This is a genomic window from Segatella oris, assembly GCF_900637655.1.
Classification (GTDB): domain Bacteria; phylum Bacteroidota; class Bacteroidia; order Bacteroidales; family Bacteroidaceae; genus Prevotella; species Prevotella oris.
The window spans coordinates 1,095,761-1,153,431 of record NZ_LR134384.1; the positions used below are offsets into that span (position 1 = coordinate 1,095,761).

A 57,671-nucleotide genomic window follows, 5' to 3' on the forward strand; every position below is an offset into this window, starting at 1 on the left:
ATGCAGCCATTTTGTGCGTCATTCTGCTGCTGACGGCGTGTGGTGAAAAGGCAAAAACAACCGCAAGTCAGGAGGAACAACCGAATGAAGAAGTGAAGATGAAAGGCGACAGCACTGTCTATGGACTTGCATGTGAAGGCTGTAACGACTCCACCATCGTGCTTTTGCCTTTCGATGGGCGTGATCCTGTGTCTTATGAAATCATTGATGCCAATCGCAACGGTCGTGTGTTGGGCGACATTCAGATTGGTGATTGGATTGGTGTTGTAGTCAGCAAGCAAGACAAGCGCGTGGCCGATGAGGTGATTGATCTCGACGAATTGAAAGGCATCTGGTGCTATGTCGTCATGCCACAGATGCGCGATTACGAAAAGATGAGCAAGCGGTTGCAGAGCCGTATGATGCGCAACATGCCCGATTCGATAAAGCAAACCTATCTTATTCCACGCGAATATGGTTTCTGGTTGCGTCGTCAATGGACGGCACAAAGTGTGGGTTATGTCAGCGAACAGTCGTCTTTGGAGCAGGAAAGCCCTGTAGTTTATCCGCAATTAGGCTACTTTACGGGGTGGCATATATGGAATGGAAAGCTTATTATAGAGAGTGCGACGCCTGTTTATAATAAGGATAATACCGTCACGATTACCAATCCGTGCAAAGACACCTGTATCATTGTCTACTTAGGGCAGGACTCTCTCGTGCTCAGTGACGGCTTTGTGTCACGCAGTTACTATCGTAAAAAAGATATTAACGATGTCAATGTCAAGGCTCGTTATATCGCTGAAAAACTGAAAAAAGAGGCATTACGCAAGACAATGCAGCAGTAGTGATACCCACCCCCGACTCATCTGATACCTACCCCCGCCCCCTCCCGAGGGGAGGGGAGAATGAGATAGCGGAGCCTTTTCTGTCTCATTATTTTCTTCGTCTTGCTCATTCAACGAACAACGCCCTACGGTTCGAGGGGAGGGGAGAGTGAGATTGCGGAGCCTTTTCTATCTCATTATTTTCTTTGTCTTGCTCACTCAACGAACAACGACCTACGGTTCGAGGGGAGGGGAGAGTGAGATTGCGGAGCCTTTTCTGTCTCATTATTTTCTTCGTCTTACTCACTTAACGAACAACGACCTACAGTTCCAAAGGAGGGGAGAGTGAGATTGTGGAGCCTCCCCCTGCCCCTCCGAAGGAGGGGAGAATGAGATTACAGACTAATTAGTGAGGGTTCACAGGCTTTTTAAGCCTGTGCAATCCGCTAAGCATGGTCAGTATGTTTTCTGCCTTGTATGTTCTGAAAATACTTAACAAATGCCTTCGTAGGATTTACGCATTTGAAAACGGAAATCCTTTTGTCCGAAATACGCGCGAAATTCAGTGATTAAGTAAGCTTCTGACAGTCAGTTTGTTACAGATAAAGATTGTTGTTATCGTATGAAATCACATGAATGCAACGCGCAATCTAAGGCAGATTACACGATAATCTGCCTTAGATTGTGTCGCTTTCTCTATCATTTTATTGGACTGAAATTACCGGAAATTCTGCAAGAACTTGTTTTGTCAAATTTATTACACTATGTTTTCAAAGCTTGTTTTTTGGTAAACAATATCAACAAAGTTGCCCGTTCTCCTCCCTCCTTTTACAACATAACTCACCAATTTCTTGCACGTTTGGGAATTTATAACGAACTTTGTGCCACGTTATTAAACGACACAACAGATGAAGATATTTGCCGTAGGCATGAACTATATGCAGCACAATAAAACGCTGCCCGGCTCGTTTTCTAAATCAGAGAACCCCGTCATTTTCACCAAATGCGACACTGCTTTGCTGAAAGACGGCAAGCCGTTCTTTATCCCCGACCACCTCGGAAGCATCGAATATGAAACCGAATTGGTGGTGCGCATCTGCAAATTGGGCAAGACTGTTCCCGTAAGATTTGCCTCCCGATACTACGATGCGGTGACGGTGGGCATTGATTTCACGGCTCGTGAACTGCAAAGTCGATTGCGGGAGCAAGGCCTTCCATGGGATCTTTGCAAGGGATTTGACGGTGCAGCCGCACTCGGGACATTCGTTCCTTTGGATAAGATAAAGCCCGTTCAGAACCTTCGCTTTCATCTTGACATCAATGGAACTACGGTTCAGGAAGGCTATTCGGGCGATATGCTCCACCAAGTGGATGAGATTGTCTCGTATATCAGCCGATATTTCACGCTCCGCACAGGCGACTTGCTCTATACCGGCTGTCCAACGGGCTGCGGTCCCGTAAGGATTAACGATCATCTTGAGGGCTATCTTGAGGAACAAAAGGTATTGGAATTCAATTGCAAATAACAGTTATCAACCATCACATCAACCAACAACGCACCGCTATGAGGCGCTTCTTAAAGTTTATTCTTGTCGTATTGTTGTTGTCATTGAGCCTCGGTTTGCAGGCTTCGCAACGCTTCTTCAATCTCACTTACGAACAGGTGAAGATTGATTCTGTGTTGCCTCGTTTCGCATATAGCATACCGCTGCATGGCGATTACCGTGATTCAGTCTATCGGGTGAGCATTGTTTATCCTGAATTTGTGGATATGTCACAGCGTAATATCGAGCATTACAACCGTCTTTCCGGTGCAGCCTTACCTGCGATGCCACCCGTTCAGCAGTTCATTGCCATGAACAGACGGCGTCCCGAACTTGTAGTTTCGTTCCTTCCATTCGTATATCGCGACGGTCGTTACCGCATTTTGGCCAGTTTCATGCTGAAAGTGGAGTCGTTTGCTGTGGCGAAAGCCAAGGCTTACAGTCATCTTCCTGCCACGCGAAGTAATCCTTCCGACCGTTATGCTAAGCAGTCGGTATTAGCCAATGGGCGTTGGGTGAAGATACGTGTGCCGTCATCCGGTGTCTATCAACTCACCGAAACACTCGTTCGAAAGGCCGGTTTCACAGATATTAATAAGGTACATGTCTATGGGTATGGGGGCAATTTGCAGCATGAAGTGCTGACAGAAGCCGACCTTGTCAAAGGAGATGACCTGCATGAAGTGGCCCAGTGCGTAGTTGATGGCAGGCATCTTTTCTATGCACGAGGGCCTGTTTCGTGGGAAAGTAAATATTCTGTACGACGTATCCGCAATCCTTATTCAGACTATGGTTACTATTTTCTGACAGAGACCGAGGTCACTTCATCCCCTGTGGACACGACATCTTTCCTGAAAACTTTCTATGCGTCGGCCGATGATTACCATTCCCTTTATGAGCGTGACGGCTTTGCCTGGTATCAAGGTGGACGCAATCTGTTTGATCCCGAGCCTATTGCTGTGGGACAAAGCAAGTCGATTCAGCTCAGGAAACCTCGTGCAACAGACAGTGGAAGAATTTGTGTTGCCGTGAGTGCAGGCTCAAACAGCGAAGTAGAAGTCTACATGGGTGATCGCCAACTCGGTCGGTTACCAATCCGATTGCTTGAATATGACAAGGGAAACGAACGCCGTGCTGTCTATCCGTTTGTCTCTACCGATGAGTTGAAGCCCTTGGAAATCAAAGTCGTTTCAGGTGGCCCTGTGCGGTTGGATTATGTGTCAATCACTTGGGACGGTGCGGTTCCTGCCCCCATTTTCAAGTCAAACGACTTCGCCGTTCCTGAGTTGGTAGGTGTTGTCGGCAATCAGAACAGACATGCAGATGCGCAGGCAGACATGGTCATCATCGTGCCTTCGTCGGGTAAACTTACTGCACAGGCAATGCGGTTAAAGGAATTTCATGAGAAAAAAGACGGGCTTCGCGTCAACATAGTGCCTGCTGATGAGCTTTATAATGAGTTTTCAAGCGGTACGCCCGATGCCAATGCGTATCGTCGTTACCTGAAGATGCTCTACGATCGGGCGGCATCTGCCGATGATGCTCCACGCTATCTGTTGCTCTTCGGCGACGGAGTTTGGGACAATCGCATGCTGACCAATGAAACGAAAGGACTCAATCCTGATGATTATCTGTTGTGTTATGAGAGTGAAAACTCATTTAATCAGGTTGAATGTTATGTAGATGATAACTTCTTTGGGCTGTTGGATGACGGTGAAGGAGGCGACTTGCAAGCACGCGATCTGCCTGATGTTGCCGTGGGACGCTTTCCTGTTTCAACGGCTGATGAAGCCAAGATAATGGTCGACAAGACGATAAGTTATGCCACAAATGCAAACGCCGGAGCTTGGCAGAACACGTTAGTGTTCATGGGAGACGACGGCAATAACAATCTACATATGGATGATGCGAACACTGCAGCAGATGAAATGGCATCGCAACATCAAGGATATGTGGTCAGGAAAATTATGTGGGATGCCTATAAGAGAGAGACTTCTGCAACGGGAAACAGCTTTCCTGACGTGCGTAAAGCTATCTTGCAACAGCAGGCCCGCGGTGCACTTGTGATGGATTATGCAGGTCATGGCTCTGAAATTCAGATTTCCCATGAGGGCGTTTTGCGTATCAATGACTTCGCATCTTTTACAAACAGCAACCTGCCTTTATGGATAACAGCCTCTTGTGACATTATGCCTTTCGACGGAACTGCCGCAACTATCGGTGAAACTGCATTGCTGAATCCACGCGGTGGGGCTGTAGCTTTCTTCGGAACTGCACGTACCGTGTATGCCATATACAACAAACCGATGAACATGGCCTATCTGAAATATGTGCTTGGAACGACAAACGGACAGGCAACTACAATCGGAGAGGCGTCGCGTTTGGCACAGGTGGAAATGATAACTACGGGACAAGACCTCACGAGTAATAAGCTTCAGTATGCCCTTTTGGGTGACCCTGCACTCAGATTGCACCAACCTAAACCGCAGGCGGTGGTCGATTCGATCAATGGAATAGCCATAGGAACTACGCCGTTACCCGTCATCAAGGCTGGCGGAACCGTTCGTATTGCGGGACATATAAACAGTGACAAGCCTTTCAATGGCGTAGCAACGATGACCGTTCGTGACTCGCGTGAGCTCGTCACTTGCAGGCTGAACGATAATACCGAGGCCGAGAATGCATTCCAATATTACGACCGTCCGACAACCATCTTCACGGGATCAGACAGTGTGAAGGCCGGAAAATTCAGCTTTTCCTTTGCTGTTCCCCGCGATATTAACTACAGTAATGGCAATGGTCTCATTAATGTTTATGCCGTTAATGACGACCATGATCATATCGTTCATGGTTCTTGCGATCGCTTTTTAGTAGGAGGCAGTGCCGAATTGACCAATGATTCCATTGGCCCTTCAATCTACTGTTACCTCAATTCGCCCTCATTTGAGAACGGAGGACGCGTGAACAGCACGCCTTATTTCGTGGCCCGACTGACCGATAAGGACGGAATTAACGTTTCGGGAAGTGGTATCGGCCATAATCTTGAACTCATCATCGACGGCGATATGAATAAAACTTACGTGCTGAATGATAACTTTCAGTATGAATTTGGCAGCTATACAAGTGGCTCCACCTATTATAACATCCCGCCACTTGCACCCGGTAAGCACCGTTTACAGTTCAAGGCATGGGACATTTTGAATAATTCTTCAACCACATGGCTTGACTTTGAGATAGCAAAAGGCTTGCGCCCGAACCTCTTCAGCGTAGACGTTTCACAGAATCCTGCCCGAACAGGCACGCGCTTTATCATCAACCACGACCGTGTGGGCAGCAAAATGGACGTGGAACTTGAGGTTTTCGATACCTCAGGACGCCTGCTTTGGCGGCATAAGGAGCAGGGAGTTCCCACCTCAAATGCCTATACTGTCGACTGGAATCTGCGTACTGACGGGGGCAGTCAATTGCAGACAGGCATCTATCTCTATCGGGCAAAGATTGCATGTGAGGGCAGTGAGCAGGCAAGTAAGGCGCAGAAACTTATTGTCGTGGGCAATAAATAACCGCAGCTGGCGTTTATCAATCATATAAAAAACAGAAAAAAACAAGATGAAAAGATTGACTTTGGTTCTCTCACTGATGCTGCTGATGACGCTTTCAGCATCTGCACAGCTGAAGAAAACCGACATATTCAACCCCGTTTATACGGCCGTTACCTCACAAACTATTGCTCCTGATGCCCGCGCAGCAGGTATGGGTGACGTCGGAGTTGCTACAGATCCCGATGTGAATTCACAGTACTGGAACCCTGCAAAATATCCTTTTACGATCAGTAGAGCCGGCGTTTCGCTCAATTATACGCCTTGGTTGCGCCAGTTAGTCAATGATATGTATCTCGCAAATCTTGTCGGTTACTATCGCATCGGAGACTTCAGTGCGGTCTCAACTTCCCTCCGTTACTTCAACATGGGCGAGGTTACAATGAAAGAGTCGATTGGAGGAAGCAATGGAATGACCATTAATCCCTATGAAATGTCATTCGATGTAGCTTACTCTTTGTTGCTTAGTGAGAAGTTTTCTATTGCAGCTGGCCTGCGTTGGATATACTCCGACCTCACTTACGACTATTCTTCGGAGACCACACCCGGTAGTGCTTTCGCTGCAGATATAGCCGCTTACTATCAGAACTACATTAATATCGGTCAGCGAGAGTGCCAACTTGGTATCGGTTTGAATATCTCAAACATTGGTAGCAAGATTAATTTCGGCAGCGATACCAATAGCGAATTCATCCCGACAAATATGCGTCTGGGTGCTTCTTTGATGATACCTGTCGACGAATATAACCGCTTCTCTATTGCTGCCGACGCCAACAAGCTGCTTGTTCCCACGCGTCCTATCCAGGGAGAGAACGAATCTCAGGTGGATTATGATGCGCGATTGCAGAAAGATTACTATGATGTTTCGAGCATTGCAGGCATTTTCAAGAGTTTCGGCGATGCTCCTGGAGGATTTAAAGAAGAGCTTCAAGAGGTGAGTTGGAGCCTTGGTGGCGAATACACCTATAATGATAAGTTTTCTCTTCGCGCCGGTTATCACCACGAAAGTGAAACGAAAGGCAACCGAAAATACTTCACAGTAGGTGCCGGTTTCAAGATGAGTGCTTTCTCTCTTGATGCCGGTTATGTCATTGCAACGGCTAAAAGTAATCCGCTTGACCAGACACTTCGTTTCACCTTGACCTTTGATATGGACGGTATCAAAGACCTTTTCAAGAAGTAAGAAGCTGATTTCAATCACTTCATTTCCTAAATAACATTGATTTAATAAGAATGATTCGAGTAGGCATGGGCTTTGATGTCCACAAACTTGTTGAGGGCCGTGACCTTTGGTTGGGAGGCATAAAGATTGACCATTCCATGGGACTTCTGGGGCATAGTGATGCCGATGTGCTCCTGCATGCCGTCAGTGATGCCCTTCTTGGCGCTGCAAACATGCGCGATATTGGTTTTCATTTCCCCGACACGAGTGACAAAACGCTCAACATGGACAGTAAGATTATCTTGAAACGTGTTGTCGAACTGATAGGCGAAAAGGGGTATCGTGTGGGAAATATTGATGCTACAATCTGTGCCGAACGCCCCAAAATCAATCCTCATGTGCCCGCAATGAAATCCTGTATGGCCAAGGTTATGGGCATTGATGAAGACCAAATCTCTATCAAAGCCACGACAACAGAGAAGCTCGGATTTACCGGACGGGAGGAAGGAATGTCGGCTTATGCGGTGTGTTTGATTGAGAAATAGAGGGCAGCAACCGTTTCTTTTTCGTAAATTTACAGGCAAAATCGTCAGAAATGAAAAGGATATTCGGCATCTTCAAGGTAAAGAAAGAAGAGCGGTGGCTGGCTTTTGCCATGCTCATCTATGCCATTGTGCTCAATGGTTTTGTGGTTTATAAGTACTTTGACAGGTTCTCTCAGATTGCAACCGACTATCATAAACTCTTCGTCCGCACGTTTCATATCTCGGGGTTCGACCCATTAAGCTATGAAATTGTATCCGAGTGGGGCACTGTCTACAATATTTATCGCCACCCTCTGCTGGCGTTTTTCATGTTTATTCCTAATCAGATCAACCAAGGTCTGATGCAACTCACAGGACTGAACTGTGCACAAATCGTCGTAGCTGCCCTGTTGATATTCTGTTGTTTCTACAGTTTCCTTTTTCTTTATCGCATTCTTCGTGAGGTCATCGAACTGAAACCATTTGACAGTTCATTGCTTTCGCTGCTGTTTTTCAGCTTTGCCTATGTGATGGTTTCTGTCAGTGTGCCCGATCATTTTGCACTGTCGATGTTCATGTTGCTGTTGACTCTCTATGTCGCCGGCAAGAAAATAAAACGCAAGATGATGTTCACGAAATGGCAGACGGTGCTGTTTTTCATCCTCACGGCAGGCATATCGCTCAACAACGGCATCAAGATATTCCTCGCCAACTGCTTTGTGAACGGTCGCCGTTTCTGGCGTCCGGCCAATCTTCTGCTGGCAATACTCCTGCCTTCGGCTATGCTTTGGGAACTCGCCCGACTTGAATGGAACCATTATGAACGCCCTGGTTTTGAGGCGAGAGAGCATGCTAAGGCCGTTAAAGTGGCTGAAGAACATGCCCAACTTGCCCGCGCTTTTCGCGATACTACACGGCTGAAAGACTCTGTGGAGATTGAAAAGAGCATTCAACTGCTGATAAAACAGAAGGCAAGAGAGAAGTATATTGCCGACCATAAGCAGCCTTGGAACCAGCATACAGGCAAACCTATTGCCAAGGGTGAGTTCAGTCAGTGGACTGATATCACGACTCCGCGCGTGCCAAGTATTGTTGAAAACCTCTTCGGTGAAACCATTCAGTTGCATCAAGACCACCTTCTGCAAGACACACTTCGCGCCCGTCCGCTCATCGTCAACTATCGGTTTGCCGTCAACTACATAGTTGAAGCCCTTGTCGTACTGCTCTTTTTAGGCGGAATATGGTGTGGTCGGCGTGCGCGTCTGATGTGGCTTGCCCTGTCGTTCTGGGCATTCGACATGCTGATTCATGTGGTGCTTGGCTTCGGTCTCAATGAAGTTTACATCATGGGTGCCCATTGGTTGTGTGTACTCCCCATTGTCATGGCCTATCTTTTCAAGACACTTCAGCGCCATGATGCAGCACTTTATGTGGTGCGGGCAGTCACCTTGGCCCTCACCGTCTTCCTTTTTGCATGGAATTTCGTGCTCTATTGCGGATATTTATTGGCGTAGAAAGAAGGAAATTTCATAATGTTGAGTGTTTAATGTGTAATGTTGAATTATATTAATGCATAACTGATAATGTATAATTCATTATTCATCATGCATCATTATGAGGTGATTAATCCTATAATCTCTTGTAAATTAGTTCTCCTCCTCCTTTGAGGAGAGGTTAAAGTTGCAGCTCTTTTTGTTGTTAACCAATGGGTTGCTATGGCTTGGAAAGCCATAGCACAATGATGATTTTCCTTGCAAGTTCGGGCTCCCCTCCCTTGAGGCGAGGTTAAAGTTGCAGCTCTTTTTGTTGTTAACCAATGGGTTGCTATGGCTTGGAAAGCCATAGCACAATGATGATTTCCCTTGCAAGTTAGTTCCCCCCCTCCCTTGAGGCGAGGTTAAAGTTGCAGCTCTTTTTGTTGTTAACCAATGGGTTGCTATGGCTTGGAAAGCCATAGCACAATGATGATTTTCCTTGCAAGTTCGGGCTCCCCTCCCTTGAGGCGAGGTTAAAGTTGCAGCTCTCTTTGTTGTTAACCAATGGGTTGCTATAGCTTGGAAAGCCATAGCACAATGATGATTTTCCTTGCAAGTTCGGGCTCCCCTCCCTTGAGGCGAGGTTAAAGTGGCAGTTCTTTTGTTGTTAACCAATGGGTTGCTATGGCTTTCCAAGCCATAGCACAATGATGATTTTCCTTGCAAGTTAGCTCCCCCCTCCCTTGAGGAGAGGTTAAAATGGTAGCTCTTTTTGTTGTTAACCAATGGGTTGCTATGGCTTGGAAAGCCATAGCACAATGATGATTTTCCTTGCAAGTTAGCTCCCCCCCTCCCTTGGGGAGGGGATGGGGGTAGGTATTAAATATTCTTTTACAAAACCCTTCTGAAAACTCCCCCTGTTTCAAATTATAATCCTCTTGGACGCAAATACGCGAGTTTTGAGGCTTTTTTCTAATCGCTTGATAATCAGTATTGTAGTGCCTTTTAAGGCAGATTGCATGCTGAAAAGATATAGATGCGGATGTGTTTTGCGTCATGTTAGGCGCTCATTTGACGCAAAACGCGCGATGCTTTGAGGCATAATGCGCGGTGATTTGGTGCACCTTGCCATGTAAAGTGACGCATATATTGCAAGATGATATGGCTTATTTTGTGTTGCTTTTTGCTGAAAATGGCCTCGGATAGTCACGAAAAACGGCTTTTTATTTTCTATTTGGTCAATTCGCGAAGGGGGTAAAAACGCGACATAAACTTTACAAAATGGGATGTAAAGTGCATGCCGGTTATGTCTTAAACCGCTATCTCCGATTGCTCGAAAAGGGAGAATAGGAGGCGAAAGTACAGCTTATTCTGCTCCCCAAATCTCGCCGTCTTTCATGTGAATTGTGCGGTCTGTGATGGCTGCAAGCCCCTCATCGTGGGTCACAATGACGAAAGTCTGTCCGAATTTATCGCGTAAGTCGAAGAAAAGTTGATGCAGTTCAGCCTTGTTTTTGCTGTCAAGACTGCCCGAAGGTTCGTCTGCAAGAATCACAGCGGGCTTGTTGACGAGGGCTCGGGCAACGGCAACGCGCTGCTTTTCTCCCCCTGAAAGCTCGGCAGGTTTATGGTGGGCGCGGTCTGAAAGGCCCATGAAAGCAAGCAGTTCCAAGGCCCGTTGTTTGGCTTCGCTGTTGCTCTTGCCTGCGATATAGGCTGGAATCATGATGTTTTCTAAGGCAGTGAATTCGGGCAGAAGCTGGTGGAACTGAAACACGAAGCCTATATGTTGGTTGCGAAAGTCGCTGAGTTTGCGCGTTGAAAGACTGCTCACGTCGATGCCGTCGATGCAAATGGTGCCTGCATCGGGCTTGTCAAGCGTCCCGATGATCTGCAAGAGCGTGGTCTTTCCGGCTCCCGATGGGCCTACGATGCTGACTACTTCGCCTTTGTTGATGTGCAGATCAATGCCTTTGAGCACTTGAAGACTGCCGAAACTCTTCGTTATATTCTTGATGTCAATCATATCAATGATGTGTTTTAAGATAACTTTCTGCGCCGTTTGTCAATCCATCTTGCAAGCGACTCCCAGGCACTTCGTTCCTCGGTATGCTGCGACTGAGAGTATGTCATGACTTCCTGATCGCCGTATTGATCGGGGAAAATGATGAGCAAGTTCTTGCCGTTGAAATATCGTTGGACTTCATCGGGCAGGTATTCCTGTGCATTCTTGTAGGAAACCGTACCCTTTCGGGCGGTCACAATGACGAGAAGATGGTCGTCGGAGAGGCTGTTTGCCAATTGCGGAAGGGCGTTCCAATGTTCCATGTTGCTGTAATCGGCACGCACTTGAGGGTGTCGGTTCTTGATATATTCATTCACTAAGGCAAGCGTATCCGTGCGTCCGTGGAACTGAATGCGGCAATCTAAGTTGCCCGCTACACGCGCCAAGCGCTCCAACCAGCGGTAGAAACCGGGTTCAAATTCGGCCCGTGAAGGTACGGCTACCTGTATTCTGCGGATTGTGTTGAGGGGTTGATTGAGCCTTGCCATCATGATTTGTTGGTTCAATCCGTTGAATAAACTCTGATGAAACTCGCCCCAAAACTTTGAAGAAACCTCTTTATGACTGTGCATTCCAATAAGGATTTCGGTGGCTTGAAACTCTTTGAAAGCATGCTTTATGCCGTTGGCAATGTTGGCTGCCACGCGTGTTTGCGTCTGAATATGCACGTCGGAGCCGGCACAGTAGCGTGTCACTTGCTCCAATAATCGGTTGCCTTGTTCCATGTTTCGGCGCATGTACTCGTCATCATAAACCACATTGAGGGCCACAAGTCCGCGCCCTTGCTTGCGGTCTTGCATCAGAATGGCCATGTTCATCAGGTATTCTGCATACTCGGGATACTTCACCGGAACGAGTATTCTCTCGTCTTTTATCTTTTCTTCTGCTTCTGCCGGCATCTCCTTGTCACGTAAGACGATGTGTTGTGCTGACTGTTCTGTCAGAATGCTTGATATGATGCAGGTGAATAAAATCATGATAACAACGGCGTTAAGCATCTGTGCACTCACCACCGGAGAGCCGTCGGCAGAGGGCAATCGCATGCCGACCATCACCATGGCAATGGCACCTGCGGCGTGAGCGGACGTCATTCCAAACATCATGTGGCCTGAACTTATGGGCATTCTGAAGCCCATGCATGCGATATATGCAGCGATAGCTTTGCCCAAAGTGCCGAAAAGAGTGATGCAGATGACGGCCCAAAGGATGCCACCTCCATTGAAAAGCAATCGCACATTGATGAGCATGCCCACGCCAATGAGGAAATATGGAATGAAAACTGCATTGCCGATAAACTCCAATCTGTTCTTCAATGGCGACACGGAAGGGATATATCGGTTCAGGATTAAGCCTGAAAGAAAAGCGCCGAAAATGCCTTCTAATCCAATGGCTGCACTCAAAGCGGCGCATAGGAAGACTGAAGCCAAGACGAAAATAAACTGCATCACGGCATCACTGTAACGGCGGAGAAACCACCGTGTGAGTCTTGGAAGCAGGAAGATGACGCCTCCACAGTAGGCGATGAACTTCAAAACGAAGAGCAACCAGAAGCCAATGCTGCCCTCACCGCTGTTGGATGCCACGATAGCAGCCAAGAGAATGAGCGAGAAGAGAAGGGCTATCATGCTTGAACCCACGCTCAACGTGACGCTCGGTTTACGCTGCAGGCCATATCTGCTGACGATAGGATAGGCCACAAGTGTGTTACTTGCCATGATGCAACCTAATAAAAGTGATGCTGTCTTGCCATAGTTGAGCAGACTTATGCCCATGAAATAAGTCAGCACTAAAGGCACGGTGAAAGTCAACAACCCGAAAATGAGCAGTTGATTCTTGTTCTTTCGGATGCTCTCCATATCCATTTCGAGGGCTGCAAGAAACATGATATAGTAGAGACCTACACGTCCGAAGAGTTCAAAAGAGTCGTCTCTGACGAGGATATCCAAGCCATATTCGCCCACAACAACGCCTGCCAGAACCATTCCTATGATATGAGGAATGCGCAGTTTTCCCATGATAATCGGTGCAAAAAGGATTATCAGCAACACCACAAAGAATACAAGTGTGGGGTCTGTGATGGGAAAATACTGGGCGATATGCAACATATTATTGCGCAAAGTTACACAAAAAAACGTGAAACCCAACGTTTGCCGTGGTGTAAAATGTGATTTGTCGGTTCATGAAAGCTGTTCATTCGCAGCGCGAAATGACTTTTTTGCTTTTTTACCCCTTTACCTTTTTGCTTTTCACAAATATGTACTAACTTTGCAATACAATATTTGTTAATGCACAAAGTCATGTTGCAATTAGATCAGTTTTATAAGGCACGCTACGTGTTGAGCAACGTTTTACGCAAGACGGAGCTTATACATGCGAAGAAAATCAACCCGGATGTGGACGTTTATCTTAAGCCGGAATGTCTGCAGTTGACGGGTTCTTTCAAGCTTCGGGGGGCTTATTTCAAGATTTCCCAACTCTCGGATGAGGAAAAGAAAAAGGGAGTCATTGCCTGTTCTGCAGGAAATCATGCCCAGGGTGTAGCCTTGGGAGCCACTGCAATGGGTGTGAAGAGCCTCATTTGTCTGCCTGAAGGTGCCCCAATCTCTAAGGTTGAAGCCACCCGAAAGCTTGGTGCTGAGGTGATGCTTGTGCCCGGAGTGTATGATGATGCCTATCAGAAAGCATTGCAATTGCGCGATGAAAAGGGTTACACTTTCGTACATCCTTTCGACGATGAAAACGTCATTGCAGGGCAGGGAACGATAGGACTTGAATTGCTTGAGCAGCTTCCCGACCTCGACGCTGTAGTCGTTCCTGTGGGTGGCGGAGGCCTGATTTCAGGTGTTGCCTATGCCATTAAGAGTCTTAATCCGCATGTGAAAGTCTACGGAGTACAGGCAGAAGGCGCTCCAAGTATGGTCAACAGCATCCATGACCACAAGATAGAATGTCTGCCAAGTGTATCGACTATAGCCGATGGCATCGCTGTAAAAGAGCCGGGACAACTGACCTTTGACACCTGTTCCAAATATGTAGATGAGATTGTTACCGTTACGGAAGACGAGATTTGTGCAGCCATTTTGAAACTCATCGAGAGTGAGAAAATGGTGGCAGAAGGCGCGGGTGCAACGAGCGTTGCAGCCGTAATGTTCAACAAAGTGCCCGTGAAAGGCAAGAAAACTGTGTGTGTTGTCAGTGGCGGAAATATTGATGTGACTATCCTGAACCGTGTGATTAACCGCGGACTTGCCAAGAGTGGCCGTCTCTGTACACTTGACTTTGAGCTTGATGACCAGCCTGGAAAGCTTGTCGAAGTATGCTCTGTGATTGCCCAGAAGGGGGCCAATGTGACGGGAGTGCACCATGATCGCTCTGCAAATCGCAAGAAAGTGAACGCTTGCATGCTGCGTGTGACCATGGAAACCAAGAACCAAGAGCACATTGATGAAATCCTTCAAGCCCTTAAGGACAAGGATATAACCATATTGTATAACCCAAACTTAAAATAATTTATATGAAAGCTATTCACACAAACAACGCTCCTGCCGCTATAGGGCCATATAGCCAGGCCATCGAAGTCAACGGTTTTGTATTCGCATCCGGACAGATTCCAATCGATCCATCGACTGGTAACTTCGTGGAAGGTGGGGTTAAGGAGCAGACCAAACAGGCCATTACCAATGCCGGCAATATTCTGAAAGAAGCAGGAACTGACCTTGCTCATGTCGTAAAGACAACGGTCTATTTGGCCGACATGAATGATTTTGCTGCCATGAACGAGGTTTATGCCACGTTCTTCAGTCTGCCTTTCCCTGCTCGTTCGGCTGTAGCCGTGAAGGATTTACCCAAGGGTGCACTCGTTGAAGTAGAGGTGTTAGCATGCAAGGGCTAAAAAGAGAAGAAAGTAAAAAGGTAGAATAACACCACAAAAATAAAAGGGTAAAAGCGCAAAAAGACGCTTCTTGAATTCAAACTCAAGTGTAGTCTTTTTACGTTCTTACCCTTTTACCGTTTTATTTCTATATTACTTTTTAGCCTTTATCAGGTATTCTGCAATCTGAACAGCATTCAACGCCGCACCTTTTCTAATCTGGTCGCCCGTCAGCCACAGTGTGTTGCCGTTGTCATCAGCCAAGTCCTTGCGCACGCGCCCTACGTAAACATCGTCTTTTCCCGCACTCTCAAGGGGCATGGGATATACATAATGCTGCGGATCATCTACCAAAGTGACGCCCGGAGCAGCTGCCAAAGCCTTGCGGATTTCATCGACAGAGAGTGGTTTCTCGGTCTCGAACCACACGCTTTCAGAGTGAGAACGAAGCGAACTCACGCGTACACAGGTGGCACTCGTGCGCACATCGCTGTGCATAATCTTGCGTGTTTCGTTATACATCTTCATCTCTTCCTTCGTATAGTCATTCGAAGTCATCTTGTCAATCTGTGGAATGACGTTGTAAGCTAACTGATGTGGGAACTTATCTACAGTCTTCACACGGCCTTCTTCAATGAGTTCCTTATACTGTTGCTCAAGTTCTTGCATGGCAGCTGCACCTGCTCCGCTCGCACTTTGATAGCTTGCAATGTGTATCTTGCGTATATGACTGAGCCGATCTATGGGTTTCAACACCACAACCATCATGATTGTAGTGCAGTTGGGGTTGGCAATGATGCGGCGGGGACAGTTCAGTGCGTCTTCAGCATTCACCTCGGGAACCACCAAGGGCACGTCATCGCACATGCGGAATGCACTGGAATTGTCGATCATCACAGCGCCGTGCTTCGTTATGGTGCCTGCAAATTCCTCTGAAGTCCCTGCACCTGCCGATGTGAAAGCAATGTCCACATCCTTGAAGTCATCATTATGTTGCAGCTGTTTCACCTCATATTCTTTCCCCTTGAATGTGTATTTGCGGCCCACACTGCGTGTAGAGCCAAACAGAACCAAGTCGTCCAACGGGAAATTTCTCTCTGCAAGAATGCGCAGGAGCTCCTGTCCTACGGCCCCACTTGCACCAACAATTGCTACTTTCATAAGCGATATATCATTTAATTCTCTGTTCTATGTTGCAAAATTACATAATAATTTCGTAACAATGGCTACGATATGATGATTTAATTTGACTTTTTGTGTGAAATTGTAGCTTATGGAATACCCTCTTTTATGATTGTATAATCATCGTGAACCGTTTTCTTTTGTCATGTGATACAATTCATAGATCGTTTTGCCCCCAGTCAAATCATTTTGCAACTTGACGCTAATTACACGGCAACTTGAGTCACTTTGCGTTGTAAAATGACTTTAGTTGCGAGGTGATTCAATACAAATTGCAACGCCATGTAAATGGAACCTTATTTTATATTATCCATAATTGAAGTAATAAACAGACGACTTGGCCTTTCTTTACTTTTCCCTTTAGCCTCCCCGATGTGGCAGATCAAAAGCTATATGAACAAAGAAAAGCGTCTCTGCATCTGGCTTTTACCATTTGCAGAGACGCTCTGTATATTTAATAATGTATGAAATAACCCGTCAGGATTTATTCAGTAACATTATTGTTTTCATCATTATCATGGTGCTCGAAGCGGCGGCCACGGTGATTTTCACGGCTTTCTCCATCACGACGAGGGCGGCGTTCACCACGATCAGGACGTGGACGACGCTCGCGCTCAACATAACCTTCGGGCTTTTCGAGCAGCACACGGCGTGAGAGTTTATACTTACCAGTCTTCGGATCAATCTCCATGAGCTTCACTTTCACTTTATCTCCTTCCTTGATACCAGCCTCCTCAACGGTTTCAAGACGCTTCCAGTCGATTTCAGAGATGTGAAGCAGTCCGTCTCTTCCAGGCAGAATTTCCACGAAACAGCCATAAGGCATGATGCTGCGAACAACACCTTCATAAACTTCGCCTACCTCTGGAACAGCTACAATGGCTTTAATCTTGCCCATGGCAGCTTTGATGCTGTCTTTATTTGGTGCTGAAACAGTAACATGTCCCTTACCATCGGTCTCATCAATTGTAATCGTTGCACCTGTATCTTCCTGCATCTGCTGAATAATCTTACCACCAGGGCCAATGATTGCACCGATGAATTCCTTTGGAATATCAAAAGCTTCAATACGTGGAACCTGTGGTTTGAGTTCGGCACGAGGCTCGGATATCGTCTCAAGCATGCAGTTGAGAATATGCTCACGGCCTGCCTTTGCCTGCATCAATGCCTGCTCAAGGATTTCGAATGAAAGGCCGTCGCACTTGATATCCATTTGAGTTGCGGTCAAACCATCGCGTGTACCAGTGGTCTTGAAGTCCATATCGCCCAAGTGATCCTCATCTCCGAGGATATCGCTAAGGATAGCATACTTGTCTTCTCCTGGGTTCTTGATGAGTCCCATAGCGATACCGCTGACGGGTTTCTTCATTGGAACACCTGCGTCCATCAAGGCCAATGTGCCGGCACATACTGTTGCCATTGATGAAGAACCATTCGATTCGAGGATTTGGCTGACTAAACGTACAGTGTAAGGATAGTCTTCCGGGATCTGCCCTTTAAGGCCTCGCCATGCCAAATGACCGTGACCAATCTCACGACGGCCTACACCACGCTGTGCTTTTGCTTCTCCTGTAGAGAATGGAGGGAAGTTATAATGGAGCAAGAAACGCATGTAACTCTTCTCCAAAACGTCGTCGACCATCTTCTCATCAAGCTTTGTACCGAGTGTACAAGTAGAGAGTGACATCGTCTCACCACGTTGGAATATAGCGCTTCCATGAGGCATTGGCAATGGTGAAACCTCACACCAGATAGGACGGATGTCGGTAGTTTTACGGCCATCAAGACGCTGACCTTCATCAAGAATGCAACGACGCATGGCATCACGCATTACATCTTCGTAGTAACGAGTGGCTTCTGCGTGCTTTTCCTCAAGGTCCTCTTCTGACAGTTCGCTGTGAGCAGCATCGTATTTCTCAAGGAAATCCGCCAAAATCTTATCGAAAGCATCGTGGCGTGCGTGCTTTTCGAGTGCCTGCTTGTTGATATCATAAACGGGCTTATAAAGCTCGTTCTTGATTTGTTCACGCAGATCTTCGTCGTTGATTTCGTGATCATATTCACGTTTTACATCGGTACCGAGTTCTTTGGAGAGTTCTTCCTGTAACTCACACATAGGCTTGATAGCCTCGGCTGCAGCTTTCAAGGCTCCGACAAGGTCTTGTTCAGAGACTTCTTTCATCTCGCCTTCGACCATCATAATATTGTCTTTAGTGGCAGCAACCATTAAGTCCATATCGGCATCTGCCATCTGCTGGAATGTCGGATCAATGACATACTCTCCATTGATGCGTGCAACGCGAACCTCAGAAATAGCATATTCGAATGGAATATCTGAACAAGCCATGGCTGCAGAGGCTGCAAAACCGGCCAAAGCATCAGGCTGGTCAACGCCATCGGCTGAAAGAAGCATCACTTGTACATACACTTCAGCGTGATAATTGGAAGGGAAGAGTGGACGAAGAGCACGGTCCACGAGGCGAGAAGTCAGGATCTCATTGTCGCTCGCCTTACCTTCACGCTTGGTGAAACCGCCTGGAAAACGACCTGCAGCACTGTACTGCTCGCGGTAATCAACCTGCAAAGGCATGAAATCTGTACCCGGAACTGCATCCTTTGCTGCACAAACAGTTGCCAAGAGTACTGTGTTGCCCATGCGAAGAACCGCAGCACCATCAGCTTGTTTTGCAACCTTTCCGGTCTCAATTGTGATGGTTCTCCCATCAGGCAATTGAACTGTTTTTGTAATAACGTTCATCTAAAATTTAATAACTTATTGTTTTGTCAAACATCTAAAATCTCCGCAAAGTTACCTATTATATGTGAAACGAAAGAATACAGCTTGAAGTTTTTCAGCATTTTTAAATATAAAAGAGGACAGTGGCAAACACTTACGAGTCTTGCTGCTGTCCTAAACCAAGCTAATCTGAAAATTTTGTCTCTCTAATCTTTTTGTAACCTGAAATCTATTTACCCTCTAAAAAGCTTTACCTATTGAGAAAAAGTATAACTCTCTTCATTTTTCTGTTTGCAAAACTATAGCTTTTTATTGTATCGTTCAAGAGGAATTTTCCTATTTCTAAAGGGGGATTTCCCTATCAATGTTATGAAGTCTATGTGGTATATGAAGCTTGTTATAGGCTTATATCGCTGATGACCAATGATATATAGCAAATCCTTATTGCATTGTTTGTAGGGAGGAAATTCCCGAATGGAATGATTTTTCTTCGTGTTTTCTATACAATAAAAGCATGAAAATGTGTATTTTTGCCGAAGATATGTTGCAATCGATTTTCTATATTGCCATTGGAGGTGCCTTGGGATCAGTCTCTCGATGGCTTCTTCCAAAGCTTTTGCAGGGCACTTTCCTTGCCGTTTTCCCGATGGGTACAATGACTGTAAACCTCTTGGGCTGTTTACTTATAGGATTTTTCTATGGCATTGCCGACCGAGGTACAGGCATGTCAGAGAGTTGGAAACTCTTTCTGACAGTGGGATTTTGTGGCGGTTTCACTACCTTTTCTACGTTTTGCAACGAAACTTTGACCCTTCTTCGCACCCAACAGCTATGGCAAGCCGCCGCATATTCAGGCGGAAGTGTCGTCCTTGGTATTGTAGCCGTGTATATAGGAATGTTACTTGCCCGCATGATATAAAAAAACTTCACGGTTTATTACCTTTTTATCTGTTTACTGTTTTACTTTTCTAAATTTTATGTACTTTTGCAATCAGAACTTGAAAAAACAAGAATAATGAAGATAAAAAGCCTTTTTTCTGTCGCAACTATCATGCTTACAGCATTGAGTCTGGCTTCTTGTAACAACAGGAAGTTCCATGTTGACGGTGAGATTACCAATGCCAAAGATTCCACGCTCTATTTTGAAAACATGAGTCTCAACGGTCCTGTAGTCGTAGATTCTGTGAAATTAGGCGAGGACGGAAGCTTTTCTTTCAGCGAAAAGGCCCCCGAAGTGCCCGATTTCTACCGTCTGCGTATTGACGGACAGATTATCAACGTGAGCATCGACTCCACGGAAACAGTCAATATCAAGGCTGCTTATCCGCGCATGGCATCGAAATATGAGGTTACAGGAAGTGTGAACTGCTGCAAGATCAAGACGCTTGCACTCATGCAGCAAGGCCTTCAGAAGCAGATTAATGATATTATCAAGAACCCTACTTTGGGTGTAGAAGCTGTAGAAGCCAATATTGCTTCAGCCCTCGAAACCTACAAGAATAAGGTGAAACTTAACTACATCTTCAAGGAGCCAATGAAGGCTTATGCCTACTTTGCACTATTCCAAACCGTTATTATCGGCAATCAACAAACATTGATTTTCAACCCACGAAATAATCGGGAAGACAACAAAGTATATGCTGCTGTGGCAACAAGTTGGGACACTTATTACCCAAAAGCAGAGCGTGGACTCAATCTTCACAACATTGCCCTACAGGGTATGAAGGATGCGCGCATCCTTCAGGCAGAGCAGCAGCAGGCCCAGATTGACGCCAGCAAAGTGAAAGTGAGCGGCATCATCGACATTGCTTTGCGCGACAACAAGGGCAACTTGCGTCGCTTGTCTGACCTTACCGGTAAGGTAGTCATGCTCGACTTCCATGTCTTTGCCGGTGAAAACAGCACCAAGCGCATCATGATGTTGCGCGACCTCTATAACAAATATCACGCTCAAGGCTTTGAAATCTATCAGGTTTCCATTGATCCCGACGAGCATTTCTGGAAGACCCAAACGGCTGCCCTGCCCTGGATCAGCGTGCATGATGACGCCGGAACCGACTCACAGGTGCTTTCCCAGTATAACGTTCAGCGCATTCCTACCTTCTTTCTTATAGGCAAAGACAACAGTGTGAAGATGCGCGATGTACAGGTGAAGGATATTGATGCAGCAATCAAGAGCCTGCTTTAACCCTCCGACCATTTATTATCGCGTAAAAGAAACAGCTGCAAATGGACGCAGTCCATTTGCAGCTGCCATAAAAGTTTGCACTTGATAAAGGGTGATTCAATACAGATGATACAGCTCCTTGCCAGCGATTGAAAATTATGGGCAAATTACATGCGTTGCAACTTGCGTCAGATTACGCCGTAAAATGAATGAGATTACACCGTAACATGACGCAAGTTACATGGTTTCTTGATATGGCTTACTTTCGTTTTCTATTTAGATTTGTTACATTGCATAAAGTCTTTGATACAACATTCCACAAGGCCTCATCATAAAAGCTTTGTCTTTGTCAGCAGTGTTTAATCAAGAAATGTGAAGTATGTCATGAAAAGGGAAACAATATTATTGGTAGTCTTGGCAGCTTGTAGTATGGTAATTTTTGTGTAGACTGCCACCTTCAAGAATTTCAGTTATGCGGAAAATGATACGTAGTGTCGTGCAGAGTAGTCGGAAATCACGGCCTATTTCGGCCGAACTTACTGAAGAAGAATCCCAGAAACTATTGATGTTGAAGATTGAAAGTAATGGCCGTTGTTGCAGTTTTTACTATGTGCAGAAAGGGGAAAGCTTATATGTCTAAGTTCAAGGTGTTGCTGCTGTCAATCTAAGTACGCTTCAGAGCTGTGGCTTTTTTGGGGAGTTGCATCGATCTTTATGCTACCCTAAACAAATTGGTATGTGTGAAATAATCTGCTGTTAGATTTTTACTGATTAGCTGCTTTCCCTGCTTCATCGCCATTGTTTCATTTCCCCTGCAAAACTAATCATCATAAAATATCAGTGGGAGGAAGCTTGACGGCTCCTCCCACCATGATAAACAATGAAATAGAGAAAGGCTACTTCTCTACGTATGTGATTACAAGCATATTGGTGTATGCTTTGCTTCGCTTCACTTCAACCTCTGTAGGTCTGCCTTTGGTATCTGTTTTGTAAATGTAGGTTGCTGTAGATGGTGTATCATTCTGCCAGTCTATACTTTCCAGTAAATGGGTGGAACGCAGTCCTAAAAGGTCTGCCCAGAGATACTTCCATGTTGATGAAGCTGCCATTCCCTGGAGGAACAGGTTGAGATCAGGGTAAGTATGGTTTGCAGTTGTCGCATACTTGCGGTTTATGGTCGTTGTTTTCCCTTTCGTATAAACAGACTTGATTAGGTCACCCCTTTGCCATGTCAAGGTCACCGCATCGTAAAACGGAGACTTGTATGAAGTTTGATGCCCCTCGCTGTCATAGACATGGTCTTTCTCTATGCGAGTCTCTGTTCCATCTTTGAAGTATATGGTTTCTTTCAATTGCTTCACTTTGTCTTTTGCATCCAATGCCAAACGGATTTCAGTAGGCTTTATCAAATTCGTTTGGTATTTGTTATTGGTGTAGTTGAGTATGACTTCTTTATCGGCGTAAGTCAGCGTTCCATTATACACTTTCTTGGAATTGGTGCCGGGATATGTTTCTTCAAACGATGTAAGACGCTTCTGACCGTCGTAGCTGAAGCTGATTTCATAATTCTTTTTCATGCTTGCTTTGTCGTATTCCTCTATTTTGGAAATGTAGTCAAGCTTTTGTTTTACAGGGGGAGGTGGGGTAGGAATGTCCTGATTATCCTTTGAGCAGGAGGTGAGTATGCCTGCTGCTAATAACATAAATACAATCTTTTTCATTTTAAAACCAAATTGATAATTCGGGTACAAAGGTATATGTTTATTTTGAAATGAGCAAGGATATAGTCCAAAAGAGTCATAAAATGAATAATAATCCAAAAGATTTCAAAATTTCTTTTCATGCTCATTTCGAAATCAACAATATGGGAACGCAAAACATTCCTGTTATCAATAGCTTACAACTTAATTCTTTTTAAAAGGACATTTATTCTTGCTTGTTTCAAACCTATAATTCGTTTTAAGATGCAAAAGAATATGATATTTCGTTTTTTCAATTCATTTTATACTTATATTTCCCAATATTTATATACCTTTGCCACAATTTTGAGCATTCTAAATCATAGAAATATCTTGCATATGAAGATTTGCAGATGATTTCACTTATTTTATATATTTAATAATTATCATTTAATAAAGGACAAAGATTATGAAGACATTTTACAGGATTCCCATGTTAGTATTTATGCTCTTGACGCAAGTTACGATGTTGATGGCGCAAGGAAATAAACCGGAAAACGTGCCGACATCTGTTTATGGCACATATCAAGGTGAGGCTACAACGGAGATTACAAATGATAAGGGCACAACTAAAGGGGCGAAGAAACAGCTGAAAATAGAAATAAGTAAAGGAGAAAACGGTTATACAGTGTTGACTCTTAAGGACTTTTCCGTAGGACAGTACTCTTTTGATAATATTCCCTTTAAGAATTGTCTGTTGATGTCAAAGGGTAATAAGTGGCAAATATACGTACCAAGTAATCTTTATGGTTCTTTTACTACAAAGGATAAAGTATATACATTGCTACTTGAGGGGATTATTTATGAGGATAAAAGCTTTGTGCATAAGGATGGAAGCTTGGATCTCAACTTTTCCATTATCTATAAAAATACAAAGATTGAGCATCTGTTCAAGGGTAAGAAAGAAAATGGTACAACGGGTATCCACAAGCTAACTCAGCAGAGTGACAAACAAACTATGTATGATTTGCAGGGACGCCAGGTAGAGAAACCGCGTAAAGGAATATATATTGTTAATGGCAAAAAGATAGTATATTGATAGTGGGTTGACTTATTTCACAGCCCTATATAAAATAAGGCAGGAATGTTTCCTGCCTTATTTTTGTATGAAATGCCAAATGATTTTCATCTGATTAACTTAATAACGGTTTCATGGCTCGCTCTTCTTGGCGTATGCGCACAGCAAGCAAACATAGGTAAATAGGCAGACCAATAGATAGCGTGAACCACGCATGACAGAGCAATCCCACACCTATAAGTTCGGGGATAATGTTGAGAAAATAGTTCGGGTGGCGCACTGTGCGGAATAGGAAACTACGTTCAATGCGCTGATTAGGCACGATATAGAGCTTGACAGTCCATATATCACGAAGCTTGTAAACGACATAGAAAAGTATGAGATAGGCAAACGTCATAATTGCAAGCCCTATGCCTGACACTTTCTCAAACTCGATGCCTGTGGCATAAGCTTCGTATAAGGCAGAAAAATAATATGCGATGTGTGCCAAAGTGATTAAAAGCGAGTTGAACTTGCCATATTGTATGGCCCCACACCTGAGTAAACGTTTCTCATTTCGGATTGAAAAATAAAGAGAAAACAGTCTCAATACAAAAAAAGTCATAAAAATAATAATTACGTATTGCATAACTTTAAGATGAATGATGATATTATTTATGCGATGCCAAAACAAAGATACTTGATAAACATCCCTTGTGTTATTTTGAGTTAAGTCAGAGAGTTCTCTCGCAGAAAGCCTCTATCCCGGCATCGCTGGAAAGACAAAGGGCTTCGCAAGAGTGTGCAAAGATAGACAGTTCTGCGGTGCTTCCCAAATAAATGAAAGGCAACTTAGAAGTAATTAACTCTTTTTGTAAGATGTTTTCAAGGTTGGATGTCGGAGAGTCTGGTTTATATGATAGTGAAAAATCTTGTTTGGTACAGCCTTTACGCCATGTGCCCCTAAAGCAGCAAAGTATTGAAACGTCTCTTCCGTTTCAGCCTGTTTTTCTCTTCTTTCTCATGTTGTGAAGATATCGTTTTGGAGTAGTTTTGAATTACTGATAGTCAAATGGTTATGATATTTGGGGCAAGTTGTGGGGTAGGGTAATTTCAGAAAGTGCTTCAATGAGCGTCAAATGGGGCTATGAAATGGCTTAAATCATGCTGTAAAGTGACCCAAATGAGGCTGTGAAATGCATCATATTGCAGTGTAATCTGCGTCAAATCACACGCTCAAATGATGTAAATTACTTTCTAAAGGCTTTCGCTTTGTGTTTTTGTCCAATTCAAAATTATGCATGATGAATTATGCATGATGAATTAAATAGACTATCTTTGCACCACAATTCACCACGAAGTATAATCTGAATAGCAATTAAATTATGGCTAATTCTATCTTTGTTGCCGTCGTGTTTGCATTGGCATTCATAGCGAATCTCTATGATTTAATCATCAATGCCCCAAAGATTGAAGACGAAGAAAAGCGAAAAAAGAGAACTATAAGGGATGTGTTGTTCACTATAGTGTGGGGCGTTCTGCTGATTTTCCGTATCATTTACATTATGCACCTGCGTTGAGTGCATCATATGATTTGTCGCTTCAACAAACAATCTGTGTCGAAGCGACGAGTAATGTCAGTGATTATTCAGCGAATTTCTTCAGTTCATACAATGCCGGTGTGGCCTCTCCGGTGGTGCTGTCGAACAGAGGTGCGTTGTACCAACCGCTGAGTTGGGTGCTGAAAGCATTGTATTCGGGCCACCACCAGAATAATCCTGTCACGCGTTTGTGGGTTTTCAGCATCGTGATAAGGGCTGCAGTGAAGCGCTGTTGGCCTTGAAGCGAGTAGGGATATTGGGCAGTATAGTCGAAAGTTGAACCGCCTACGGGCCATTTGTAGGGGTAGCCTGTCTCCACAAGCATGATGTCTTTACCGCTGAACGAGGTCTCTAAACGCGAAATGGCCGCGTTGAGTTCGCTCATCGGGCCATGGAAATAAGGATAGTAGCTGAGGCCGATGATGTCGTAATCAACCTTTGCCAACTGCATCTGCTGATAGAAATTGAGCAGTGCCTGATAGTTGGTGTTGTCGCGTTGCTGGGTAGTTGACACACGTTCGGTGTGCAGAATAATCTTTGCTTTGGGGCAGATCTCCCTGCATGCAGCGGTTGCAGCATGCAGCAATTGCGTGAAACGGTTCCAGTTTTCCTGTGGAGATGAAGGATAACAATAGCGTGCTGTGGCTGCATTCTGCCCCCAGAGCATGCCATAACTGATTTCATTGCCGGTCTGGATAAGGTCGGGTTCCGTGCCGTTTTGCTTCATCTTCGTCAGCACTTCCGCTGTATAAGCTTTGAGTTTTGCAGCCAATTGACTGTCGTCAAGCCCTGCCCAGGCAGCCGGAGTCCATTGCTTTGCGGGGTCAGCCCACGTGTCGGAGTAATGGAAATCAAGCAGAAGTTTGAAGCCTGCAGCCTTGATCTGTTTGGCCAAAGGCAGGATATAAGCTAAGTTCTGGCATGCATTCGGGGCGCGATCTGCCCCTTTGTATTGGTCAGGATTGACGAAAAGGCGCAGTCGCATGGCGTTCCAGCCTGCATTCTTGAACAGCACAAGCGGGGCAACGGCAGTCCCCTTGTCCTTGAAAATGGCTCCCGCTTTCTCGTATTCCGGCAGGAGTGAAATGTCGCCTCCAACGTATTTCGTCACTGTTTCCGTAGGTTTTACGTCGGGTTTCGGTGTCGTTTTCCCATTTGGTTCATGGTCATTGCCACCGCAAGAAATAAGAGTCATCAGTGCGGTGAGCACCATAACGCACACTGTCTTCACATTGAATTTCATTGCTAAATCATTCTTTTAATTCGCAGCAAAGATACAAAAAAGTCATGAAAGCATTAAAATTCGGGAAATCTTTCATTGTGGATAGCCTTCACTGCCATGCATTCCATTTCGATTAACCAGCCTGGTCGACACACCGGAGCATGGAGCAGGAGGTGTGGAGTGTTGGGGAATTGCTTCTGGAAGAGGGCTGAAACGACAGCATAATCAGACGGATCACGCAGATAGACAAGGGCAAACGTGATATCGTTGAAGTTCATTTCGGCTTCTTTCAGCAAGGCTTCAACGTTCTCCCACATGCGTTTTACTTGATGTTTGATGTCGCGTGGCCAGACCACCTGCCCTTGGTTGTCGATGCTTGCAGTGCCCGAAACGAACACATGTCGGCGATCTCCGTAGTCAATTTGAGTCGCTCTTTCAAAGCTTACGCCATATTCGCTCGTGCGGTTCATGTGGTCAAGCGCATAGAGATAAGTCATCTGCCCCGGCAACAAGCCTTTCACGGCGTAGGCATCCATTGTGGCAAACACCTTGGAATCGGCCACCCGACCACCTATTCCCGTGCTGGAAATGTAGTGAGTTTCGGGCGTTAAGCCCTGCGTCATGAACACTTCATTGCGCGCTTTCACTACACCTGAATAGTTGTTGTCAATGTCGTTGACGAAAAACCACGTGCGAACGCAGTTGTCTTTCAACGTACATTCGTTTTCAATGAGGCGCATCACGTAGTCTTCAAGAATGCGTGTGGTCTGGTGTTCTGAACTTGATGAGTTTGCCACGGCACCTGCATACCACAGGTGTTCGTAGGCACCGCGGGTCACACTATATACACCATGCGTGCAATTCTGCCTCTTGATGCCGGATAACAGATAAACCCAGAGGGCGACTTTCGTGCCGTCAAGCGGTGGTTGTTGTACTACGGAGAGGGCACAGTCAGACTCATCTGTGGCATAAACTTCGTCTTCCTGATTGGCAGCATCACTCAGAAAATAGCGCTTCATGACGGCTTCTGCATCGGGCATCAGCCTGTTTTTGATTTCATCGTAACGCGAGATAACCTCCTGGAGCTGTGTAGTAAAGGGCGCACAAGGGTCGGATGCGTGGATGATGAACGAGGCTTCATCCGCAATTTTTACTGGAAAAGCCTCCCCAGAGCCCTCAGCAAGGAGGGGAGTCCGACCGGAATGGCGGAGTGTTGTGAAGTTGGAAACAACCTCTTGTGTATTTGTCTTCGGCATCATCTGTTATTCTTTATTCATCAATTGTTTTATTTTGTCGATATCATATGCCCTCTGTCGCCCTCTGCTTTGGCTTTCCCCTCGTTATGAAAGGGTAGGGGAGGCTCTCCCTAAGCATAGCTGTGCATGCCTCCAAGCACGTAGTTCACGCCGAAATAAGTCATGACTATCGTCAGAAAAGCAATCGTTGTGTAGAGGTGGAAGCGTTGAGGAGCGCGGAGAGCAGGTACACTTTGCAGGTGAAGAAGCACCGCATAGACCATGAAAGTGATAAGCGCCCACGTCTCTTTCGGGTCCCACGACCAGTAGTTTCCCCAGCTGATGTTGGCCCATATCGCACCGATGAAGATGCCAAGTCCAAGCGTTGTGATGGCAGGATAAAGGAAAATGCGGCTCAATATCATTAAAGCTGCCGACTGTTCCTGTGCTGTTTGCTGACAGCCTCGCATGTGTTGCAGTGCAGAGAGCGTCAAGGCAGTGAGTCCGCAGATGAAAGTGAGGGCCAGAAGTGCATAACTCATCATGATGATACTCACGTGAACGCTCAGCAACGGACTGTTCAATACGGGCATGATATGGCCGATTGCCGGGTCCATTTGACCGATATGGCTGACCAAAAGAAAGAAACCGCTCAGCAAGAAGCCAAAAGTGATGACAAGTAAGCGCAGCGATTGCATGGCCAAAGCCGTCACAAGGGTAATCAACATGACAAACCAAGCCATGGAAAGCATAGACTCATAGCCGTTGCTTAAAGGGATATTGTCGCTGATTATCCAGCGCAATGCCAAGGCAAATGACAGTGCAAGGAATGAAACAGCAAGCAACATGATGAGCAATCCATGCAGGATTGACGGACGCAGGCCCAAGAGATGCGTCTTGGAAGTGGTCAACCGGCGGAGCACAAGGAGCATACTGATGAGGCCAAATGTAAGGTTGAAGATGAAAAGAACCGTTGCAAAAGGCACGCTGTTGTAGCATTTCTCGGCCCGAAACTGCATGTCGGTAGGGAGCGAGACGCCTGCATTGCGCTGCTGATAGCTTCGCAGTTGCTCAATGAGTTGAATGGCATTGCCGTCTTCTCGCCCGGAAACGGCTTGATAGAGTGCCGGAAAATAGCTCTTGATCAATAAGAAATCATTCTTTGGAAGCTGTTTGGGATACACCTCAAATGGTGAAAACCACTGTGTCTGCCCACCACGAAACGTATGCGGGAAGATGGCAAGTGGTGTGCCTTTCTGCAGCGACATGATGATTTGAAGCTTGCTGTCCATGTCGGCACAAGCCTTGTGAAGCGCATCCTGTTGTCCCTGCTGATAGTCGTAGACATATTGCCCGAGGACGTATTCTCCGTCTTGAAAGAATGCTTTCACATTCGTATATTCGGGCAATCCGAACGTTTCGCGCATCTCTGCACTGTTGACATGCACAATCGGTTCACTATTCCATGCATCGTCAAAGAATATCCAACTCATCAGCACTTGCGTGGCATCATCACCTTTATAGCTTCGTTTGCCATAGATTTTCTTTAGGAAATCAAGGGCGAAAGTCTGCAAGGGACAGATGCGTTCGTTGTAGTTGATATAGAGATCTCCGAACTTTTCGGCAACGGGTTGGTCGATGACAGGAGCTGAAAAGCGCTCTTTGGTGGCGTGGACTGCCGATGACGATGCGACAAGCAGCAGCAATGTGGCCAATGATTTCCTGAGAACGGGACTGCGAAGCAACTTTCTGAATGTTCCTTGAGGGTCGACAAGAAGCCATAAAAGCGAAAAGAACAGCAGGCCATAGCCCGTGTATGTGACGGGAAGTCCATAGGGATCGCTGTTCACACTGAGGTAACTTCCGTGGTTGTCGGTGTCGTAACTGGCTTGATAGAAACGTGTACCATGGTAGTAAAATACCTTATTCATCGACACGGTTGCACGTGTAATTGTCTCCCCATCTGTTATGACAAAGTGGGTCGTATAATCCGAAGCAGCCTGTGTCCCGTCGTGATATTGTATGTCGAAATGGTCGAGACGGACAGAGAACGGCAGCTGATGCGTGCGCGTTTCTGACATGGAGATCATCTCTGTGTAAAGGTTTGTGGGCTGGTCACCCCGTAGGTGCACCATGCCTTTGAAACCTGTTGTGTGGGTGAGGTAAGCGCCAAGGAGTATCACAATCATTGAGAGATGAAGCAGTAGGAGGTTCCATTTTCGCAGGCGAGACTTCACGATATAGACCACACCGGCAGCCACCAAGAATGCCCACAACAGGCAGAACCACCATGCACCATATATATATTGTGAGGCAAAGGGCGTAGAATAGAAGTGTTCAATAATGGTGGCCGCTGCCATCACTACAATCAAAACTACATAGAGAATGAATACTGTTTTCTTAATCATTGTGTTTTTGTATAAAGTCGTTTGCTTGCTCAAGTTGTTTTCCTAAGTTTTCCAAAGCTTCTATGGCCTGCTTCACGGCGGCATCATTATAGTGCTTTACAAAGGGTTCGGGCACGCTGTTAATGGCCTGAAGCGCTTTGTTGAAAGCTTCTCCGACAGCTTTTGCAATGGCAGGATTGCGCGTTTTGAACCATGCATCAAAGGCATCGTTGCGGCTTCCATACCATAGATTGCTGATGCTCTGCAGGTTATCGCGCAGGTCTTCCAATGAAGTGTGGCTGTAAGGCGACTCAATATAGTCGGCATCTTGATGTTCGAAAGGCTCGCCAAACTTCGTGCGTGCCATTTCATCGGCAAGCCCCATCATGCCTTTGTCGCCTGTAAGGATGACTTGAGCTGCCCGCTGTGGCGTGTAGGCCGTAAGCATATAACTGCGGTAGTCGGTGCCTTCCGGCGATTGATAAGGCAGACTTGCCGCATCAAGTTCAGTCTTATAGCGAGGCTCTGCATCGGCATTCCAACCGCAATGAAGCTGGAAACAACGCAGTCGGAGATTGCTTGCCAAGGTCTTGGCATATTTGAGTTCACGCGGTTTGATGTCGTCAGTGGGGCGCGGTTTCCCGTCTCTGAAGATTACATATTCAATGCCATGCCAGCCCACAATGCCTGAAGGCCAGCCTTCTGTACGGTCGAGTGGGTCGTTGCTTTCCATGAGCTGTTGATAGCGGAGACGGTCTAAAGGCCACGAATTGATGTCAGAATCTACGGAGAAATGGGCGTTGGCACCGAAGAAGAAGGCTTCACTCTTTTCATAGGTACCGCGGGCTTTGAGAAACAGTCGGCACACTTGGTTTAACTGCTCTTGCGTCATTGCAGGCGTTTCGAGTGCAGACAGCGCTTTATAAAAGGCGTCGGTGCTTGTTGCCAACACTTTATATCGCTCGCGGATGATACCGTCTATATCGTTCTCTACGACTTGCTGAAGCGTGAGTCTCTGTGTCTTGTCACCGTCATCTCCATTTTTATCGCTGCACGAAAACAAGGTTGTGCAGAGCAAGAAAAATGTAAATGCAATGTATTTGAAATGATGTTGAGTCATGAAGAAAAACAGTAAAATAACTAATACCTATGAAGTGAGGTTCTCATATGCGTCATATCAGCCGCTGACTTGACGCAGATGACACGGTCATTTGACGCATATTGCACGCTAACTTGACGCATATGAGAACTCTGTTTGTAATGATTTGATTGTCAACGGATTATGTGTTACAAAACAGGGTGTATGGACTGAAATTCCAACCTCCTGCATCTGCAATCGCATTTTCACCGTATCTTTCAAGCTGTTGGAGGCGTTTTGCGTTGGCTCGGAAAGCCAACAAACCCTTGGTTAAACGTCTGCAAGCTTGCTTCCTTCCCCTTTTGTTAATGCATAATGCACAATGCATCATGCATCATTGACTGTCGTTGAACTAACATTTCGCAACACATCATGCATCATTGGCTATCGCAGAACTAACATTTCGCAACACATCATGCATCATAGGCTATCGTATTGCGCCATCATAAGCCCTTCCCCGCTCGCCCTCCCCTCCCTTCGGGAGGGGTTGGGGGTGGGTTTTAGAGAGCTTGTGTGTGTTTTTTTCTATATCGCATTGATGAATGCTACGACAGCATCTCTATCGGCTTTCTTCAATTTATAGAACTTTTCAGCGGCAAAATAGGCATCGCTCTCCTTGCTGTAAGCGTGCCACATGATGGCTTCAACCACGTTGTGAGCACGGCAGTCGTGCAGTCTTGAGCCTTCACCTGTCTCTTGAATAGACAGTCCGCGACCCCAGAGCGGTGTCGTTCTGCACCATCCCGTGCGGATATTATTCATCATAAACAGCCTGTGTTGCACGAGGTCAGTGTATGGCCAGATAGTCGTTCCGCTGTAATCAGGCAGACCATGACCTATAGAAGCATAGTTGCGGCTGATGGGATCAACCCAACTGTTGTCCTTTTTGATAGTCCATGAAGGACGATGGCAGGCAGTACAGCCCATCTGATAAAAGAGTTGCTTGCCTCGCTGCACTTCTTTCGAGTCGAGATTACGGGCCTGTGGCACGCCAAGTCCCTTATGCCATACGGCGAAAGCATAGTAGTCTTCATCCCGCATCTCTTCCTGTCCGTTCCAAGGTGCCATGTCTACGAAGTATTTCTTATAGGCTTTGTGCGTTTCGGGCTTGTTACTGTTGAGGCTTAACAAGTCATTCACAAGCTTCTTTATACCTGCTTTGGTGCCATCTCCGTAGTAGGGATGAAGCAGAGATGACGGCTTTTGTCCCTGTTCTTGAATTTCCTTGATGACGCTTTCGTCTTCACTCATGGCCTTTGCCCATGCAGCTGTGGTGTAAAGATAGTGGCGGTCGCTGCGCGTAACGTTGGTAATGTTCCAGATAGCATTGGCACCTGGGCCGTCAAGAAGCGATGCACGAGTCATTGCATAGGTGAATTTCTTCACGCGTTTTGTGCCGTCTGCCAGCTTATACCATGCCGAAGCTGCCCAATCTTGGGCTGCAGTGTCCCACATACCAGGGTTGAGTTTCACGTGAGGATTGGCTGCTTCGCGGGCATACTGCACCTTCATGGAGTCTTGATCAATGGCATCAAGCAGGCCTGTGCCATACATACCAATCGTTGATTCGAGCCGGACTTCATAGTTGGTAGGCTTCGGATTGGTGTTGAAAGCACTCTGTTCGATGGTTACTTCGGGATAAGTCAGCTCGTATTTCTCACCATCAGGGAACTGCGTTGCAGACAGACCAGAGGGCATGGTGCCTGAAAGTTTCTTCCATTCCATGTGAATGCCGCGTTCGTCAACAGGTGCCTTGAAAGGATACATTGCCTTGGTTTGCGGCATACCTGTTACCTGACGGATGTATGAGTTGGCTGCATATTTCACGCCGTCAGGGTCGGTTCCTGCCGTAGGATGATAGATGACGAGCAGGTATCCATTGCCCATTTGGTCGGCTTCATACTTGTTTTGGCGCTTGCCATGACCGTAAGAAGGGTGGCAGTATTCGCAACCTGAACGCACATATGCAGGACCAAGACCCGTGTAAGGACGGTTAAAGAGGGTGTATGCGTGGTCGAAGAAAGTCTCTCCGCGCTTGAAAGTCTGGTATAATCCAGCTTCTTCTATCTCGGGAGATGGGTTACTGTAGCAGCCTTCTTCATTCGAAGTGGTTCCTTTCTCGCCTCCGGGATACCATTCGGCAGCACTGAAATTGCCTACATTCTTACCGATGTTCTCATTGGGGTTGTAGGGTTTGATGTTGTCATCGTCGCTACAAGCCGTCACTGCTAACATCATTGTGCCGAGCAGTAAGAGCTTTCCGAAATTCATTTTCTGTATCATAATATTTTTTGTTTTGTAGAGTATCGTTTTTCAAAATGCGTAGATACGGACATGAAGAAGCGTCTCCTTCATGCCCGTATGTATTGCATTGGCAATGCCGGATAGGTTGTTTACTTGTTGTTCTTGCCTACAAAATCAGAGGCTGCAGCAAGTGCATCGTTCAGCTCCTGGCATGCTTTGATTGCATTCTTGCACTGAGGATCCTTGATATTCTTAACGAATGGGTACTTGATTGCAGCGATTTGCTTCAGTGCATCGCTGATAGCTGTCTCCACACGCTGGCCTACTTTGGCGTCATACTTCTTGAAGTAGTTGTGGAAACTGTATTCACCGCGCTTGCCTTCTACACCGCCGAACCATACATTTTCAATGCTGTGGATGTTGTTCTGGAAGTCAGTGAGGGAGTTATAGCTGTAAGGTGACTCGATATAACTTTCGTCTTTACCGGAGAATGGATTGTTGATCTTGGTGTTACCAACCTCATCTGCAATACCACCTGCACTGTTGTCGCCTGTCAATACAGAGCTGACAGCAAGCTTAACTGTGTTGTATGTGCTCTTGGTTGGGTCGCCGGCATTCTTCATTTCGTAGCCGTAAGAGAAGCCTTTATCGGTCTTGTAGACGGTTTCCAATTCGTCGAGAACTTTCACATGCTCCTTGTTTGCATTCTCATCCCATGAACATTCCAAGCGATAAACGCTGTTGCGGAGGTCTTCAGCAACGGCCTTTGCGTAGTCAAGTTCTTGTGTCCCGCTGAAGATAGTGAAGTCAATACCGGCCTGATTGTAGCTGTCATGTGAGTTCAATTCAGCTGCTTTGCGTGGTTTACCGTCGCGGAAGAGGATGAATTCAATACCATGGAAGCCGAGAATACTTTGGTCGGTAATCTTGTATTTGTGGTCAGCTTTGAGGTAATTGTAAAGCTCATTAAGACCGAGAGGCCATGAGTCGATGTGTGGGTCGATAAGAAAGTGAGAGGCTGCACCAAGCAGGAATGCCTCACTGCTCTCGTAGTTGGCACGCGCTTCGAGGAAAGTCTTGCATACATTATCTACTTGTTGCTGTGTGATTGAACCTGGTGTCAGGGCCTCAAGTTCATTGTTTAGTTTCTCACATCCGTCGGCCAAAGCCTTGTAAGTGGGGTTAATGGTGTTGTCAACATTGGCTGCAAGCACCTTCTGAAGATACTTGTCGCCCTCGCTTAACTGGCCGGTTTGTGGGGTGTCATCATCATTACTGCTGCATGAAGTCATGGCAGTTGTCAGTGAACAAACCATGGCAAAGAGCATGGCATACTTGAAAATCTTTTTCATTTGTTTGTATATTAAGTTAAGATTCCTTGTTACTCTTATTTAAAAAGGTATAGACTTACCTTGTTATTCGTTTCTTTTTTCACCCTTAAAGGAAGAAACCTTCATAGGCAACTCCAAGAGAAACCGATGGCTCATTATTGTAAGCACTCTTCAAGAAGCGGTGAGAATACTCGCCTTTCACAACAATCTGCTTGATTGGATAGTAGTTGAAACCGAATGCGATGCGGTTTTTTTCAGTATAAGGAAACTTCATTTGTGTGCCACTTGCCTTGTAAGAGTTGTAGTATTCATAGCGGCCGAAGAGATAAAGTTTCTGATTATCCTGATGCAGACGGGCAATTTGGGAGAACAAATCCCAACCGGCTTCAATGCCTGTAGCTATAGCTGTCTTGCTGACAGGGTCGTGATTGAAAGGTGAAGTCTTTGTCTGTCGTCCTGGAAGTAACTGTACTTTCTCTGCATCGCCTAAGTGCCCATAGTCAAAGCTGCCTCGAACAATCCAGTTGAAACGGTTGAATGTGAAGTCAACAGAGCCGATGGTAACGGCTCCCTTGAGTTTAGCTGCTGTTCCATTCGCATCGCGACCGAGTGAATTGTCGATGCTGTGACCATAGTATCCGCTTATACCGAGGCGTAGACCAGGGATAGAATAGTTGTCGATACGCAAGGCTACGGCATACTTGTTGGCCGGTTCGAACTCGAAAGCAGAGCTTGCTCCTTTCTTAATCCAATTGTCGCGGTTGAAGCTCAAGGCATTCAATCCGGCCAAAAACTGCAGTTGATACTTCCAGTCCTGCCCTATATGACCCCACAGACTGATACCCGTCTGGTGCCAGGTACAGGGAAGTATGGTTGCTTCTCCCTCCGGACGATAGACCGTAAAGAAGTTCAATGGCTCGTGATAAGCGTTCGTTAAGCCGATAGGTACAACGATATGGCCTGCACGGAGATTGAACATGCGGGAGAAACTCTTTTGAATCCAGAACTGTTCTAACTCAACTTCTCCGCCTTTCTCTACCTCGTGTTCCCATTCTCCACTTTCTTCGTACTCCTTTTCATAGGAACTTCCGCTGCCACCATGCTCGAATTCAATCTCTGTTCCCATAGTCCAACCTTTGCCAAAGTCGTAACCTAAGTAGATAACTGCATGGGGGATATCAAACTTTCCATGGCTCGGATCGTTCTTATATTTGCCGGCTTGGCTGTATTTATAAGGATTGTCACTGAAGAATTCGCGTGTGTAACCGATTTCACCATAGCCACCTACGCTGAGTTTGTTACCCTTTACATGATTCATTACGGAGTCGATAGCGTTAACCTGTGCTTGGGATTGCAATGCCAATCCTGCGAAGAGGAGACTCGTTATCATTCTGAACTTACAACTTTTCATTATTATTCTTTTAATGTTTCTGTTCTATGATAAAGAGAAAAGTGCAGACTATCTGATTGTGAACCCAGTGTCATGAAATAGCTGAATGCCAAGGATTGCAAGGCACTTTTCGATGAACAATCCAGGAAGTCAATCACCACTGCACTTATTCGACTGCAAAGTTATCAAGAAATCCAATTGTTTTCAATACCTAAAAATAGTGAAAATATCATTTCATACATTTCATTCTTTTTAGGTATTGCACCTTAATTGCAAAGCCATTAATTTTGCAACCGTAATCAATCAAATAGAAAATGCTCACAAGCATAAACTAAGAAAGGAATTAAAAAATGAATAAGACTTGTATTATCTACGGTTCTTCAACAGGCACTTGCCAGGACCTTGCTTCTCGTATTGCAACAAAACTCGGTGTAGACAGCGCTGATGTCTTCGATGTTTCTAAAGTTTCTGCCGATCAGATCGGTGCTTATCAGAATCTCATTCTCGGTACTTCAACATGGGGTGCAGGTGAAATGCAGGACGATTGGTACGATGGTGTGAAGACATTAAAGGCTGCCGGACTCAGTGGAAAGACTGTAGCTATCTTCGGTTGCGGTGACAGTGAGGGCTATTGTGACACCTTCTGTGGTGGTATGGCCGAGCTTTTCAATGCAGTGAAAGAGGCTGGTGCAAAGGTCATTGGACAGGTTTCAGCCGATGGTTACACCTATGATGACTCTGAAGCTGTCGTTGACGGAAACTTCGTTGGCCTTGCACTTGACGAGGTTAACGAGGACGATAAGACCGATGAACGCATTGATGCATGGGTGAAGGAAATTCAGCCAGAACTCTAAAATAAAGCAACATGCTGCAGACTGAAGCTGTACCGACCGACTTGAGAGTGCTCTCCGAGCAGATTTATCAATACAAGAAGGGTGTGAGAAACATGGTTCTCTACACCTTTCCTGACCGCTATCAGCAACAAGCTGTATGCAAACTTGAGCGCCAAGGTATTGATTATCTCATTCAGCCTGTAGGCAACAAGCGTATCAATCTGTTCTTTGGGCGCAAGGAATGTATGGATGCTATACGCACCTTTGCAGGTCGTCCGCTCAATCAACTCACGCCCGAAGAAGATTTCATTCTCGGCACCTTGCTGGGCTATGACATCTGCAGTCAGTGCGAACGATATTGTAAACGCAAGGCATAGCGGCCTTGCCAGTCTCATATAACTATAGTAACGATAGCGCTTGCAAACTTGAGAAAGTCCGGCAACGCCGTCATACAAGATATTAATTACCATTATCAATTAGAATAATCTTGTTCGCTACATAGATTTCATAATGTTTTTGTATAAAAGTAAAAGGGTTGTCGCGAGACAACTCTTTTTTCGTTTTAGGACATGAAGTGTGTGTAGATAAATGTGTTAAAGATGCATCATGTTATTTTACAAAAGCCTCGTCAGGACGGGCCTTGTTTCAAAAGAAATCGTCACTCGGTGGAAATACGCGAGTTTTGAGGCTTCTTTTTAATTGCTTGATAACCAATGCTTTAATGTAATTCGTTGCCTCTTATGTAATAAATAGCGGCTCATGGGTCTGTATTTTGTGCCATATTAGACGGTAAAGTGACGCAGAAAGCAAGCTGACTTGATGCAGAAAGCATGGCAATATGAAGCAGATAGCAGCGTCGTTTGATGCAAATGACGTGATATCGTGTTTTTTCTTGGGCTGCTAAAGGTGTGAAATTCATCCAGACAGTCATGTAAATGGGCAACTCTTTTTCTATTTGGTGTGGCCACAAAGAGTTAAAAACAGGGACATAAAGTTTACAAATGGAAGTCTTTTCTCTGTTGCTTTTGGGTGGCTTCACCATGCAAAGTCCATTGATAACTGTCTATTTTTTCAAGGGAAAAAAAGACATTTTGCAGGATAGTTAGCTATAGTCTGCGGATTTTTCGGGCCTGCACTAAGTGTTGTTTTCAATCTTGAATGATGAAATTTAATGAGGAGTTACGCCCTTTGTATCACGAAATTGTGCTAAAAAAGATAAAAAGAAAAAGGGCAAAAGCGTGAATTTGGCCGGCAGATCTGCCATTATTGGCCTTCTCACTCTTTTGCCCTTTTACTTCTTTGTCGTTATCAAATGTCGAACTTATAGCCCAATGTAAACTGGAATACGCTGTTCTTTGTGTTAACACCTTTGGCAACATTTGTTACACCGAAGTTGTAACGACCATCAAGAACGAAGTTCTTGTACTCGTAAGACAAACCAACTGGGATAGAAAGATCAAAGGTATTTGCTTTTAATTTGTCTTTAGCAACGCAGAAACCTGGCTGAACACCGAGCTTAACTGCAAGGTTTTTAACTACATAAACGTTAGCAACTACAGGAATGTTCAAGTAGCTTGGCGCCCAAGTTACAGAAGCTTTACCTAAACGAGGCAAGTCAACTGTCTGCTTATTACCCTGACTTGAGTAGAGAAGTCCTACTGCAATAGAGTAGATATCGCCTAATTGATATTCAGCTTCTGCACCAGCTGCCACACCAATTCTTGTGTCACCATTCGTCTTTGTGACGTTAGAAACGTTGAAACCTACCTTAGGTTGAATGGTCAATGAACCAACTTCGCGCTGTGCAAACGTTGCAACTGAAGTGAGCAACAATGCTGCAGCCAATACAATCTTCTTCATAATTCTTTCTTTTTAGATTTATAATATACAATGTTATTACTGTATACGCAGTGAGTGTTTATTAATTTTATCTCTAATTCTGCCTGCAAAGATATGTTTTAAAAACTTATTTTCAAAATTTTTTTGACTTATTTTGCTTTTTATCTTCATTTTCATTGGTTTACGACATGGTGTAGAACGGAAATCAAGATAATTTATCTCAGAAATTCATACTAATTATTCTTATATCTAAATTGCTTTCATCTCGTTTTAATAAAGCCTTTCATAACCCGCTCGCATACTTCTCATTGAGAAGTGTTCGTCGGCAAATCGTCGTGCCATGTCTTTCAAATGCTGGCGGTTTATGGTCGGTAATACATCGCTAAATAAATGGATATATTGATTGATATCATTATTTTCTACGCGCAAAGGCCAGTCTTCAGGCAGTGTTTCATACAGTCCGGGACAGGCATTGATGATAGTAGGAAGTCCATTAAAGCTGGCTTCAAGCGATAGAATACTCAGTCCTTCAAAGCGTGAAGGCATGAGCAGGAAGTCGAAAGAAGCCATGTATGAGGCTAAATTGAATAGGGGTTTGCAGATTGAAACGTTGCTGCATTCGGCCAATTGCTCGGTGAGAACAGCCTCAAGTGAACCTCCGCCGATGACATGGAAGTAGCAGCATGGGTTGTCTTTTTGGCTTTTTATGATTTCAATCAGTGTGTCGATGCCTTTCTGTTCCTCAAATCTTCCGGCGAAAAGAATGTTTGTTTTGTCGGTTTTCAGATGTGGGTAAGGTTGCTGACTGACGGGAGCCACACCATTATATATAATAGGTGGGCAGGCATGATAAATGTTCTGATAGTTCTTTCTGACGGCTTCTGAAATGGCGACATTGGCATTCTGGCGGATGAAAAAGGCTTCTACACGCTGCCCCGTGCGCTCCATACCGGCCCAAAGTCGCGTGTTGTGAATGGTTCTTACAATCTTGCAGCGTTTCAAAGTCCAAGGAAACAGACGGAAAAAGCAGTAAGTTGCCAAGTCGGGCATCTCTGTATGACAGTGTATGGCACGTGGTTTATATTTCAGAAAGAGCCATAGAAACCACAGCGGAAAAGTCAAGGCAGCTAACCGTTCGAAGAGATAATGGAAATGAAACTCGGGTATCCAGCCACGATGATAGCAGATGTTGTGGTCTTGAAGTTCCTTAATGAGCACCTTGGTAAAAGCACCATGCGCCCTGATAAGCTCCACAACATGATACTCTATGCCCTCGGTGGCCGACTCTGCAATGTTGACCGCCACGCGTTCGGCACCGCCAACATCAAGATGTGAAACGATATGAAAGATCTTCTTTCGCTGCATATTGCAAAAATAATGCTTTTCTTTTGAACTTCAATCAAATAGTCGTAATTTTGCAATTAAAACGAAACGGAAATGGCAGAAAGCTTGAAAGAGAAGACAACAAGGGGGCTCTTCTGGGGTGCAATGAACAGTGGAACGACGCAATTGCTTAATTTAATCATCGGCATCTTCCTTGGACGGCTCATCAGTCCGGCTGAATATGGCATTGTAGGCGTGCTTACTATCTTCACACTGCTTGCCGGTAATCTGCAAAGTAGTGGCTTTTCGCAGGGCTTAGTGAACTTAAAAGCGCCACAAGCAAGCGATTATAATTCGGTCTTCTGGTTCAATATCCTTGCCAGTTTCGTGATTTATACCGTGCTTTTCTTTGCTGCTCCACTCATTGCGGCATACATCCATGAGCCTTGTTTGATAGAACTGTCACGCTTTGTCTTCTTGAGTTTCGTGATTTCCTCTTTCGGAATAGCCCACAGTGCCTATATGACGAAGAACATGATGAACCGAGAAATCGCTATCATTGGCGCCATTGCACTCGTCTGTTCGGGCGCAGTGGCCATCACGTTAGCCTTCTTAGGTTTCTCTTATTGGAGCTTGGCATGGCAACAAATCATTTATATTGCCGTGCTGAACCTTGGCCGTTATTATTTCGTTCCTTGGCGTCCGTCGTTTCATTTCACGTTTGAACCCGTCAAACGCATGTTCAGTTTCAGTGTGAATGTGCTTATCACAAACATTATCAACACTGTAAGCAACAACATACTGACGTTGTTATTCGGTGGACTTTACCCCATGAAAGCTGTTGGAGACTTCTCACAAGCCAACAAATGGAACACGATGGGCAGCTCTTTTGTAGCCAATGCAGTGGGTCAGGTGGCGCAACCCGTGTTGGCTTCAGTGAATGAAGAGCGTGGAAGAGAGGTCAGAGTGTTTCGCAAGATGATGCGTTTCACGGCGTTTCTCAGCTTTCCTGCCATGTTCGGATTGGCGATAGTGTCACGCGAATTTATCCTACTCACGATTAAAGAACAGTGGATTGATGCCATTCCTTTGCTTCAAATGCTCTGCATCGGTGGTGCTTTCGTGCCGTTTTACACCATGTATCAGAATGTAGCTATCAGCAATGGGCGGTCGGATATCTATATGTGTTGCAATGTTTTGCAGATTGTTTTTCAACTTGGTATCATAGCAATTTTCTATCAATGGGGCATCAACAGCATGGTGATGTTCTATACATTGTTTATCATTGTATGGCTTTTGGTGTGGCAGTTTGCTGCGCATCGCATCATCGGTGTACGCTTGTGGGAAGTCGTGAAAGATGTTTTCCCGTCGATGTTTGTGGCTGCAGGCGTAATGGCTGTTACCTACTTTGTAACGAGTTTCATTGAACATCTTGCCTTATTGCTCATTGCCCGCATCATCATTGCAGCCTTGTTGTATGCTGCAATCATGAAAATGCTGCGTATGGAAATGATGGAAGAGATGATGAAATGGGTGAAAGAGAAGAAGAGAAAACTACCTCCAATCCCTCCTCAAGAGAGGGGAGAGCATGCAGATAGGGTCTCCTTGAAATGAGTTTTACGATGAGAAACGCTCATATCCTCCTGTAAATACGGTATAAGATATCACTTACTTTCATCGGCAACCACGTTGTCATAGCCTTTAAAAACACTCTGTTGCGGGCTTTTATGGGTTGGAACGGGCAATAGGTTGCAATCTCCTTGGGAGGCATACCGTTCTTCATGGCATCGCGATACATATTTAATAATCCCATATCAAGCGCCTGATGATAAAGTCGTTTCACATCATTTTTCCTGAAAAAGTCAATCACGACAGCATTCGCTTTGAGCATGGAAACGAGGTTTTTGTGTGAGATTTGATGTGTATAGGAAGTGATATTGTCCGTGCGGTAATAATAAACAAGATCATCAATTGTCGTATAACGGGCTGAGAAAAAGGCACGGGGAACGACAGCATAATCCTCACAATAGTTGATATCGGGAATGGATTCAATATGCTGATCCTGTAGGAATGAACGGCGATATAGGCGTCCCCATATGTGATGTTTTACCAGATTTTGACACAACATCATACGAAGATACTGATGATGTGAGGTTTTTGGTGGAAAAACTACAGCTCCCAAACGGTGTTCTTTGTACTCGGCATAGGCACCGCTCACGATGTCATACCGTGCTTTCTGCATTTCATCAACTAACAAGCTTACAGCGTTTTTGGGTACAACATCATCACTGTCAACGTGCAGAATAGCATCTCCTGTCGCATGGGTAAAGGCTGTGTGACGTGTAGCTCCCAAGCCTTTGTTGGTTTCATGGCGTATGATGTGCACTTGACTTGCCCTGTCAGGATAGTCTTCAAGCACCTTCTTAAGCACTGAAATGCTGTTATCGGGGGAGCAGTCGTCCACGAAAATAAACTCTAAGTCACGGTAAGTCTGACTGAAAAGCGACCGAGCGCACTCGGCAATATACTGTTCAACACCGTAGACGGGAATGAGAATAGATACTTTCATAGGCTGTCAATGTAACATGAAACGTAGGAAAAGCAGACCGTTGTGGGCCAACATGAACACGGTGCAGAATACTAATGTGAGGCGCAGGACTTGCTGCACGGCAGGCCGTTGCTGGCGTTTGAGCAGGAAAGCAGCAGCAATCGGCAGGATGAAAGCCCAGTGAGCGGTCATGATATAGACTTCGATGAGTCCGAAACCAAGCACTAAATGCAGTAACATATCAAAGCTGAACCACGACAGACAGAACTGCATGAAGCGCAACCTGAGGCCTGTCACGATACCACCGACAAGCAACAGCATCATGACAACGGCTATAACGTAGCACAGTTTGTTGTGATAAGCCACGAAAATCGGTCGGTCTTTGTTGACATCTTGCAGCATATGGTCTTCGTGCAGCATCAAAGATTCACCGAAAAGGTTTTCAATGATGCTGTGAGGTCGCGATAAGTGAAGGTCAGTCCAGCGGAAGTTCTCCCCTTCCATGATAGCATTGGCGTGGAGATGTGCTGTTTTTTCATTCGTTTCGGCAATGGTTTTACGAAATGAGGCATCTTTTTTCAGGCGCTCGGCCAATGTGTGTTCCCGTCGCTCCTGCTCGGGTTTCTGTATGTATTCATTGATAAGTGCGTATCCACAACCTATCAACAGCATCGGCATCACCATCGAAATAAGGAATGATTTGGGGCAGAAAAAGCGTTTTCCATTGGCAAACCATTGTGCAAGTCCTATCTTTACGCAGTTCGTAGTGGTCACTCCTGTGGATAGGAAAAGCAGAGAGGCGGTCTTCCATGTACTCAACGGTCGGTTCTCAAGTATTGCTTTGCCTGCTACATAGAGTGTCAACAGCAGGAAAAACAACGATAATGCAAAGTGATCGGGAGCCACAACAGTGACCATGATATGGCCGAATGTCAGGAAAAATGCCGATAACAGCAGGCTGTCACGATAGCTGATGCCCACGATTTCGCGTAGAATGCGAAACAGAAACAACGTGGAGTAGAGTGACAAGATGATGAGAACCGTGGCCCAAATGAATATGGCACAGTTCATGCCGGTAAGCCCCATGAGCCAATGATTGAGTTGCGTGAGGGGATAAACAAAGACCGCAAGCAGCGGATGACGCTCCAGACTGTAGAGCGATCGCCATTCAGAAAGCGTGATATAGGTAAAGGGATCGTAGCCCGAAAGATTGAAATATTTCATGAAAAGAGAGTAGTAACCGATGCGTCCGCAGCGAGTAAACTCCTCAAAATACTGATAGATAGCGAGTCCGTTCAGGGCAGACAAGTATATGAAAACTGCCAATGCAGGCCAGCGTTCCTCTTTTCTTATGTTGAATATGCGTAGTGGATTGATCATTGTTTGAGGCTCTTGTGTCTGCAAAAATACATAAAATTTATGATAAATCAGTACGACAAAGCTGCAAAACAGTAATCTGAAGTGCTGCAAAAAATGCTGTGAAAAGAGATGAAAAGGCTGACTAATTCACAGCATTGATAAGTTTGTGTCGGATATTGTGTATTGTCATGGCGGGGAAAGACAGCCGGCAAGGAACGTGAAAAGCGCTGACTTACAGGCCACCCCATGCTGTGTTGCTCCGCTTCTTCATCGGTTATCATTAACATATTGTGCCGGATGGCTCAGTTTACTTGCAGATATTGAACTATAATTCGCCTTTTCTGAAAAATATATACAATAGCTCTCGTGAGATTTACGCATTTGAAAATGAAGTTCCCTTGGCTCTGAATTCGCGCCGTTTTCTGTCATTTTGCAAACTATTGACTATCAAGCGGTTATGAAAAACGAATTGAAAAGCGAGGTAAAATCAGGCAAATAAATGGCCGATTTAATATGAAAATGCTTTGTAAAATGCATCATTTCATCGCGCAATTTGATGCAAATAGCCGTGTAATCTGCGTCAAAATGCAGTGCATGATGAATGGAATTACATGGCAAGGAGATAAAAATGGAGACATCGAAGCCATAAGATGGCTTCACACTCACGCTGAAGAAGAGTTTCCGTTTCTATTTGGTGAAGGATTGAAGTGTTAAAAAACAGACAACAATTTTTATCCAAAAAGCATACGAAAGGAATGATTTTAGCTGTTGCATTACCTTTTACATCGCACGACTTAGTCTTTCAAAACACCTTGAGACAGTGGAAGAAAGATTGCAGCACATCGCATCTTGGAGCGAATTTCGCATGTCCTATCCCTGCTTATCGCGTTCCGTCTCGTTTTTTCCAGTTGTCTTTCGTGTAGCTGTCAGGGTAAGTTGTCTGATAAAGTATCTGTCCGCCACGTTCCCGAATGTAGGTATCGAAGTTGCGTTGTCCTTCATGAAGCACGATGATGCGGGCACCGTTGCGTAGATGGTTGTACTCCGTGTTACCGCCGGAGAAGCGACCATGGGCCAGAAGAACACGGTAGTACATCAGTGAATAGTCGTTATCGTGGTCGTGACCACAGAAGACTCCCATCACATCACCACCTTCCTTGACAGCCGTAAACATGCCACTGTTGAGGTTAGGAGCGTAGGCTTTCTCCATTCTTGTACCGTAAAGAACCACTTGTGTGTTAGCAACGGCATCGTTATATTCAGGCAATGGATAGTGCATGAACATCAAAGCAGGCACCGGTTTGCCTCCATTGTGGCGTTTGAATGCCGCTGACCAGTTGCGATAAAGGCCTATCTGGTTCGACGTAAGCCATTGATAACCGCCTACACCTGCCATTTTACAGTAGTCATGGGTATCCATACAATAGAGCACGGCAGCAGTCTTTGTGCCATCACCCGACTTGATGGGCAACGCATAGTCAAGTGTGTTTCCATTGCGTTTCGGCTGCACACAGTAGCTGTTCTGCTGTGCCTGGTCGTACAACTGATTGACAGGTATGCCCTGTTCAGGGTCATGATTGCCCAACAGATAACAGAAAGGCACCTTCAAATCCGACAGCACATTGAGCACTTGTTGCAGGCACATGTCGCCCGGTTTGGAATAAATGACGTCGCCTGTCAGCACAACAAGGTCGGGCTGTTCGGCCTTCACAATCTCATAAAGGCAATCCGTGGCCTGACGAGATGCAGGATTTCCGAGTTTATAATGTAGGTCGGTGAACTGCACTATCTTGAATTTCCCGTCTTTAAAATGCAGGTTTTGAGCTGCCATACCTATAGAGAAACTCAGCAATAACCAACAAATAATTATTTTCTTCATCATAAATTACTACTTATTTCTCGGTAAAGTTAGAGCTTTTTTGAATGCGGTGTATCGTTTATAGGCTTTTTATTACTAATTTTGCACTATTATAACAAAACGCAACCCAAAGAATGATAAATGACCATGTGATGCAGGCATTGCGGAGATGTCCGCTTTTCGCCGGCATGAGCGAACTCAGCATAGACCTTGCCTTGGGCAATATCAGCTATCAACTTGTTGATTATGCGCCCCGCGATGTCTACACATTGGCCGGTATGCCCTGCCGATTTGCCGATATCGTCATCAGTGGAAGCCTCATCTGTCGCATGGTTTCGCTCAGCGGGAAGCAGGTGGAGGTGACGCGGTTGCGCCCGGGAAACATCATTGCTCCTGCCTTTATCTTCGCCAAAGACAACAGTATGCCCGTCAGTGTTGAGACTGATGCGAACGTAACACTGTTGAGAATGACCCCTCAGACACTGAAACAACTGATTGACAGAGACGAGGATATCCGCATGAACTATATCCGAACACTCTCCAATATCGATGTTTTCTTGACTCATAAGATGAAAGTTTTGAGTCTTTTCACCGTCAGGGAAAAGGTTGCTTATCTGCTTCTTGAACGCGCAGGGGAGCAGAATTCCGATACCATTCACCTTTCCCGAAGTCGTCAGGAGATAGCCGATTCGTTTGGAATACAGAAGTTTTCGCTTCTGAGAGTACTCAATGAATTCGAGAAAGAGGGTGTTATTCGCGTGGATGGGAAAACGATTGAAATTATTGACCGCAGCAGATTGAAATGATATTCCACCCACTTTCAGCCACAACTGCCGACATTCCTGTCCGTATGAACAATCCGTTCTACTACGAACCTGATGTACTATGCCGCACAGCTGCAAACGAGGTGCAATGCCGGATAGCAGAAGCTGCGCCCGACTTCAAAGCTGAAGTAGACCGAGGAAAGATGTTTGGCGTGCTCATTGTCAGGTGGAAAGGAGACCTCGGCTATCTTGCAGGCTACAGTGGACAGATATGTGGACGCAGTGACTGGCCCGAATTTGTGCCTGCAGTGTTTGATTATCTGCAACCAGATGGCTATTTCAAGCAGCATGAGGCAGGCATATCGGCACTCAATGAGCGTATTAACACGCTTGAAAACAGCGCTGAACTTCGAAAGGCAAGGCAGGAGTGGTACGATATTGTGCATGAGGCGGAAAAGGAAATTGCGGCTTTCAAGGCCGCTGCCAAACGCGAAAAGGAAGGTCGTCCCAAGGAGTTGACACCCGACATGATACGCCGTTCGCAGTTTCTGAAAGCCGAATTGCATCGCATGAAACAGCATCTGGCACTTCAAATTGCCGACAAGAAAGCAATTGTTGACAAGATAGAAGCCGAAATAAAGGCATTGAAAATGCAACGGCATCAGCAGAGTGATGCGCTGCAAAACTGGTTGTTCAGTCACTTTGTGATGTTCGACAGCCATGGCAATCAGCAGGACTTGCTCCGCATCTTCAGTCCTATGACGCCTCCGGCAGGCAGTGGTGAATGCTGCGAACCCAAGCTGTTGCAATATGCTTTCAGCCATCAGATGCAGCCTGTCAGCATGGCTATGTTCTGGTGGGGTGCGAGTCCGCGCGATGAAATACGTCATCATCTGCAGTTCTATCCTGCATGCAACGGCAAATGTAAACCCATTCTAAAATGGATGTTGCGCAATATCGACATCGAAGAAAACCCATTGGAGCGCGCCAGTCAACAGGCGTTGGAATGGATTTACGAGGATAAGGACATCGCAGTTGTATGTAAACCCGCGGGCATGTTGAGCGTTCCGGGGAAGAGTCAGCGTGAGAATGTGCGCTCACTCGTGCGCCAACGTCATCCCGAAGCTACAGGGCCGATGATTGTCCACCGTCTTGACATGGCCACAAGTGGCTTGCTCGTCGTGGCACTCAACCTCAAATCCTATATTGATTTGCAGCGTCAGTTTGAGGAACATAGCGTGCAGAAACGCTATGTTGCCTTACTCTCTCGCCCACATCATGGCGCTCGTTCAGGACAGATCAGCCTGCCCCTGCGCCCTGATTTGCATGACAGGCCACGCCAAATTGTCGATGCTGTGCACGGCAGGAAAGCTGTAACCAACTATCAGCAGACAGGAGAAAACCGCATGAATCTCTACCCGTTGACAGGTCGCACGCATCAACTGCGCATGCATTGTGCCCATGCTGACGGACTCAACAACCCCATAAAGGGCGACGAACTCTATGGAACGCGGGATGAACGGCTTTATCTTCATGCCGAAGAGCTGTCATTTGTGCATCCTGGTACAGGCAAAAGAATGCACTTTGAGCGTCATGCCGACTTTTAGTTGCTTAGGGGAGACGAGACATCTTGCCCTTGCACAAGAATAGTTTCAAGACAATCGTTCTTGCATGTCGGCACATTTGTTACCACTTAAGGACTCGGCATTATTATTGCTGCAACGATATCAGAAAAGAGAGAATGACTTTAAAGAGGTCGGTTATACAGCTCTCTTATGACTTAAAACAAATAAATTATGGCTACAATTGAAAAAGGAAAAGTATTCAAGGCAACAGAAGTTATCGAATATACAGACGGAGGAGTTGTCAGCAAAGAGTTCATTCACAGCAATGCCGGTAGTGTAACAGTGTTCAGTTTTGATGCCGGACAGGGGCTTTCTGAGCACACTGCACCCTTTGATGCACTGATACAAGTCATTGATGGGGTCATGCAATTGACCGTTGAAGGACAGACTTTCGACATCAAAGCCGGTGAAACTTTCATCATTCCGAGCGGTGCTCATCATTCCGTAAAGGCTGTTGAGCGCTTCAAGATGATGATAACGATGATCCGAGGATAAAGAAATTATGAAAGGAGGAACGGCGTTCCGTCTTGCTTCATGGCTATACAGACGTCGTTATATTTAGTTTTCACAACTCAAAAAAACGTAATTCAATGATGAGAAAAGAATGGAGAGGTTTCAAAGGAAACAAGTGGCAATCTGAAGTTAACCTACGGGATTTCATTCAGAACAACTACACCAGCTATGAAGGAGATGAGTCTTTCTTGGCAGGACCGACCCATAGTACGGAGACATTATGGCAGAAACTGCGCACACTTCAAAAGGAGGAACGAGCCAAAGGCGGCGTTCTCGACATGGAGACAGAGGTAGTTTCCGGTCTCACGGCATACGGCCCAGGCTATATTGACGAGTCAACAAAAGCGTTGGAGCGCGTTGTTGGTCTGCAAACCGACAAGCCGTTGAAGCGTGCTTTCATGCCATATGGCGGTATCAAAATGGCCGAACAAGCCTGCACTACCTATGGTTATCAGCCTTCAGAGAAGTTGCACAACATCTTCACCCGCTATGTAAAGACCCACAACGACGGTGTCTTTGATGCCTATACTGCCGAGATGAAGCACGTGCGTCATAATCATATTCTGACTGGTTTGCCTGATACTTACGGCCGAGGACGCATTGTCGGCGACTATCGTCGCGTGGCCTTGTATGGCATTGACTATCTGATTGCAGAGAAAAAGCGTGACTTAGAGAACATGGGCGACCGCGAAATGATAGACGAAGTCATTCGTCTGCGCGAAGAAGTAGCCATGCAAATCCGTGCATTACAAGGCTTAAAGGAGATGGCTTCCCTTTATGGTTTCGACATTTCTCAGCCTGCTGACGACGCATGTCAAGCCGTTCAATGGCTTTACTTCGGTTATCTTGGCGCTGTCAAGACTCAAAATGGGGCGGCAATGTCGGTAGGTCGCATCTCAACTTTCCTTGATATATACATCGAACGAGACTTTCGGGAAGGTAAACTGACTGAAGAAGAGGCGCAAGAACTAATCGATCATCTCGTAATGAAGTTCAGAATGGTGAAGTTTGCACGTATTCCGTCCTACAATCAGCTGTTTTCCGGAGACCCGGTATGGGCAACTCTCGAAGTGGCAGGTATGGGAATAGACGGCCGTTCAATGGTAACGAAGAATGATTTCCGCTTCCTTCACACCCTCGAAAACATGGGACCATCACCCGAACCCAATCTCACGGTGCTCTACAGCAGCCGACTTCCTGAAGGTTTCCGCCACTATGCAGCCAAGATTTCGGTAACAACAAGTTCCATTCAGTATGAAAATGACGATGTGATGCGACCGATTTGGGGTGATGACTATTCGATATGTTGCTGTGTCAGTGCTACGCAGACAGGTAAGGAAATGCAGTTCTTCGGAGCGCGTGCGAACCTTGCCAAGGCAATGCTCTATGCCATTAACGGCGGTGTTGACGGCCGCACTCGCGAGCAGGTAGGCCCGGCCTATCGCCCCATTACAGCCGATGTGATTACCTATGAAGAGTTCATGCCACGCTTTAATGATATGCTTGACTGGCTTGCGGGCATCTATGTGAAGACATTGAACCTTATTCATTACATGCACGATAAGTACTTCTATGAGGCTGCCGAAATGGCTCTTATTGACACAGATGTGCGTCGTACGTTCGCAACGGGTATTGCAGGCTTCAGCCATGTGGTTGATTCTATCAGTGCAATCAAGTATGCCAAGGTGCATGTTATACGCGATGAAACGGGCTTTGCCAAGGACTATAAGACCGAAGGCGACTTCCCTCGCTATGGCAACGACGACGAACGAGCTGACGAAATCGCTGTATGGCTGCTCAAAACTTTCATGAACAAGATTCGCAAGTACCATACCTATCGCAACTCAGAACCCACAACAAGTATTCTAACCATTACCTCAAACGTGGTTTATGGCAAGTATACGGGCAACATGCCTGACGGCCGTCGTGCCGAAACTCCATTGGCTCCGGGGGCCAATCCGTCGTATGGTGCTGAGCAAAATGGCCTTTTGGCATCGCTCAACTCGGTGGCAAAACTGCCTTACGAATATGCACTCGACGGCATTTCGAACACGCAAACCATCTCACCCGAAGCCTTGGGACATGACGATGAGGAGCGTTCACGCACATTGGTTGGCGTGATGGACGGCTATTTCAACCAGGGGGCACACCACTTGAACGTTAATGTTTTCGGCGTTGACAAGTTGAAAGACGCAATGGAACACCCCGAAAAGGAGGAATACCAGAACTTTACTATCCGCGTAAGTGGCTATGCCGTGAAGTTCATCGACCTCACTCGCGAGCAGCAACTCGACGTAATTGCACGCCAGGCACACGGCAGATTGTAAACAAGACCTATTCAATAGGGTAATCATATGCGCCCTCTGTCCTTTCTGTTTGCAGGGAGTGACAGGGGGCATTTATACAAATTACGGTACAAACATTGCTGAATGATGAACAAGAACAACGCACAAGATACAGCCTCAGCAAGCGAGAAGCAGGAGAAAGTGGGCTATGTTCACTCCATAGAAAGCTTTGGATCGGTCGACGGACCAGGCATTCGGTTTCTCATTTTCCTACAAGGCTGCCCCATGCGATGCTTGTTTTGCCACAATCCCGACACTTGGAAGCAAGACAAGACAAGGCCTATGACGGCCGATGAACTGCTTAATCAGGCCGAGAAATACCGCTCCTATTGGGGCGAGAAAGGTGGAATCACGGTCAGTGGAGGTGAAGCTTTGCTGCAAATAGACTTTCTCATAGAACTCTTCGAGAAAGCCCATGCACGCAGCATCAACACTTGTCTTGACACATCGGCACAGCCTTTTACACGCAAGGGCACGTGGTTTGCGAAGTTTGAACGGCTGATGAAGGTCACAGATACCGTGCTCCTCGACATCAAACACATTCGAGAGGACGAACATCGCAAGCTGACCAAGTTCTCCAACAGCAACATTCTTGACTGCGCCCGCTATCTTTCAGACATTCAAAAGCCTGTCTGGATACGCCATGTTCTTATCCCCAAGCTCACCGACAACGATGCTTATCTGCACGAACTTGCCGCGTTTCTCAAGACTTTACACAACATTGAACGCATTGATATCTTGCCCTATCACACATTAGGCACGTATAAATACGAAGAACTTCACATTGACTATCCACTCAAAGGCATTGAACCGCCGACACAGGAACGCATCGACAATGCCAACAGAATCATGGAGTCGGTTTTGGAATAAAGTCTGTTTCTCATGCCTCCTCCCACAACTTACTTTCTCACTTGCGTCAAATGAACGTGTAATCTGCGTCAGATGACACGCTAATATGACGCAGATTGCGAGGTAAAGTGAATGAGATTACAACATGAAATGACGCAAAACATCACAAAAACAACAAGACCTACTTCTCCTCCTCCGCTATTTTCTGCGGACCACGCACCTTATCTTTCTTGCTCAGTCCACTTTTAATCTCTATGTTTATGCCGTCACTGAGGCCTGTTACTACGCGTCGACGCTCGAAAGTTTGTTGTTCTCCGCTGCCTTTAACGATATAAACATAGGTGTTATTACCCTCAAACTCAATCGCACTTTCAGGCACAGTGAGCACTTGGTTGGCTTGAGCAAGCACGATTTCAGCATTGGCACTGTAGCCCGAACGAAGCTGTGTGCGGCCTAATCCCGTAATGGCAGCCTTGAGTTCAAACTGATTTGCACCATTGTTTTCTACAGCTTTAGGCGATATATACTCCAATCTTGCCTGCAGTTTCTCGTTCTGAAGCGCCCCAATAGTTATCTTCATAGACATTCCTGTGACGAGACTTCCCACTTCGGTTTCATCAATATTACCACGGAAAATCAAGTCGTTCATGTTGGCAACTGTGGCAATCGTCGTACCGTCATTAAACGTATTACTCAGGATTACGGTGTTACCTACCTTCACAGGAATGTCGAGTATCAACCCACTTACTGTTGAACGAATGAGCGTGGAACTTGTGCTGGCATTGCTTTTCGACACACCGTCGCGCACCACTTCAAGGTTATCGTTGGCTGCCCGCGCTTCTTCCTGGGCCTGACGCATCGTCTGTCGCACCTTATCATATTCGTCGGCACTGACCAATCCCTTGTCGAAAAGCACCTTTTCGCGCTGATAATCCACCGTTGCCTGCTTCACATTGACCTCTGCCAAACGTACTCTGGCCTCCGCAGAACTAAGCTGTTGCATGTCAGGTATAACCTTTATCTTGGCTATAATCTCCCCAGCCAGTATGGTTTGTCCTGCTTCTTTCGTGATTTCGGTAATGATTCCACTGATCTGCGGCTTTACATTTACCTCATTTCTCGGCTCAATCTTCCCCGTCACTACCGTTGTCTTCTTCAGGTCCATGACTTTAGGCATGAACTCTTCATAAACAATTGACTGGGGGCGTGACTTCATCCAAAGGAACACAAAGGTTCCAATGAAGATCAAAGCAATAATAGCTGCAATGATAAACTTAATGTACTTCTTCATAAACCTAACCCCAACCCTTCCCAAAGGGAAGGGAGCTGCACCGCCACGGGGATTTATTATTCGTTATTGTTTGTATTTAATTATCTCGTTATAAACATTTCTCTATCTTACCATTTGCATGAAATTCACTGCAAGTTCGGGCTCCCCTCCCTTGGGGAGGGGCTGAGGGTGGGTGCTTACTCGTCCCTCATTGCATCGACAGGTTTTATAGACATGGCCCTCGCTGCAGGCGCAAGACCGGCCAAGATGCCTAAAACACTCAACAAAGCCACAGCACCTATGGCCGTCCAGAAACCGATTTGGAAATGCGAGTTCACGATGCCATCAGTTGTGTTTGCAAGCTCGGCGAGTTGCAATATGATAACCGCAAAGAGGATTCCACTCATACCTGCGACCGCAGTAAGAATGATACTCTCGCTGATAATCTGGCTTAATATGTTCTTAGGTGTCGCTCCTATTGCGCGCCGGATGCCTATTTCGGTGGTGCGTTCTCGTACAGTTACCATCATGATGTTAGACACTCCGATGGCTCCCGCCAATAAGGTTCCGATGCCAACAAGCCATATCAGGAAGTTCACTCCGCTGAAAAGACTGTCTACCATGCCGAACATTACCTCGCTATTGAACACGGTTATCGCCTTTTCATCCGTAGGATCTATCTGATGAGCACGGGCAATCACGCTGCGCATCTTCTGTGAAATGCTGCTCATGGTGACTCCAGGTTGCCCTGTAACACAGATGAGATGCACGTCATTTCCATAGTTATAGGCCTGCTGCATAAGAGTAATGGGAATGATGACACTTTCTTCTGAACTGCCATTGATACTCATATTACTACTTCCATAGTCGACACCAACAACATTATAATAAATGGAATCTACACGCACCAACTGTCCGCATGGGTCGCCACCTCTGGGGAAAAGCGACTTATAAAGCTTCTTTCCTATCACGCAGACCTTACGATGTTGCTGCATATCCATGCTGTTAAGGAAACGGCCATAACGCAGTTTCGGGGTCTCGACCTTGGCATATTCAGGCAGTACTCCTTTCACATGGCATGATGTTTTCTTATCACCAAAGACAATGTTATTGCCAAATCCGCCCAGCATTGGCGACACTATATCAAGTTCGGGCACTTGTGCTTTAAGCCTTTCTACATCCTTATACTCCATCATCCACTGTCGTCCCTTACGGTAACCGGCATAGGGTTTCGTCGTGTTCTGAGCGAAAATAATGGCCGAATTGGTGGCAAAGCCTTCGAAATTCTTGGAAAGAAGTTCTTTCAGTCCATTGCCTCCGCCCATTAATCCAACGAGCATGAACACGCCCCAAAACACGCCGAAGCCTGTCAGGAACGACCGACTCTTGTTGCGAGTCAGCGTGTCTAAGATTTCTTTATAGGTGTCAATGTCTATTCTCATAAGCTAAATAATAAGCTACAACCCAGTCCCAACCCAAAGGAAAAGCCTCCCCCTGACCCCTCCGAAAGGAGAGGAGACCGCACGCATTGCAAACAACAAGCATGCAGAATGAGTATATATTTGTCGTCCATTTATGCATTTCATTCGTCTATATCTCTACATCTTCTCTCTGAACTGTTTTCTTTTCCATGACGAAATGTCCTTGAAACTCCCGTAAATTCAGTCTCCCCTCCTTTCGGAGGGGCCGGGGGAGGCTTCAGAGGAGGCTTCACTACTCTGCCCGCAACGCCTCAATCGGTCTGATTTTTGCCGCTTTCTTAGCCGGAATCAAGCCTGCAAGCGTACCTGCAATGACCATAACGAGGGTGGCTTCTATGCAGACATCAAGTCCGACTGTAGGGTTTACGAACATCATTGCCTTAAAAACGCCGGCGTCAACCTGCATATGTCCAATCGTTGCATCCATGTATTCATTGGCTGCAATGCCCAAAATCATCCCCACATAACCAAAGAACGTGGTAATGATGACACTTTCAATGATGATGAGTTTAAGTATGGCCCACGGCTTGGCTCCTATGGCCTTGCGAATTCCAAACTCGCGAGTTCGCTCCTTAACAGTAATGAGCATGATGTTAGAAACACCCACTATGCCACTCAACAAGGTAAAGATGCCGATTATCCAAAGGGCAGTTCGGATGATGCCCATACCCGTTTCCATCTGCATGGCCTGTGTAAATCGGTTCCAAATCCATATCGCATCCTCGTCGTCGGGGGCTGCTCTGTGGTTGCGGTTCAGGCTTTCCCGATAGTCTTTCTCAAAGGCTTCATTGTCCTGTTCGGTTTTCAAGCCGTGGAAAGAGAAATGAAACTCGTCGGCCTTATCACCTTTATTATATATTGTGCGCACAGTGTTGAAAGCCGAAAATGCCCGTGCATTGCGCCCCGAATCGTCTTTTTTACAGATGCCGACAATCTCAAAACTGAACGAACCCACGTTGACATACCGCCCAATAAGTCCCTGAATGTCTCCCGAAGTGAGTTCACGGGCCTGCTCATCATTAATGACAAGCACCTTTCTTGACTGCTGATTGTCAATCAGGTTAACGAACCGCCCGTAGCGCATCTCTATCTTGTTGATGTCCTTTTCATTGGGATAGACTCCCGAAAGTATCGTATTTGTGTAGTTCTCTCCCAATGAAATCGTGACGTTATTCTGCTCTGCCACCGCCCCCATGTCATCGACATTTGCAGAGAATTTCTCGGTTGTCGTTGAAAAATCCTTATCATTTAGCGTAATCTCACGTCCCTCTTTCAGTCCCTGATACTCTTTGGAAGTCTGCCCACCAAACACTTCCATGGAGTTAGCCATAAAGCGTCCGCTGTTCTGTTCGGTGGCATTGATGAGTCCATTTCCTGCTCCGAGGAGGAAAATCAGCATGAAGATGCCCCACGCAACGGCAAAGCCCGTAAGCCCGGTACGCAGTTTATTGCGCTTAGCTGTAGCCCATATTTCAGCAAAAATGTCTCTCATTACTTCACTCTTTGGTTTACATTGTTTCTTCTGTTCTGTCAAGACTGTTTGCAAGGTGCGTCAACTGCGTTTGCAACTTGACTCAAATCATCGTGCAACTTGACTCAAATCAGCACATAACTTGACGCAGTTTGCACGATGATTTGACGCAAGTCAGAAGCTGTTTCGTATCATATTGATGTTCAATGCGTTAGCAACTACTTCATCACTCCGTCTATGCCGAATGGCGAAGCATGGTGATCGAAGTTGTTTTCTATCTTACCTATGATGCCATCTTTAATGTGAACAATCTTGTTGGTCTCGTTAGCCACGCCGCTTTCATGCGTCACCACGACAATCGTTTTGTGCTCTTCGGCATTGAGTTGCTTCAAGAGTTGCATCACTTCGACCGAGGTCTTGCTGTCCAAGGCGCCCGTAGGTTCGTCGGCAAGGATAATGCGTGGCTGCGTGATTAAGGCGCGGGCAATGGCTACACGCTGCTTCTGTCCGCCCGACATCTCGTTGGGATAGTGGTCGGCCCAAGGCAGAAGGCCCAGCTTGTCAAGATAGTCGAGGGCCAATTGATGCCTTTTCCGACGGCTGACTCCCTGATAGAAGAGTGGCAGCTCGACGTTTTCGACGGCCGTCTTGAAGCCAATCAGATTGAAACTTTGAAAGATAAAGCCAATCATCTTGTTGCGGTATTCGGCGGCACGCGACTCAGAAAGGTCTTTGATGAGCGTGTCGCCAAGCACGTATTCGCCACTGTCGTAGTTGTCAAGTATACCGAGAATATTCAGAAGAGTGGACTTTCCGGAGCCTGAAGCGCCCATGATGGAAACGAATTCTCCCTCTTCTATGTCGAGGTTTATGCCTTTGAGAACGTGCAAAGGCTGTGCCCCTTGGTAGGTTTTGTTTATGTCTTTGAGATGAATCATATATTGCTTAGACGCAGATAACCGTCATATAGTTGCATCATGTAATGGTTTTTCTTTCCTGTTGGCTATATTTTTTCAAGCTTTAATGTTTGATAGCAATAGTCAATCACAGCCGGACGGTGGGTGATGAAGATAATTGTTTTGTCGTGAGCAGAAAGGATGTTGTTCAGCAGTTGGCGTTCGGTGTCGGGGTCGAGCGCGCTCGTTGCCTCGTCGAACAGCATCACTGAACGGTCACG

43 protein-coding genes (2 of these 43 running past the window's edge) are annotated in these 57,671 nt (G+C 45.9%); 20 read left to right on the plus strand and 23 right to left on the minus strand.

Annotated features, from left to right (window positions below; genetic code table 11):
• The 6 genes from EL210_RS04490 to EL210_RS04515 all read left to right on the plus strand — a co-directional run.
• Positions 1–827 carry the 3' portion of a lipocalin-like domain-containing protein gene (locus EL210_RS04490; protein ID WP_018919915.1) on the plus strand. Its footprint begins 16 nt before the window's first position, so only the last 827 of its 843 coding nucleotides appear in the window; its start codon lies off the left edge, out of view; the stop codon is at positions 825–827.
• Positions 828–1,714: 887 nt separating this feature from the next.
• Positions 1,715–2,332 carry a fumarylacetoacetate hydrolase family protein gene (locus EL210_RS04495; protein ID WP_018919914.1) on the plus strand — a complete coding sequence of 206 codons (618 nt, stop codon included), beginning with the start codon at positions 1,715–1,717 and terminating at the stop codon, positions 2,330–2,332.
• 38 nt (positions 2,333–2,370) lie between these two features.
• Complete coding sequence (gene porU, locus EL210_RS04500) at positions 2,371–5,913, plus strand: type IX secretion system sortase PorU (protein WP_018919913.1); 3,543 nt, start codon at positions 2,371–2,373, stop codon at positions 5,911–5,913.
• Between the two features lie 46 nt (positions 5,914–5,959).
• On the plus strand, positions 5,960–7,132 hold the full coding sequence (porV, locus tag EL210_RS04505) for a type IX secretion system outer membrane channel protein PorV (RefSeq protein WP_018919912.1): 1,173 nt from the start codon (positions 5,960–5,962) through the stop codon (positions 7,130–7,132).
• A 50-nt stretch (positions 7,133–7,182) separates the two neighbouring features.
• On the plus strand, positions 7,183–7,656 hold the full coding sequence (gene ispF, locus EL210_RS04510; RefSeq protein ID WP_018919911.1) for a 2-C-methyl-D-erythritol 2,4-cyclodiphosphate synthase: 474 nt from the start codon (positions 7,183–7,185) through the stop codon (positions 7,654–7,656).
• Between the two features lie 50 nt (positions 7,657–7,706).
• Positions 7,707–9,149: a DUF6080 domain-containing protein gene (locus EL210_RS04515; protein ID WP_018919910.1), complete on the plus strand. Its 1,443-nt coding sequence runs from the start codon at positions 7,707–7,709 to the stop codon at positions 9,147–9,149.
• Between the two features lie 1,327 nt (positions 9,150–10,476).
• Here the strand turns inward: EL210_RS04515 and EL210_RS04520 are convergent.
• On the minus strand, positions 10,477–11,136 hold the full coding sequence (locus tag EL210_RS04520; RefSeq protein WP_004371129.1) for an ABC transporter ATP-binding protein: 660 nt from the start codon (positions 11,134–11,136) through the stop codon (positions 10,477–10,479).
• A gap of 14 nt (positions 11,137–11,150) precedes the next feature.
• The gene (locus tag EL210_RS04525) at positions 11,151–13,280 is read right to left on the minus strand and encodes a cation:proton antiporter (protein ID WP_018919909.1); all 2,130 of its coding nucleotides are present in this window, start codon (positions 13,278–13,280) and stop codon (positions 11,151–11,153) included.
• A 192-nt stretch (positions 13,281–13,472) separates the two neighbouring features.
• Here EL210_RS04525 and ilvA point away from each other — a divergent pair, with 192 nt between their 5' ends.
• Both ilvA and EL210_RS04535 read left to right on the plus strand, forming a co-directional pair.
• On the plus strand, positions 13,473–14,684 hold the full coding sequence (gene ilvA / locus EL210_RS04530; protein ID WP_004378382.1) for a threonine ammonia-lyase: 1,212 nt from the start codon (positions 13,473–13,475) through the stop codon (positions 14,682–14,684).
• A 5-nt stretch (positions 14,685–14,689) separates the two neighbouring features.
• Entirely contained in the window at positions 14,690–15,067 is a 378-nt protein-coding gene (locus tag EL210_RS04535) for a RidA family protein (protein WP_018919907.1), read from the plus strand.
• Positions 15,068–15,199: 132 nt separating this feature from the next.
• On the opposite strand, the gene EL210_RS04540 is transcribed toward EL210_RS04535, so the two are convergent.
• Both EL210_RS04540 and pnp read right to left on the minus strand, forming a co-directional pair.
• On the minus strand, positions 15,200–16,207 hold the full coding sequence (locus EL210_RS04540; protein ID WP_018919906.1) for an aspartate-semialdehyde dehydrogenase: 1,008 nt from the start codon (positions 16,205–16,207) through the stop codon (positions 15,200–15,202).
• Between the two features lie 505 nt (positions 16,208–16,712).
• Positions 16,713–18,986, minus strand: coding sequence for a polyribonucleotide nucleotidyltransferase (pnp, locus tag EL210_RS04545; RefSeq protein ID WP_018919904.1), 2,274 nt, complete (start codon positions 18,984–18,986; stop codon positions 16,713–16,715).
• A 493-nt stretch (positions 18,987–19,479) separates the two neighbouring features.
• Here pnp and crcB point away from each other — a divergent pair, with 493 nt between their 5' ends.
• Both crcB and EL210_RS04555 read left to right on the plus strand, forming a co-directional pair.
• Positions 19,480–19,884, plus strand: coding sequence for a fluoride efflux transporter CrcB (gene crcB / locus EL210_RS04550; RefSeq protein ID WP_018919903.1), 405 nt, complete (start codon positions 19,480–19,482; stop codon positions 19,882–19,884).
• Between the two features lie 96 nt (positions 19,885–19,980).
• Entirely contained in the window at positions 19,981–21,153 is a 1,173-nt protein-coding gene (locus EL210_RS04555) for a thioredoxin-like domain-containing protein (RefSeq protein WP_018919902.1), read from the plus strand.
• An 875-nt stretch (positions 21,154–22,028) separates the two neighbouring features.
• On the opposite strand, the gene EL210_RS04560 is transcribed toward EL210_RS04555, so the two are convergent.
• Positions 22,029–22,853 (minus strand): hypothetical protein, encoded by an 825-nt coding sequence (locus tag EL210_RS04560; protein ID WP_018919901.1) that lies wholly within the window; start codon positions 22,851–22,853, stop codon positions 22,029–22,031.
• Positions 22,854–23,280: 427 nt separating this feature from the next.
• On the opposite strand from EL210_RS04560, the gene EL210_RS04565 reads away from it, so the two are divergent.
• On the plus strand, positions 23,281–23,910 hold the full coding sequence (locus EL210_RS04565) for a hypothetical protein (RefSeq protein ID WP_025879604.1): 630 nt from the start codon (positions 23,281–23,283) through the stop codon (positions 23,908–23,910).
• A 94-nt stretch (positions 23,911–24,004) separates the two neighbouring features.
• Here the strand turns inward: EL210_RS04565 and EL210_RS04570 are convergent, their stop codons facing one another.
• Positions 24,005–24,517, minus strand: a complete 513-nt coding sequence (locus EL210_RS04570) for an isoprenylcysteine carboxyl methyltransferase family protein (protein ID WP_026285914.1) — start codon at positions 24,515–24,517, stop codon at positions 24,005–24,007.
• 736 nt (positions 24,518–25,253) lie between these two features.
• On the opposite strand from EL210_RS04570, the gene EL210_RS04575 reads away from it, so the two are divergent.
• On the plus strand, positions 25,254–25,448 hold the full coding sequence (locus EL210_RS04575; RefSeq protein ID WP_018919897.1) for a hypothetical protein: 195 nt from the start codon (positions 25,254–25,256) through the stop codon (positions 25,446–25,448).
• Between the two features lie 64 nt (positions 25,449–25,512).
• Here EL210_RS04575 and EL210_RS04580 read toward each other — a convergent pair whose 3' ends face one another.
• The 7 genes from EL210_RS04580 to EL210_RS04610 all read right to left on the minus strand — a co-directional run bounded on the left by EL210_RS04580 (position 25,513) and on the right by EL210_RS04610 (position 36,437).
• On the minus strand, positions 25,513–26,712 hold the full coding sequence (locus EL210_RS04580; protein WP_018919896.1) for a glycosyl hydrolase 53 family protein: 1,200 nt from the start codon (positions 26,710–26,712) through the stop codon (positions 25,513–25,515).
• Positions 26,713–26,765: 53 nt separating this feature from the next.
• Positions 26,766–27,950, minus strand: a complete 1,185-nt coding sequence (locus EL210_RS04585) for a Rid family hydrolase (protein ID WP_018919895.1) — start codon at positions 27,948–27,950, stop codon at positions 26,766–26,768.
• Positions 27,951–28,057: 107 nt separating this feature from the next.
• Positions 28,058–30,334 (minus strand): cytochrome c biogenesis protein CcsA, encoded by a 2,277-nt coding sequence (locus EL210_RS04590; RefSeq protein WP_018919894.1) that lies wholly within the window; start codon positions 30,332–30,334, stop codon positions 28,058–28,060.
• Positions 30,327–31,433, minus strand: a complete 1,107-nt coding sequence (locus EL210_RS04595) for an imelysin family protein (RefSeq protein ID WP_018919893.1) — start codon at positions 31,431–31,433, stop codon at positions 30,327–30,329. The genes EL210_RS04590 and EL210_RS04595 overlap by 8 nt, the downstream gene beginning before the upstream one ends.
• 543 nt (positions 31,434–31,976) lie before the next feature.
• Complete coding sequence (locus EL210_RS04600; protein ID WP_018919892.1) at positions 31,977–33,734, minus strand: di-heme oxidoredictase family protein; 1,758 nt, start codon at positions 33,732–33,734, stop codon at positions 31,977–31,979.
• Positions 33,735–33,844: 110 nt separating this feature from the next.
• Positions 33,845–35,047 carry an imelysin family protein gene (locus EL210_RS04605; protein ID WP_018919891.1) on the minus strand — a complete coding sequence of 401 codons (1,203 nt, stop codon included), beginning with the start codon at positions 35,045–35,047 and terminating at the stop codon, positions 33,845–33,847.
• Positions 35,048–35,132: 85 nt separating this feature from the next.
• Positions 35,133–36,437: a hypothetical protein gene (locus EL210_RS04610; RefSeq protein WP_018919890.1), complete on the minus strand. Its 1,305-nt coding sequence runs from the start codon at positions 36,435–36,437 to the stop codon at positions 35,133–35,135.
• Between the two features lie 329 nt (positions 36,438–36,766).
• On the opposite strand from EL210_RS04610, the gene fldA reads away from it, so the two are divergent.
• Both fldA and EL210_RS04620 read left to right on the plus strand, forming a co-directional pair.
• Positions 36,767–37,270 (plus strand): flavodoxin FldA, encoded by a 504-nt coding sequence (fldA, locus tag EL210_RS04615; protein WP_018919889.1) that lies wholly within the window; start codon positions 36,767–36,769, stop codon positions 37,268–37,270.
• 11 nt (positions 37,271–37,281) lie between these two features.
• Positions 37,282–37,626, plus strand: coding sequence for a DUF2023 family protein (locus tag EL210_RS04620; RefSeq protein WP_004378399.1), 345 nt, complete (start codon positions 37,282–37,284; stop codon positions 37,624–37,626).
• 931 nt (positions 37,627–38,557) lie between these two features.
• On the opposite strand, the gene EL210_RS04625 is transcribed toward EL210_RS04620, so the two are convergent.
• Both EL210_RS04625 and EL210_RS04630 read right to left on the minus strand, forming a co-directional pair.
• The gene (locus tag EL210_RS04625; protein ID WP_018919887.1) at positions 38,558–39,109 is read right to left on the minus strand and encodes a porin family protein; all 552 of its coding nucleotides are present in this window, start codon (positions 39,107–39,109) and stop codon (positions 38,558–38,560) included.
• A gap of 249 nt (positions 39,110–39,358) precedes the next feature.
• Positions 39,359–40,453: a glycosyltransferase family 4 protein gene (locus EL210_RS04630; protein WP_018919886.1), complete on the minus strand. Its 1,095-nt coding sequence runs from the start codon at positions 40,451–40,453 to the stop codon at positions 39,359–39,361.
• A gap of 72 nt (positions 40,454–40,525) precedes the next feature.
• Here EL210_RS04630 and EL210_RS04635 point away from each other — a divergent pair, with 72 nt between their 5' ends.
• Positions 40,526–42,025 (plus strand): lipopolysaccharide biosynthesis protein, encoded by a 1,500-nt coding sequence (locus EL210_RS04635; RefSeq protein WP_018919885.1) that lies wholly within the window; start codon positions 40,526–40,528, stop codon positions 42,023–42,025.
• Between the two features lie 19 nt (positions 42,026–42,044).
• Here EL210_RS04635 and EL210_RS04640 read toward each other — a convergent pair whose 3' ends face one another.
• The 3 genes from EL210_RS04640 to EL210_RS04650 all read right to left on the minus strand — a co-directional run bounded on the left by EL210_RS04640 (position 42,045) and on the right by EL210_RS04650 (position 46,200).
• A complete protein-coding gene (locus tag EL210_RS04640; RefSeq protein ID WP_018919884.1) occupies positions 42,045–42,980 on the minus strand; it encodes a glycosyltransferase family 2 protein in 936 nt (311 codons plus the stop codon).
• Positions 42,981–42,986: 6 nt separating this feature from the next.
• Positions 42,987–44,339: a DUF6080 domain-containing protein gene (locus EL210_RS04645; protein WP_018919883.1), complete on the minus strand. Its 1,353-nt coding sequence runs from the start codon at positions 44,337–44,339 to the stop codon at positions 42,987–42,989.
• A gap of 859 nt (positions 44,340–45,198) precedes the next feature.
• Complete coding sequence (locus EL210_RS04650; RefSeq protein ID WP_018919881.1) at positions 45,199–46,200, minus strand: metallophosphoesterase family protein; 1,002 nt, start codon at positions 46,198–46,200, stop codon at positions 45,199–45,201.
• Between the two features lie 110 nt (positions 46,201–46,310).
• Here EL210_RS04650 and EL210_RS04655 point away from each other — a divergent pair, with 110 nt between their 5' ends.
• From EL210_RS04655 to pflA, 5 genes are all read left to right on the plus strand, one after another.
• Entirely contained in the window at positions 46,311–46,982 is a 672-nt protein-coding gene (locus tag EL210_RS04655; protein ID WP_018919880.1) for a Crp/Fnr family transcriptional regulator, read from the plus strand.
• On the plus strand, positions 46,979–48,547 hold the full coding sequence (locus tag EL210_RS04660) for an RluA family pseudouridine synthase (protein ID WP_018919879.1): 1,569 nt from the start codon (positions 46,979–46,981) through the stop codon (positions 48,545–48,547). The genes EL210_RS04655 and EL210_RS04660 overlap by 4 nt, the downstream gene beginning before the upstream one ends.
• A 189-nt stretch (positions 48,548–48,736) precedes the next feature.
• The gene (locus EL210_RS04665; protein WP_004371210.1) at positions 48,737–49,060 is read left to right on the plus strand and encodes a cupin domain-containing protein; all 324 of its coding nucleotides are present in this window, start codon (positions 48,737–48,739) and stop codon (positions 49,058–49,060) included.
• 98 nt (positions 49,061–49,158) lie between these two features.
• Positions 49,159–51,405: a formate C-acetyltransferase gene (gene pflB / locus EL210_RS04670; RefSeq protein WP_025879607.1), complete on the plus strand. Its 2,247-nt coding sequence runs from the start codon at positions 49,159–49,161 to the stop codon at positions 51,403–51,405.
• A gap of 102 nt (positions 51,406–51,507) precedes the next feature.
• Positions 51,508–52,293 (plus strand): pyruvate formate-lyase-activating protein, encoded by a 786-nt coding sequence (gene pflA, locus EL210_RS04675; protein WP_018919877.1) that lies wholly within the window; start codon positions 51,508–51,510, stop codon positions 52,291–52,293.
• A gap of 160 nt (positions 52,294–52,453) precedes the next feature.
• Here pflA and EL210_RS04680 read toward each other — a convergent pair whose 3' ends face one another.
• The 5 genes from EL210_RS04680 to EL210_RS04700 form a co-directional block, all read right to left on the minus strand.
• The gene (locus EL210_RS04680) at positions 52,454–53,563 is read right to left on the minus strand and encodes an efflux RND transporter periplasmic adaptor subunit (protein ID WP_018919876.1); all 1,110 of its coding nucleotides are present in this window, start codon (positions 53,561–53,563) and stop codon (positions 52,454–52,456) included.
• Positions 53,564–53,739: 176 nt separating this feature from the next.
• Positions 53,740–54,984: an ABC transporter permease gene (locus tag EL210_RS04685; protein ID WP_018919875.1), complete on the minus strand. Its 1,245-nt coding sequence runs from the start codon at positions 54,982–54,984 to the stop codon at positions 53,740–53,742.
• A gap of 271 nt (positions 54,985–55,255) precedes the next feature.
• Positions 55,256–56,515: an ABC transporter permease gene (locus tag EL210_RS04690; RefSeq protein ID WP_025879608.1), complete on the minus strand. Its 1,260-nt coding sequence runs from the start codon at positions 56,513–56,515 to the stop codon at positions 55,256–55,258.
• A 197-nt stretch (positions 56,516–56,712) separates the two neighbouring features.
• Complete coding sequence (locus EL210_RS04695; protein WP_004371234.1) at positions 56,713–57,432, minus strand: ABC transporter ATP-binding protein; 720 nt, start codon at positions 57,430–57,432, stop codon at positions 56,713–56,715.
• Between the two features lie 65 nt (positions 57,433–57,497).
• Positions 57,498–57,671, minus strand: partial view of an ABC transporter ATP-binding protein gene (locus EL210_RS04700; protein ID WP_018919873.1) — the end only. The gene runs 1,500 nt beyond the window's last position; 174 of the gene's 1,674 nt are visible here — the last part of the coding sequence; the start codon falls outside the window, past its right edge; it ends in the stop codon at positions 57,498–57,500.

Bases quoted from the DNA above. Each gene is read 5' to 3' on its own strand.
- EL210_RS04495 (WP_018919914.1), top strand. From the start codon at position 1,715: ATGAAGATATTTGCCGTAGGCATGAACTATATGCAGCACAATAAAACG.
- porU (WP_018919913.1), top strand. From the start codon at position 2,371: ATGAGGCGCTTCTTAAAGTTTATTCTTGTCGTATTGTTGTTGTCATTG.
- porV (WP_018919912.1), top strand. From the start codon at position 5,960: ATGAAAAGATTGACTTTGGTTCTCTCACTGATGCTGCTGATGACGCTT.
- ispF (WP_018919911.1), top strand. From the start codon at position 7,183: ATGATTCGAGTAGGCATGGGCTTTGATGTCCACAAACTTGTTGAGGGC.
- EL210_RS04515 (WP_018919910.1), top strand. From the start codon at position 7,707: ATGAAAAGGATATTCGGCATCTTCAAGGTAAAGAAAGAAGAGCGGTGG.
- EL210_RS04520 (WP_004371129.1), bottom strand. From the start codon at position 11,136: ATGATTGACATCAAGAATATAACGAAGAGTTTCGGCAGTCTTCAAGTG.
- EL210_RS04525 (WP_018919909.1), bottom strand. From the start codon at position 13,280: ATGTTGCATATCGCCCAGTATTTTCCCATCACAGACCCCACACTTGTA.
- ilvA (WP_004378382.1), top strand. From the start codon at position 13,473: ATGTTGCAATTAGATCAGTTTTATAAGGCACGCTACGTGTTGAGCAAC.
- EL210_RS04535 (WP_018919907.1), top strand. From the start codon at position 14,690: ATGAAAGCTATTCACACAAACAACGCTCCTGCCGCTATAGGGCCATAT.
- EL210_RS04540 (WP_018919906.1), bottom strand. From the start codon at position 16,207: ATGAAAGTAGCAATTGTTGGTGCAAGTGGGGCCGTAGGACAGGAGCTC.
- pnp (WP_018919904.1), bottom strand. From the start codon at position 18,986: ATGAACGTTATTACAAAAACAGTTCAATTGCCTGATGGGAGAACCATC.
- crcB (WP_018919903.1), top strand. From the start codon at position 19,480: ATGAAAATGTGTATTTTTGCCGAAGATATGTTGCAATCGATTTTCTAT.
- EL210_RS04555 (WP_018919902.1), top strand. From the start codon at position 19,981: ATGAAGATAAAAAGCCTTTTTTCTGTCGCAACTATCATGCTTACAGCA.
- EL210_RS04560 (WP_018919901.1), bottom strand. From the start codon at position 22,853: ATGAAAAAGATTGTATTTATGTTATTAGCAGCAGGCATACTCACCTCC.
- EL210_RS04565 (WP_025879604.1), top strand. From the start codon at position 23,281: ATGAAGACATTTTACAGGATTCCCATGTTAGTATTTATGCTCTTGACG.
- EL210_RS04570 (WP_026285914.1), bottom strand. From the start codon at position 24,517: ATGCAATACGTAATTATTATTTTTATGACTTTTTTTGTATTGAGACTG.
- EL210_RS04575 (WP_018919897.1), top strand. From the start codon at position 25,254: ATGGCTAATTCTATCTTTGTTGCCGTCGTGTTTGCATTGGCATTCATA.
- EL210_RS04580 (WP_018919896.1), bottom strand. From the start codon at position 26,712: ATGAAATTCAATGTGAAGACAGTGTGCGTTATGGTGCTCACCGCACTG.
- EL210_RS04585 (WP_018919895.1), bottom strand. From the start codon at position 27,950: ATGATGCCGAAGACAAATACACAAGAGGTTGTTTCCAACTTCACAACA.
- EL210_RS04590 (WP_018919894.1), bottom strand. From the start codon at position 30,334: ATGATTAAGAAAACAGTATTCATTCTCTATGTAGTTTTGATTGTAGTG.
- EL210_RS04595 (WP_018919893.1), bottom strand. From the start codon at position 31,433: ATGACTCAACATCATTTCAAATACATTGCATTTACATTTTTCTTGCTC.
- EL210_RS04600 (WP_018919892.1), bottom strand. From the start codon at position 33,734: ATGATACAGAAAATGAATTTCGGAAAGCTCTTACTGCTCGGCACAATG.
- EL210_RS04605 (WP_018919891.1), bottom strand. From the start codon at position 35,047: ATGAAAAAGATTTTCAAGTATGCCATGCTCTTTGCCATGGTTTGTTCA.
- EL210_RS04610 (WP_018919890.1), bottom strand. From the start codon at position 36,437: ATGAAAAGTTGTAAGTTCAGAATGATAACGAGTCTCCTCTTCGCAGGA.
- fldA (WP_018919889.1), top strand. From the start codon at position 36,767: ATGAATAAGACTTGTATTATCTACGGTTCTTCAACAGGCACTTGCCAG.
- EL210_RS04620 (WP_004378399.1), top strand. From the start codon at position 37,282: ATGCTGCAGACTGAAGCTGTACCGACCGACTTGAGAGTGCTCTCCGAG.
- EL210_RS04625 (WP_018919887.1), bottom strand. From the start codon at position 39,109: ATGAAGAAGATTGTATTGGCTGCAGCATTGTTGCTCACTTCAGTTGCA.
- EL210_RS04630 (WP_018919886.1), bottom strand. From the start codon at position 40,453: ATGCAGCGAAAGAAGATCTTTCATATCGTTTCACATCTTGATGTTGGC.
- EL210_RS04635 (WP_018919885.1), top strand. From the start codon at position 40,526: ATGGCAGAAAGCTTGAAAGAGAAGACAACAAGGGGGCTCTTCTGGGGT.
- EL210_RS04640 (WP_018919884.1), bottom strand. From the start codon at position 42,980: ATGAAAGTATCTATTCTCATTCCCGTCTACGGTGTTGAACAGTATATT.
- EL210_RS04645 (WP_018919883.1), bottom strand. From the start codon at position 44,339: ATGATCAATCCACTACGCATATTCAACATAAGAAAAGAGGAACGCTGG.
- EL210_RS04650 (WP_018919881.1), bottom strand. From the start codon at position 46,200: ATGATGAAGAAAATAATTATTTGTTGGTTATTGCTGAGTTTCTCTATA.
- EL210_RS04655 (WP_018919880.1), top strand. From the start codon at position 46,311: ATGATAAATGACCATGTGATGCAGGCATTGCGGAGATGTCCGCTTTTC.
- EL210_RS04660 (WP_018919879.1), top strand. From the start codon at position 46,979: ATGATATTCCACCCACTTTCAGCCACAACTGCCGACATTCCTGTCCGT.
- EL210_RS04665 (WP_004371210.1), top strand. From the start codon at position 48,737: ATGGCTACAATTGAAAAAGGAAAAGTATTCAAGGCAACAGAAGTTATC.
- pflB (WP_025879607.1), top strand. From the start codon at position 49,159: ATGAGAAAAGAATGGAGAGGTTTCAAAGGAAACAAGTGGCAATCTGAA.
- pflA (WP_018919877.1), top strand. From the start codon at position 51,508: ATGATGAACAAGAACAACGCACAAGATACAGCCTCAGCAAGCGAGAAG.
- EL210_RS04680 (WP_018919876.1), bottom strand. From the start codon at position 53,563: ATGAAGAAGTACATTAAGTTTATCATTGCAGCTATTATTGCTTTGATC.
- EL210_RS04685 (WP_018919875.1), bottom strand. From the start codon at position 54,984: ATGAGAATAGACATTGACACCTATAAAGAAATCTTAGACACGCTGACT.
- EL210_RS04690 (WP_025879608.1), bottom strand. From the start codon at position 56,515: ATGAGAGACATTTTTGCTGAAATATGGGCTACAGCTAAGCGCAATAAA.
- EL210_RS04695 (WP_004371234.1), bottom strand. From the start codon at position 57,432: ATGATTCATCTCAAAGACATAAACAAAACCTACCAAGGGGCACAGCCT.